Origin of the sequence: Brachyspira pilosicoli (assembly GCF_008016535.1) — a bacterium.
GTDB lineage: Bacteria > Spirochaetota > Brachyspiria > Brachyspirales > Brachyspiraceae > Brachyspira > Brachyspira pilosicoli_A.
Genome location: NZ_SAXY01000018.1, coordinates 1 through 41,897 on the forward strand (window position 1 = coordinate 1; position 41,897 = coordinate 41,897).

General features: G+C 28.1%; 39 protein-coding genes and 1 pseudogene. 19 read left to right on the plus strand and 21 right to left on the minus strand.

The features are described 5' to 3' along the window. Window positions 1-201 precede the first annotated feature (201 nt). Both EPJ72_RS02690 and EPJ72_RS02695 read left to right on the plus strand, forming a co-directional pair. A pseudogene (locus EPJ72_RS02690) lies at window positions 202-912 on the plus strand (TldD/PmbA family protein); the annotation flags it as partial. 4 nt (window positions 913-916) lie between these two features. Next, window positions 917-2,263: a TldD/PmbA family protein gene (locus tag EPJ72_RS02695; RefSeq protein ID WP_147730749.1), complete on the plus strand. Its 1,347-nt coding sequence runs from the start codon at window positions 917-919 to the stop codon at window positions 2,261-2,263. A 131-nt stretch (window positions 2,264-2,394) separates the two neighbouring features. Here EPJ72_RS02695 and pgsA read toward each other — a convergent pair whose 3' ends face one another. From pgsA to EPJ72_RS02715, 4 genes are read right to left on the minus strand one after another with little or no spacing between them, the layout of a single operon-like run. Further along, window positions 2,395-2,952: a CDP-diacylglycerol--glycerol-3-phosphate 3-phosphatidyltransferase gene (pgsA, locus tag EPJ72_RS02700; protein ID WP_147730713.1), complete on the minus strand. Its 558-nt coding sequence runs from the start codon at window positions 2,950-2,952 to the stop codon at window positions 2,395-2,397. A gap of 29 nt (window positions 2,953-2,981) precedes the next feature. Beyond that, window positions 2,982-3,974 (minus strand): DUF4340 domain-containing protein, encoded by a 993-nt coding sequence (locus EPJ72_RS02705; RefSeq protein ID WP_147730714.1) that lies wholly within the window; start codon window positions 3,972-3,974, stop codon window positions 2,982-2,984. 18 nt (window positions 3,975-3,992) lie between these two features. Continuing rightward, entirely contained in the window at window positions 3,993-4,715 is a 723-nt protein-coding gene (locus EPJ72_RS02710) for an ABC transporter permease subunit (protein ID WP_147730715.1), read from the minus strand. Further along, entirely contained in the window at window positions 4,715-5,650 is a 936-nt protein-coding gene (locus tag EPJ72_RS02715) for an ABC transporter ATP-binding protein (RefSeq protein WP_147730716.1), read from the minus strand. The genes EPJ72_RS02710 and EPJ72_RS02715 overlap by 1 nt, the downstream gene beginning before the upstream one ends. Before the next feature lie 282 nt (window positions 5,651-5,932). Here EPJ72_RS02715 and EPJ72_RS02720 point away from each other — a divergent pair, with 282 nt between their 5' ends. The 5 genes from EPJ72_RS02720 to EPJ72_RS02740 all read left to right on the plus strand — a co-directional run bounded on the left by EPJ72_RS02720 (window position 5,933) and on the right by EPJ72_RS02740 (window position 10,350). Then, a complete protein-coding gene (locus tag EPJ72_RS02720) occupies window positions 5,933-6,658 on the plus strand; it encodes a HEAT repeat domain-containing protein (protein WP_147730717.1) in 726 nt (241 codons plus the stop codon). 280 nt (window positions 6,659-6,938) lie between these two features. Continuing rightward, window positions 6,939-8,138: a MalY/PatB family protein gene (locus EPJ72_RS02725; protein WP_147730718.1), complete on the plus strand. Its 1,200-nt coding sequence runs from the start codon at window positions 6,939-6,941 to the stop codon at window positions 8,136-8,138. A gap of 25 nt (window positions 8,139-8,163) precedes the next feature. After that, window positions 8,164-9,396 (plus strand): dicarboxylate/amino acid:cation symporter, encoded by a 1,233-nt coding sequence (locus EPJ72_RS02730; RefSeq protein WP_147730719.1) that lies wholly within the window; start codon window positions 8,164-8,166, stop codon window positions 9,394-9,396. Window positions 9,397-9,523: 127 nt separating this feature from the next. Then, window positions 9,524-9,928 (plus strand): SoxR reducing system RseC family protein, encoded by a 405-nt coding sequence (locus EPJ72_RS02735; RefSeq protein WP_147730720.1) that lies wholly within the window; start codon window positions 9,524-9,526, stop codon window positions 9,926-9,928. After that, entirely contained in the window at window positions 9,925-10,350 is a 426-nt protein-coding gene (locus EPJ72_RS02740) for a hypothetical protein (RefSeq protein ID WP_147730721.1), read from the plus strand. The genes EPJ72_RS02735 and EPJ72_RS02740 overlap by 4 nt, the downstream gene beginning before the upstream one ends. On the opposite strand, the gene EPJ72_RS02745 is transcribed toward EPJ72_RS02740, so the two are convergent. Continuing rightward, a complete protein-coding gene (locus EPJ72_RS02745; RefSeq protein ID WP_147730722.1) occupies window positions 10,347-12,641 on the minus strand; it encodes a DUF3536 domain-containing protein in 2,295 nt (764 codons plus the stop codon). The two genes, EPJ72_RS02740 and EPJ72_RS02745, sit on opposite strands and share 4 nt — an antisense overlap. 165 nt (window positions 12,642-12,806) lie before the next feature. After that, window positions 12,807-14,204 carry an NADPH-dependent glutamate synthase gene (gltA, locus tag EPJ72_RS02750; RefSeq protein ID WP_147730723.1) on the minus strand — a complete coding sequence of 466 codons (1,398 nt, stop codon included), beginning with the start codon at window positions 14,202-14,204 and terminating at the stop codon, window positions 12,807-12,809. A 291-nt stretch (window positions 14,205-14,495) separates the two neighbouring features. Here gltA and EPJ72_RS02755 point away from each other — a divergent pair, with 291 nt between their 5' ends. Next, the gene (locus tag EPJ72_RS02755) at window positions 14,496-15,179 is read left to right on the plus strand and encodes a response regulator transcription factor (RefSeq protein WP_147730724.1); all 684 of its coding nucleotides are present in this window, start codon (window positions 14,496-14,498) and stop codon (window positions 15,177-15,179) included. Window positions 15,180-15,186: 7 nt separating this feature from the next. After that, window positions 15,187-16,953: a sensor histidine kinase gene (locus EPJ72_RS02760; RefSeq protein ID WP_147730725.1), complete on the plus strand. Its 1,767-nt coding sequence runs from the start codon at window positions 15,187-15,189 to the stop codon at window positions 16,951-16,953. On the opposite strand, the gene EPJ72_RS02765 is transcribed toward EPJ72_RS02760, so the two are convergent. From EPJ72_RS02765 to xerD, 3 genes are all read right to left on the minus strand, one after another. Then, a complete protein-coding gene (locus tag EPJ72_RS02765) occupies window positions 16,950-17,453 on the minus strand; it encodes a tRNA (cytidine(34)-2'-O)-methyltransferase (RefSeq protein WP_147730726.1) in 504 nt (167 codons plus the stop codon). The two genes, EPJ72_RS02760 and EPJ72_RS02765, sit on opposite strands and share 4 nt — an antisense overlap. A 316-nt stretch (window positions 17,454-17,769) precedes the next feature. Then, window positions 17,770-20,067: a hypothetical protein gene (locus tag EPJ72_RS02770; protein ID WP_147730727.1), complete on the minus strand. Its 2,298-nt coding sequence runs from the start codon at window positions 20,065-20,067 to the stop codon at window positions 17,770-17,772. Between the two features lie 32 nt (window positions 20,068-20,099). Beyond that, window positions 20,100-21,026, minus strand: a complete 927-nt coding sequence (gene xerD, locus EPJ72_RS02775) for a site-specific tyrosine recombinase XerD (protein ID WP_147730728.1) — start codon at window positions 21,024-21,026, stop codon at window positions 20,100-20,102. A 286-nt stretch (window positions 21,027-21,312) separates the two neighbouring features. Between xerD and sdaAB the strand changes: the two genes are divergently transcribed. The 4 genes from sdaAB to EPJ72_RS02800 all read left to right on the plus strand — a co-directional run bounded on the left by sdaAB (window position 21,313) and on the right by EPJ72_RS02800 (window position 24,562). Next, entirely contained in the window at window positions 21,313-21,987 is a 675-nt protein-coding gene (gene sdaAB / locus EPJ72_RS02780; RefSeq protein WP_147730729.1) for an L-serine ammonia-lyase, iron-sulfur-dependent subunit beta, read from the plus strand. A 27-nt stretch (window positions 21,988-22,014) separates the two neighbouring features. Continuing rightward, window positions 22,015-22,896, plus strand: coding sequence for an L-serine ammonia-lyase, iron-sulfur-dependent, subunit alpha (gene sdaAA, locus EPJ72_RS02785; RefSeq protein WP_147730730.1), 882 nt, complete (start codon window positions 22,015-22,017; stop codon window positions 22,894-22,896). 258 nt (window positions 22,897-23,154) lie between these two features. Then, the gene (locus EPJ72_RS02795) at window positions 23,155-23,880 is read left to right on the plus strand and encodes an ABC transporter permease (RefSeq protein ID WP_147730750.1); all 726 of its coding nucleotides are present in this window, start codon (window positions 23,155-23,157) and stop codon (window positions 23,878-23,880) included. Continuing rightward, window positions 23,870-24,562, plus strand: a complete 693-nt coding sequence (locus tag EPJ72_RS02800; RefSeq protein ID WP_147730731.1) for an ATP-binding cassette domain-containing protein — start codon at window positions 23,870-23,872, stop codon at window positions 24,560-24,562. The genes EPJ72_RS02795 and EPJ72_RS02800 overlap by 11 nt, the downstream gene beginning before the upstream one ends. Here EPJ72_RS02800 and EPJ72_RS02805 read toward each other — a convergent pair. The 11 genes from EPJ72_RS02805 to EPJ72_RS02855 all read right to left on the minus strand — a co-directional run bounded on the left by EPJ72_RS02805 (window position 24,559) and on the right by EPJ72_RS02855 (window position 35,274). Continuing rightward, window positions 24,559-25,137, minus strand: coding sequence for a tetratricopeptide repeat protein (locus EPJ72_RS02805; protein ID WP_147730732.1), 579 nt, complete (start codon window positions 25,135-25,137; stop codon window positions 24,559-24,561). The two genes, EPJ72_RS02800 and EPJ72_RS02805, sit on opposite strands and share 4 nt — an antisense overlap. Window positions 25,138-25,155: 18 nt before the next feature. Then, the gene (tsaD, locus tag EPJ72_RS02810) at window positions 25,156-26,181 is read right to left on the minus strand and encodes a tRNA (adenosine(37)-N6)-threonylcarbamoyltransferase complex transferase subunit TsaD (protein ID WP_147730733.1); all 1,026 of its coding nucleotides are present in this window, start codon (window positions 26,179-26,181) and stop codon (window positions 25,156-25,158) included. Between the two features lie 369 nt (window positions 26,182-26,550). Then, window positions 26,551-27,345: a hypothetical protein gene (locus EPJ72_RS02815; protein WP_147730734.1), complete on the minus strand. Its 795-nt coding sequence runs from the start codon at window positions 27,343-27,345 to the stop codon at window positions 26,551-26,553. Window positions 27,346-27,347: 2 nt separating this feature from the next. After that, window positions 27,348-28,481, minus strand: coding sequence for a protein-glutamate methylesterase/protein-glutamine glutaminase (locus tag EPJ72_RS02820; RefSeq protein WP_147730735.1), 1,134 nt, complete (start codon window positions 28,479-28,481; stop codon window positions 27,348-27,350). Between the two features lie 30 nt (window positions 28,482-28,511). Beyond that, window positions 28,512-29,105: a chemotaxis protein CheD gene (locus EPJ72_RS02825; RefSeq protein ID WP_147730736.1), complete on the minus strand. Its 594-nt coding sequence runs from the start codon at window positions 29,103-29,105 to the stop codon at window positions 28,512-28,514. Between the two features lie 17 nt (window positions 29,106-29,122). Beyond that, window positions 29,123-29,968 (minus strand): CheR family methyltransferase, encoded by an 846-nt coding sequence (locus EPJ72_RS02830; RefSeq protein WP_147730737.1) that lies wholly within the window; start codon window positions 29,966-29,968, stop codon window positions 29,123-29,125. A 10-nt stretch (window positions 29,969-29,978) separates the two neighbouring features. Next, a complete protein-coding gene (locus tag EPJ72_RS02835; protein WP_147730738.1) occupies window positions 29,979-30,512 on the minus strand; it encodes a chemotaxis protein CheW in 534 nt (177 codons plus the stop codon). A 14-nt stretch (window positions 30,513-30,526) separates the two neighbouring features. Next, a complete protein-coding gene (locus tag EPJ72_RS02840) occupies window positions 30,527-32,635 on the minus strand; it encodes a chemotaxis protein CheA (protein ID WP_147730739.1) in 2,109 nt (702 codons plus the stop codon). A 45-nt stretch (window positions 32,636-32,680) separates the two neighbouring features. After that, complete coding sequence (locus EPJ72_RS02845) at window positions 32,681-33,049, minus strand: response regulator (RefSeq protein WP_147730740.1); 369 nt, start codon at window positions 33,047-33,049, stop codon at window positions 32,681-32,683. A gap of 41 nt (window positions 33,050-33,090) precedes the next feature. Continuing rightward, on the minus strand, window positions 33,091-33,339 hold the full coding sequence (locus tag EPJ72_RS02850; protein ID WP_147730741.1) for an anti-anti-sigma factor: 249 nt from the start codon (window positions 33,337-33,339) through the stop codon (window positions 33,091-33,093). A gap of 9 nt (window positions 33,340-33,348) precedes the next feature. Beyond that, window positions 33,349-35,274, minus strand: coding sequence for a methyl-accepting chemotaxis protein (locus EPJ72_RS02855; RefSeq protein WP_147730742.1), 1,926 nt, complete (start codon window positions 35,272-35,274; stop codon window positions 33,349-33,351). Window positions 35,275-35,477: 203 nt separating this feature from the next. Between EPJ72_RS02855 and EPJ72_RS02860 the strand changes: the two genes are divergently transcribed. Next, entirely contained in the window at window positions 35,478-36,206 is a 729-nt protein-coding gene (locus EPJ72_RS02860; protein ID WP_147730743.1) for a L,D-transpeptidase family protein, read from the plus strand. A gap of 75 nt (window positions 36,207-36,281) precedes the next feature. Beyond that, window positions 36,282-37,238, plus strand: coding sequence for a WESB_1763 family membrane protein (locus EPJ72_RS02865; protein ID WP_242004893.1), 957 nt, complete (start codon window positions 36,282-36,284; stop codon window positions 37,236-37,238). 3 nt (window positions 37,239-37,241) lie between these two features. Here EPJ72_RS02865 and EPJ72_RS02870 read toward each other — a convergent pair whose 3' ends face one another. Next, entirely contained in the window at window positions 37,242-37,646 is a 405-nt protein-coding gene (locus EPJ72_RS02870) for a hypothetical protein (protein ID WP_147730744.1), read from the minus strand. Between the two features lie 314 nt (window positions 37,647-37,960). On the opposite strand from EPJ72_RS02870, the gene EPJ72_RS02875 reads away from it, so the two are divergent. From EPJ72_RS02875 to EPJ72_RS02890, 4 genes are read left to right on the plus strand one after another with little or no spacing between them, the layout of a single operon-like run. Further along, complete coding sequence (locus EPJ72_RS02875) at window positions 37,961-38,461, plus strand: chemotaxis protein CheX (protein ID WP_147730745.1); 501 nt, start codon at window positions 37,961-37,963, stop codon at window positions 38,459-38,461. Between the two features lie 20 nt (window positions 38,462-38,481). After that, a complete protein-coding gene (locus EPJ72_RS02880) occupies window positions 38,482-39,144 on the plus strand; it encodes a peptidoglycan recognition protein family protein (protein WP_147730746.1) in 663 nt (220 codons plus the stop codon). Window positions 39,145-39,159: 15 nt separating this feature from the next. Further along, entirely contained in the window at window positions 39,160-40,542 is a 1,383-nt protein-coding gene (locus EPJ72_RS02885) for a hemolysin family protein (protein WP_147730747.1), read from the plus strand. After that, window positions 40,543-41,694: a CapA family protein gene (locus tag EPJ72_RS02890; RefSeq protein ID WP_147730748.1), complete on the plus strand. Its 1,152-nt coding sequence runs from the start codon at window positions 40,543-40,545 to the stop codon at window positions 41,692-41,694. Window positions 41,695-41,897 lie beyond the last annotated feature (203 nt).

A 41,897-nucleotide genomic window follows, 5' to 3' on the forward strand; every position in this document is an offset into this window, starting at 1 on the left:
ATTTGGGTATTTCTTCTATCTTTAAAAATCTTTTAATATTTTTAGTTTCTAATGCTTCATCCACTATAAATAATTTAAATTCTGTGCTATAATCTTTTTTCATAGTAGCATCCTTTTTATTTGTTTTCTGTTCAAAATATTATAACAAGGATACTGCTTTTTTTATACTAAAAAATGTCCAATATCTCATACTCCTAAACACCAAAATCTGGAAAGTATCCTGTTGTAATAGACAATGCTTTTGGGGGAGTAATATTCCATGAAGCTTGCGGGCATGCTTTAGAGGCTACTGCTGTTGCTGATAATGCTAGTGTTTTCTGTAATAAATTAGGCAAAAAAATAGCTTCTGATGTTGTTACTGCTATAGATGACGGCACTATAAAAAATGCTTGGGGAAGTTATAATATTGATGATGAAGGCAATGATGCACAGAGAACTGTTTTAATAGAAAATGGAATACTTAAAAGCTATTTGGTTGATGAGCTTGGTTCTATAAAGATGAATCAAAAAGTTACAGGAAGTGCAAGAAGAGAAAGCTACAAATATGCCCCTACTTCAAGAATGAGAAACACTTTCATTGATAAAGGAAACTCCACTTTTGAAGAACTTATATCTGGTATAGAGTACGGACTTTATGCTAAAAAGATGGGAGGAGGTTCGGTGTACCCTGCTACTACAGATTATAACTTTGCTGTATCTGAAGGATATTTAATAGAAAACGGTAAAATCACTAAACCTGTAAGAGGTGCTACGCTTATAGGAAGAGGAGATGAAACTCTTATGAATATAGAAGCTGTATCATCAAATTTAGAATTAGCTGACGGAATATGCGGAAGTATTTCTGGAAGTGTGCCTACTACAGTTGGGCAGCCTGCTATTAGAGTAAAAGAGCTTACAGTTGGAGGAAGATAAAAAAATGGAGAGAAGCGAAAAAATAAAAGAGATATTTAATATAATCAAAAATAAATTAGATAATGATTATAAAATAGAGATTTATATGTCTAATAGCGGAGAAGAAGAGTTTACTGTTAGAGAAAGAGATTTAGATAAATATACTTTTGCCGAATCAGGAGGAATTGGTTTAAGGCTAATAAAAAATGGTCAAGTGGGTGTAAGCTTCACTGAAAAAATTGACTTTAATGATGAAAACATAAATAATTTAATTAATAATGCTAAAAACTCTCTTAAATATGCCGCATCAGAACCAGAGTTTAACACACTTATAGAAGAAAGCGAAGAGAAAGCATACAATTTAATTAATGATGACATAACCAATTTAACAAACGATGAACTAAAAAAAATATCGCTTTCAATAGAAGATAAATTATATTCATTAGATAAAAGAATTGTAAATGTACATTCCTGCGGATTGGCAAGATACGATTTTTCTAAACATATTATAAACAGCAATGGAATATGCAAGGAAGAGAAAAAAAACAGTATATCATATTATGCCGAAGTAATAGCAAAAGATTCTAATGCTGTAAAGACTTTTTTTGATGTTTATTCTTCAAAAGACACTAAATTTGATATTGATAGTTTTTGCAAAAATATAGTTGATAATGTTGTAAGTAAATTGGAAGCTAAAGAGATTAAAAGCGGAAAATACAAAACTGTTTTTACAAGCAAAGCTATGAGAACAATGCTTGGAGCTTATTTATCATTATTTTCTTCTGAGGCCGTGCAAAAACAATTATCTCTCCTTCAAGGCAAATTAAGCAAAAAAATAGCAAGCGAGATTATAAATATAAAAGATATTCCAATGTTTGATAATGGACTAGCCAATACTAATTTTGACGGAGAAGGCTCTGCTACAAAAGATTTAAATATCATCACAAATGGAGTATTAAATAGCTATCTATACAATAATTATACAGCAAGAAAAGAAAACAGAAAAACTACCTCTCATGCATCAAGAGGATTTAAAACTTCTATAGGTATATCATGCCATAATTTAATTTTAGAAAATGGAGATAATACTCAAGAAGAACTAATATTACAAATAAAAGAGGGCATACTAGTAAACTCACTCGCAGGTATTCATGCAGGCGTAAACTCTATAAGCGGAGATTTCTCTCTTCAAGCAGAAGGAATAAAAATAGAAAACGGCAAATTATCACACACAGCAAATCCGTTTATAGTATCAGGAAATATATTAGATTTTCTAAACAATATAGAAATGCTTGCCAATGATACAGACTATCATCATTCATCTATATACACACCAAGTGCCTTGATAAAAGAGCTATCATTTTCGAGCTAATACTGGAAATTTTAAAGTTTTTTATTTTATTCAACTTTTTCCCGCCGCAAAAAGTTGCAAAAAGTGCATATAAAAATACAATACTAATTTATTTTACATACTAAATATTAAATAAAAAACGATAAAAATACTTATTTCTTCTCTGTCTTTCCTTTAAGAAGCGGCATATAATCAAAAAATGAATATATTGTAATAATTGTTACAACAAGTAAACTATAGTATATTATCTTATCATAAGGTAAAACTATAGAAGTATATTTTAGTATCTTTATTAAAAATATTATCACAACAGCAAGAGCCCTTGAAGCAGTTTTTAATTTACCGCTAAACTTGGCAGCCACAGCAAATCCCCTAAGCCCTCCAAGTATCCTTACAAACATAGAAAACATATCCCTATAAAGCGAAATAATATACATCCACATAGGCATAGAGCCCTCATACAAAAATATTGTAAACATAGTAATATGAAAAACAGTATCAGCAAAAGGGTCTAACACTTTACCCAAATCACTTACTATATTTAATTTTCTTGCGAGCATACCGTCTAAAGCATCAGTTATCTCTAATATAATTAAAAATATTAAAGCAAGCACTGCTGTAATAATAGAATTATAAAAATACAAAAATATCACTAATGGCGATAAAATAATTCTGCTAAAGCTAAGTAAATTAGGAATATGTTTTTTCATAGTTTTATCCTTAAATTATTTTTATAAAATTATTTTTCTAAACCTTCGTATAATTTAAGACTATCTTCAGAATTTAATGCTTCTTCATTATCTTCTACACTATCGCTTTTTTCATAATAATCTTTACTTCTCATAGCTGCATCATATATAGAATAATCTACCTCATAAACTATATCGCTTTTAGGTTTTACGTATATTCTATCATCTACAGTATAAATTAATTCATAAACTTCTTTTGTATTATCTTGCATATATATTGTAATAACAGCATCTGGTATCTTAAATAATTGCTTCATTAAATCTTGATCGTATACAAAAGCAGATGCCTTCACCAAAGCTAAAGCTGTAAAATCTCTATATGCCTTATCTAAATCTGTTTGCTCACCCAAATCATCTACAACCCAATTAGTTCTATTTAATTTATTTATTGTGTTAGTATAATCTTTAGTAGCAATTTCTATCATTTTTACAGAATCTAAAACTATAGGGCTTTCAAATATCTCTTTATCTCTCAACATATCTATTGTTTTTTTAATAGCCTCTATATAAATATACTCCACGCTAAAATACTCATCATTATACTTCACATAATATCTCTCACCGTCAGGAGTTTTATTTCCAACATATATTTTATGTTCCTTCTTGCCATCCCAAACTGTAAACTCATTGCTTGGATTATCCAAACCAAAAGAAGAAACTTCACTTAAATTTGTTATTATTAAATCTATATTAAGAGTATTAAAGTTCTTAACATTAGCAAAAGCTTCCATTTGATCAATTTTATAATTGTTCTCTGGAGAAGTTATAGTCCAAATATTATTCTTTTTTTCAACTGTTATATCTTCATTATCATATACAAGATGATATTTATTTACATTTGTTTCATTAAGCTCAAAAATCTGAGTTCTTGGCTTATTTGCTATTAATTGCTCTTTTTTATATTTAGTGGTAAAGAAAGCAGCAAAGCTAATAATTATTAATACAACTAAAAGAATTATTATTTTTCTTATATTTTTATTCATATGTTTATCCTAATTTTATTATTTTCTATTTTGAAGAATGATATTAGCTAAATACAAAAATATAGTTGTTACAGAAAGAAAATAAACAATATCTCTTAAATCTATTACCCCTCTTGCGATATTAGCAAAATGATAATCTCCGCTAATAAATAATATAAAATTAGAAGTATTAGGAAAAAGAAGCCCTAAAAATTTTAATAATATATTTAAAGATATCATTATAGCCAAAGCAGCAATTAAAGCTATTATCTGATTTTTTGTAACAGATGAAGCAAACACCCCTATAGCACATAAAGCAGATATTAAAAACACACTTCCAACATATCCGCCTATCACAGGACCAATATCTAATCTGCCCAAAAAAAGCAAAGTGATAGGATATAGTATTGTAGGCACTAAAGCAAAAAGCATAAATACTACAGCAGATAAAAATTTACCCATTATAATGTCTAATGTAGTTACAGATTGAGTGCTTATTAATTCATAAGAACCGCTTGAAAACTCACTCGATAATAACCCCATTGTAATAGGCGGTATTATTAGAGAAAGTATAAAAGGCAAAATTGAAAAATAATCTTGCATATCATTTTGTGATAATATAAAAAATCTTGAGAAAAAATATATTCCTGAAGCTATTAAAAATATAGCAGAAAATATATAAGCTATTGGAGATAAAAATATATGTTTTAATTCTTTTTTTAATATTATTTTTGTTTTATTAAAAGAAAAAATATTAGTCATTAATTTTCTCCTTTAGTTAGTGTATGGAATACAGTTTCTAAGTTCTCTTTCTCTTTCACAAACTCATATATTATCCAATCAGTATTTTTAATAAATTTATATATTTTTTCAATAGGCTCTTTGTCAGTTGTTTTTATAGTAATTGTTTTTATATTATCATCTTCTTCAATTAAAACTATATCTTTAATATTATCTAAACTATTTAATTTTGTTTTTATAATTTCAAAGCTGTCATTAGTTTTTAGAGAAAGTTTAATAGATGATATTTTATTGTCAACACTTAGATGTTTAGGGTCATTATCAGCAATAATAGTTCCTTTGTTTATAATAATAGCCCTCGAACAAGCAGCTTCAACTTCACTTAATATGTGAGTAGATATTAAAACAGTTTTTTCTTTTCCAAGTTCTTTAATAAGCTCTCTAATTTCAACAATCTGATTAGGGTCAAGACCATTTGTAGGTTCATCTAATATAAGTATTTTAGGGTCATGTATAATAGCACCAGCAAGCCCTACCCTCTGCTTATAACCCTTAGAAAGCTCTCCTATAGGTTTTGATATTACATCTTTAAGTGAACAAGCCTCTACTACATAATTAAGCCTATCTGACAATTTATTTCTGTCTAACTCCTGTATATCTGCCATATAAACCAAATAATCAAAAACACACATATCATTATATAAAGGAGCAGACTCTGGAAGATATCCTATTATTTTTTTTATCTCTATATCTTTATCTAAAATACTTTTTCCATCTATAATAGCATCTCCGCTTGTAGGAGAAAGGTATGATGTTAATATTCTTAAAGTAGTAGATTTCCCTGCACCATTAGGTCCTAATATGCCTACAATCTCTCCAGATTTTATTTCAAAGCTAATGCCTTTCAAAGCCTGAAAATCATCATAATATTTAGTTAAATTCTTAACTGAAATCATTTTTTATAATATATCCTTAAAAAACATTTATTAAAAGCTCTATAATCTAAACTAATAAGAAAACATTATAAAATAAAAAACATAAAATCTCAACTACAATTATAAAATGTTTATTATGTTAATTCAAGTAAATAATAATTAATTATTACTAAGAAAACAAAAAATTAATTTAATATTTAGAAAAAATAATTCGAGTTATATATTGTAATTTTTTATGTAAACTGCTTGCAATTATTTCACAATAAATATATCATTAAAAACAAATATCAATGGGGGGATATAATGCTCAAAAAAATATCTATTTCAATGCTAGTTTTTGCATTTTCTCTAGCAACAATGTTTGCACAAGAAACAACAACAACAGATACAACTACTACTCAAAACTCTAATAATACAACAGGTGAAAAACCAAGAGAACAATTAGATCAAAACTTTGTAGATGCTTTAATTAATCAAGATGAAACGCTTTTAATTAATGCTATAGAAACAGGTTCGCCATCAGTTAAAGCATTATGTTTTGAAGCTTTAAGCAAAAAAGGTGCTACTAGCGATTTAGCTATAAGAACAATTAACAGATATGTTGGCTATGGTTTAGGTACTTCTGGTTCTAATTCTGATTCTGATGTAAGATATCAAGCATTACAAGCTGCAAAAGTTGCTAAATCTGAAACTAGTGTAGATTATATATCTCAAATGCTTTTTGCTGAACAAGAAACTTTCAATATCATAGCTGCTGTACAAGCTTTAGGTGATATAGGAAGTGAAAAAGCTGTTCCTGCTTTACTTTTCCAATTAAGATTAGGAAGAACTCAAGGTATAGTTTATGAAGTAGCTGTTGCTTTAGGTAAAATAGGAAGTCCTATGGCTTTAGGTGATTTAATAGACCTTTCTCAAGATGATCAATATTTCTTAGCTATTAGACAAGCTGCTGTAGATGCTATTAAAAATATTAAACCTGCTGCTAATAACAATAACACTCAGCAAAATACTGAAACTACTCAGCAATAATAATAATATATTTTTATAATATATAATAAAAAGTCCGTCTATTATAATGTAATAGATGGACTTTTTTAATTAATAAAACGTATATATTTCTATTAGTATTCATATATTTATATAAATTAATAACATATAATCCTTTTTTATTTAAATATATTTTGAGGATTTCTCTATAGCAATATAATGCTTAATAATATTATATTAATTAAATATAGTTTCATTGGTTGATATAAAAAAATAAATGAATATACTATTAATATTGTAATAATAGTTCTAAGGATTTTTTATGACTATAGAAGAATTTAATAGTAAATATTTAGTGAACAGAGAAAATACGAATTCTCAGAAATGGGAAACAAAAAAAGATAGAAGATTTAAGGTAGATGGTTTAATCCCTATGTGGGTTGCTGATATGGAATTTAGAGCTCCAGATGAAGTTATAGAAGCTTTAAATAAAAGAGTGTCTCATGGTGTTTTTGGATATACTGTTTTATGGGACAGCTATTTTGAAGCTTTTTTTAATTGGCAGAAAAGCAGATACAATATAGATTTAAAAGAAGAATGGATAAATTTTTCAACAGGCTTAGTAACTGCATTATATTGGTTAGTGAATGCTTTTACTAATAAGGGTGATAGTGTTGTAATCCTTACTCCTGTTTATTATCCTTTTCATAATGCTGTTAAAGACAATGAAAGAAATTTAATAAAATGTGAATTAAAAAATGATAATGGAATATTCTCAATTGACTTTGAAAAATTAGAAAGTGATATAGTAAAAAATAATGTAAAACTAATGATATTCTGTAACCCTCATAACCCTGCTGGAAGAGTTTGGACAGATGAAGAGATAGATAAAGCTTTTGATATATGTAAAAAGCATAACGTATACATTATTTCTGATGAGATTCACCAAGATATGAATTTAGGGGTAAGACCATTTATTTCTGCACTTTCTATAAAAAATAAAGAAAAATACTTAGATAGATTAATAGTATTATCTTCAGCTTCAAAAACATTTAACTTAGCATGTCTTCTAAACTCTCATATTATAATACCAGATGAAAAGATGAGAGAAAGATATAATAAATATGTAAACACTATCAATAGAACAGAGCTAAGTTTATTAGGAATGGTTGCTACAGAAGCTGCATATAGATATGGTTCAGATTGGCTTGACGGACTTTTAAAAACATTAAAACGAAATTACGAATATATAAGATATGAATTAAAAGCAAAAGTACCTGAGATAATAACAAGCCCTTTAGAAGGAACTTATTTGCCTTTTATAGATTTAAGAAAGGTTGTTAATCCAGAGAGAGTAAAAGAATTTATACAAGATGATTGTAAAATAGCTATAGACTTTGGAGAGTGGTTCTCTGAAAATTATAAAGGATTTATAAGAGTAAATATTGCAACAGATTTTAAATATATACAATTATTTGTTGATAGAGTTGTATCGCAATTAAAAAATAAGAATTATAAATAATATATAATTATTAGGAGATTAAAAAATGAAAAATAACTTTTGGAAAAACTACAGATTTCCTATTATGCTTTTAACAGGCGTAATTATAGGAAGTATTATTGGTTTAGTATTCAAAGAAAAAGCATCAGTATTAAAACCATTTGGAGATATATTTATTAATTTACTATTTACTGTTGTAGTACCTTTAATATTTGTATCTATAAGCAACTCTATTGTGCAGATGGACAACATGAAGAGATTAGGAAAAATTGTAGCTACTATGTTTATAATATTTTTTATCACAGGTATTATTGCAGGTTCTATAATGGTTTTTGTTTCTGTAATGTTTAATCCTGCTCAGGGTGTTAATATACCTATGGAAGTGGTAAATGATATGCAGGCTCCTAAAGTATCTGAACAAATAGTAAAGATGATAACTGTAAGCAACTTTGTGGATATACTTTCAATTAATAATATGCTTCCTATGATTATATTTTCTATATTTTTCGGCTTTGCTGTAAAACTAGTTGGTGAAAAGGCAGCACCGCTTGTAAAAATACTTGATGCGGCTAATGAAGTATTTATGAAATTAATATATATAATAATGTATTATGCTCCTATAAGTTTGGGTGCTTATTTTGCTAATTTAGTTGGTACATTTGGTCCGCAATTATTAGGAAGTTATGCAAGAGCTTGTGCTATATATTATCCTGTAGCATTTTTATACCTCATAATATTTTTCCCTATTTATGTGTATATTGCTGCTGGTAAATATGGTTTAAAATCATTAAAACACTTAATAGCTCCTATAATTACTTCTTTATCAACTCAAAGCTCATTAGCTACATTGCCTGTAAATTTGGAAGCAGCAGAAAATATAGGAGTTAAAGAAGATATTAGAAATATAGTATTGCCTATAGGTTCTACTACACATATGGACGGAACTTGTTTAAGTGGTATTTTAAAAATCTCTTTCCTATTTGGTATATTTGGAATGCCTTTTAACAGCATAGAAACTTGGATTGGTGCTATTATATTTGCTGTATTTTCTGGAGTTGCTATGGGTGCTATACCCGGAGGCGGATTAATAGGAGAAATGTTAATCGTTTCTTTATATGGATTTCCTCCTGAAGCTTTTGCTATTATAGCTACAATTGGTATACTTGTAGACCCGCCTGCTACTATGGTTAATGCTGTTGGTGATACTGTGGCTTCTATGTTGGTATCTAGAGTAGTAGAAGGAAAAGATTGGTTCAAACAAAAACTTACACAATCCTAAAAATATTATAAAAAATAAAAGCATGCTAAAATTAATGGCATGCTTTTTTATTATGTTAAATGACATAATTGATATTTATTATTCAATATTATATAATAATATTTACTTTCTACAAAAGGATAATAATATGAGAAGAGAGTTAGCTATTGTTTTAGAAACATATAATAACAATATTGCTAAAGTACAATTACAAAGAAGTTCAAGCTGCGATGGTTGTAAAATATGCTCTACTGGCAAACCTGTTACATTAAGAGCTATTAATAATATAAATGCTTCTAATGGGGATAATGTTATTATAGAAGTTGAAGAACTTAAAAAGTCTACTAATTTCTTTGTATATATAATACCATTAATATGTCTTATAATAGGATATTTTATTGGAAATTATATATCTAAAATTGCTAATATTAATCATGATTTAGGACCTATGATTTCTTTTGTGTTCTTTTTTGTTTATGTGTTTTTTGGCGTACTAAAATTGAAAAAAAATAATAAGATTATAGCTAATATAATAGCAAAAAATAATTTATGAAAATTAAATATATAATATTTGTTTTGATGTTATTTTTATTTGCATCTTGCAAAACTAATTATGAAACTTTTTACAAGATAGGTAATGATACTATATCTTCTGTTTATAAAATTACTTCTTTGGAAATAAAACCAAAAATAGAAAAGTTTGAAGATAACTATATATATACTTTTAAAAATGATACTAATGCTTTATATAATAGCGTAAAGTATGCTAATTATTTATGGAAAAATGAAGGATATTATATCACTCAGCATAATGATTTTGGCAAAGAAAATGGAAGTGTCGAACTAGCAAAAAGCTCAATAAACCCTAATAAAGTAATAAGAATCAATATTCATTCCTACACTAACAATTCTTTTGATGTTGCTATATCATTAGTAAATGGAACACTAAAACTAAAAAATAATACAAACAATTAAATATTATCCATATTAAAGTTAAGCCAATATCCAAGCTCTACAAATAATTTTTTCTCTTCTTCATCAAAGCTTATAAGAAGTCCTTTATATTTTAGAAGTATCTTATAAAAGATATTTTCATAAGTGTTTCTGTCTATAGGCATATCATTATTAGATAAAAACTTAATATCTCTCAATAAATCAAATATTATTTTTCCATTTCCAGTTTCATATAGCTCATTTAATGCCTTTTTAATATTCTCTCCAACAACTTTAGATATACCACTGTTAGAAATAAATATACCAGCATTTCTAGCATCTTTTAATTCTTTAGACACCTCATCATAGGCATCTCTTCCTTTTGATAATATAAGCTCTCTTAATATAGGAGAATCCATAGCTCCCATTAATCTTCTATAGTCATAATCTGGTGTAATACCATTTGTGTTAAAATATTTAAATAGTTTTTCATATTCAGGATATATTTTATGCATTATATCATCTAGTTTAGATATGTCTTCTTTAAATAAAGAATCTGCAAATTTATCTCTAACATCAGAACTTAAATCTTTCAATCGCATAGTATATACTAAATTATCATTACAATCTTTATTTTCAGAAAGTGTAATATCATTTTTTAATTCATAATCTTCTTTAATATTATCAACTTTAAAATATAAATCGGCTGTTATATTATCACTCATTACTCCTTCAATATGATTATTATCTATTAGAGTAGCTTTAATATTATGTTTAAAAATATTTATTTCTTTTTCTTTATAATCGCTAGCAATTAAATTAAATATAAATTGGTTAATAATATAAAGCTTAGTAAATAAATCTATCTTAGCATTTTTCTCATAAAAATATCTAGCATTATGATGTTCTTTTTTATTACTAATTGAAGTTTCTAACGCTTCTAAAAATTTCTGATAAGCCTCTTCTACAAAAGGAGCATTTTTATCTTTAACAAGCATTCTAGCATAATGAAAAGACCTCTCAGCATACTGCATATTTTTAATAGGCTCTATCCTAGAAACATCTTCAAAAAACCATCCGCAAGAAGTATAAGAAAATAATGAATATTTATAAGATTCCATTAAAAATATAAACTCTTTAAAAGATATATGTTTAGAGCATATTTCGTATAAATCTTTAGCATCAGAATCATTATATATAGCCCTAACATACTCTTCTCTAATAGAGTTTCTAGATTCATTAGTAAAGTTTAAAAATAATGCAAATAATTTGTCTTGCATATTTCTAAGTATATCAAAAGCATCTCTAAGCCCTTTTCTCCAAGATAAGTCAATAATCCCATCTCCTCCGCATCCGCAATTGCTTCTCCACCTCTCAACACCATGCGAACAGCTCCAAGAAGTTCCTCTTTTACCTTCGCCTTCATGCAATATCACCTCTTCAGTAGGAGTACATATACTCAAATAATGCTCATAATTTGTAGGCGTAATATTATCATAGTGAATATTGTCTTGAAAATACCTTGCTAAACACATATCCCCAAAAGGCTCATGATGACCATAACTCTCACCATCAGTGGCAATATTAACAAGCTTCCTATCTCCATAAGCATTTCTTATTCTCTCAGCTAACTTTTCAGCAGAACAAAGTAAATGCTCAAAAGCTATAGCATTAGATATATAAGGGTCATAAAAAAATACAGCGATTCTCTTACCATTATGTCCATAAAGCCAATAAGGTTTTGATGTGTCTATTCTTGCACCAGATACATCACTTTGAGTAATACCCTTAACATAATGTGCCTGATATGGAGAGAGTATTGTAAACTTAACTCCACAGTCGCATAAAGCATCAACAACATCTAAATTTATAGCAGTTTCAGAAAGCCATATTCCTTTTGACCTTCTTTTGAAATATTTTTCAAAATTGTAAAGTCCCCATTTAATCTGCACCACCATATCTTCTTTTTTGGCAAGCGGTAAAATTATATGGTTATAAACCTGAGCAATGGCATTACCATATCCTAATCTTTCTATACTAAGTTTATCTGCCTCTAATATTCTCTGTAATAAATCAGGCTTCTTATCAGCAATATAATCCAACAAAGTAGGTCCAAAATTAAAGCTTATATACTGATAATTATTAGACATATCCGTAATTCTGCCATAGCCGTCTAATATTCTTGAATATGCATTTGGACTATAGCATTCATTAGTTATTCTTTCATTCCAATCATGAGCAGGTGATGCACTTATCTCCTTTTCTATCTCTCCCAAAAATGGATTTTCTCTTGGAGGCTGATAAAAATGTCCATGCAATATTAAATATTTCATAATGAGAATCCTAACATAAAAAGATTATTTCATAGTATAATCAAACTTACATATATTTGCAAGTAAATAATTTTTATTTTAATTATCGAAATAAAGATTTGTTTTTTAAGCATAAAAAAGCCCAATACAATAGCATCGGGCTTATTTTATTATTTAGATATATTTTTACTTAGATAAATATTTATGTATACCAGCAGCAGCTCTTTTACCGTCACCAATAGCAAGTATAACAGTAGCAGCACCGCGGGCAGCATCACCGCCGGCAAATACACCCTCTACAGAAGTAGCACCTGTTTCTTCATCTATTACATAAGTACCTTTTTTAGTAGTTTGTAATTCAGGCACTTTTCTAGATATAAGCGGATTAGGAGTAGTACCTATAGCAATAATAACAGCATCAACTTCTATATCTTCAGTTTTTCCTTCAACAGCCACAGGTTTTCTTCTTCCGTCAGCATCAGCCTCACCAAGCTCCATAACTTGAGTTCTAACTGCTTTTACATTATCATTCTCATCGCCAATGATTTCTAAAGGCGCTCTTAAGAATCTAAAATCAACACCCTCTTCCATAGCATGATGAACCTCTTCAACTCTTGCAGGAAGCTCTTTTTCTGTTCTTCTATAAACTATATATACCTTTTCAGCACCAAGTCTTACAGCAGTTCTGCAAGCGTCCATAGCAACATTACCGCCGCCTAATACAGCAACTCTTTTATGTTTTATAACAGGAGTATCAACTTCTGGGAATTTATAAGCACCCATTAAATTTACACGAGTTAAATATTCATTAGCAGAATATACTCCGCAGTAATTTTCACCAGGTATATTTAAAAAAGCAGGAAGACCCGCACCAGTACCCAAGAATATAGCATCATATTCTTTTCTTAATTCATTGAAATCCAAAGATATACCAGCAACTTCATTTATTTTAAAATTAACACCATCTTTTTTAAGGTTTTCTACTTCGTGAGCAACTAACTCTTTAGGCAAACGGAACTCTGGAATACCATACATAAGTACTCCGCCTATAGTGTGCAAAGCTTCAAGCACTGTAACATCATAACCTAATTTTATTAAGTCTCCAGCACAAGCTAAACCAGCAGGACCAGCACCGATAATACATACTTTTTTGCCGTTTTTTTCTACTTTTAAACCGTCATACTGAGCATGTTTTCTTTCATAGTCAGCAACAAACATCTCTAATTTACCAATAGCAACAGGGTCAAATTTCTTACCAACAACGCATCTCTGTTCGCATTGAGTTTCTTGAGGGCATACCCTTCCGCAAGCTGCAGGCAATGCATTAGTTTCTTTTATTTTCTTAGCAGCTTCTAAAAATTTTCTCTCTGCTATAAGCCCTATAAACTCAGGAATTTTTACTTTAGCAGGACAGCCTTCCATACAATGAGGAACTTTACAATCTAAACATCTTAATGATTCAGTATACGCTTGTTCTTCTGTATAGCCGAGAGGAACTTCTTTAAAATCATTTCTTCTCTCTTCGGCACTTCTTTGCGGCATTTCCTGCCTAGGTATCTCACCTAATTTTGATCTTGGCGGCATATATATATATATTCTCCTATTTTCTTTATAGACCAATATTAAATAATTCCAAAATATTATACAATAAAATAAAAATATAGCAACGAAATTATTGTCATTTTATAAATATGAGAAACAGCTAATTCACTATAATATATAATTATTAATTAAATATTATAGTGATGTTTTATAATAGTTATAAAATACATAAATAAAGTTTTTTAATTTTTTGTATTGATAAACACTTGTATATTGAACAAAATGAATATATAATACAAAAAAATAAAAATTATAATAGAAGAGTGAAATTTTATGGAAAAAGAACTTATTTATTCTGTAGAAGATGATGATAATATAAGAGATTTAATTAAATACACTGTTGAAGAAGCAGGGTTTAATATAGAATGCTTTAGTAATGGTAAAGATATGCTTGAAGCTTTAAAAAATAATATACCTAATTTAATACTTTTGGATATTATGCTTCCTGATATGGAAGGTACTGAAATATTAAAAATAATAAGAACCGATTATGCCCATTTACCTATAAAAGTAATAATGCTTACAGCAAAATCTAGTGAGATTAATATAGTTACTGGACTTAATTTGGGTGCTGATGATTATATACCAAAGCCTTTCTCTGTATTAGAACTCATAGCTAGAATTAAAGCTAACTTAAGAAAAAAAGATGTGAGGATTGATACAGAGGAATTGACTTTTGGAGAAATTAAATTAATAGTAAAAAAAAGAGTTGTATATGTTAATGATAGGCAGATTCCTCTTACACAAAAAGAGTTTGACTTATTAAAACTTCTTATGGAAAATGCTAATAATGTTGTAGATAGAGAGATGATGCTTGAAGAGGTTTGGGGGGTGGAGCATTCTATGGAAACTAGAACTATTGATATGCATATTAAATCTATTAGGCAAAAATTAGATTTAAAAAAGGAAAATATTATTACTATTAGAGGAATGGGTTATAAATTAATAGAAATTTAATTATTTTATGATTAGAAATATATTTTTAAAATCATTATTTATTCTTATATTATCAAGTGCTTTAATGTTTATAGGAATTCTCTTTACAGTACAGTATAATAATATTATGTACAGCAGAGTAATGATTGTGAATATTATAGAGATGCTTCAAAAAGAAATAAATATATATGATGTTAAAACAGAAGAAGATTTTAAAAACTTTGTATTACAATCAGATAAAGAAGAATTGAGAATAAGTATAATATCTACCAATGGCGTGGTTATTGCCGATACTTTAAGCGACACAGCAAAAACAACTCTCGGCAACCATAATAATAGAAGTGATGTTATAGAAGCCTTGCATAATACAAATGATGAGCCATCTTTTTCAATAAGCACATCTATTAGCCAAAAAACACCTTACATATACGCATCAAAAAAAATTAAATCTGATGACTTTGTTGATTATATATTAAGAGTATCTATTCCTATGGATTCTATTAATAAATATTTAACTACATTTTTATTTAATGCTGTTATGGTGATAACGGTTGTTGTAATACTCATGGCTTTTGTACTTCCTATAATGTCAAGAAATATTATGAATCCTTTCTATATTATTAAAGAAACACTAGACAATATATATAATAATCGTTCTCTTACTCCAAAAAATCTTACGGGGTTTAATGATATTAACAATATAATTTATGATATCAATGAAGTTGCTGTTGATTTGAATAATAACATTATAGCTTATCAAACAGAAAAAGAAAAACTTAATTATGTATTAGAAAATATTGCTCAGGGAATTATTGCCGTTAACAAGAAGAAAGAGATATTTTTTATTAATCAATTTGCCATAGATTTTTTGGATATTGGAGAAAAGACAGTCAATAATTTAAATGAAATAATAAAAGATGAAAACGTAATAAAAAAGATAGACAATGCAATAGAATTAGGAAGGTTCTCAAAGTTTGACTCAAAAGAACATAATATGGATATAGAAATCACAATTATACCGATACGTAATAATGAAAATATATCCGCTTTAATAAAATTCGAAGATGTTACAGATATTAGAAAATTAGAAATAGAAAAACAAGACTTTTTTATTAATGCCTCTCATGAATTAAAAACACCTTTAACTTCTATTTTGGGATATTCTGAACTTTTGCTAGCTACTGGCGGAGGAAAAAAATTAAATGATTTTTTAACTAGAATAAACTCAGAAGCATTAAGAATGAAAGAGTTGGTTATGGATATGCTTACATTGAGCAGAATAGAGGCTAATTGGCAAGAGACTGTAGATGAGAAAATGGATATAAAAGAAATAATACTTAATGTTTATGATAGTAATAAATTAAAAGCACAAAAAAGAGATATTACAATAGACTTAAATATAGAATCTGCATTCATAATGGCTAATAAAGAAAAAATAACAGAAGTTGTTAATAATCTTGTAGACAACGCTATAAAATATACAGATGACGGCGGAAACGTAAAAATTATTCTAAGCACCGATAAAGATAAAGCAATTTTTACAGTAAGAGATACAGGCTGCGGAATAGCCCCGCAGTATTTAAACAGAATATTTGAAAGATTTTTTAGGGTAAAAAACAACAAATATCTTAAAGTCAATGGAACGGGGCTTGGACTAACAATAGTAAAAAATATATGCAATAATTATAACGCTGATATACATGTAAAAAGCGAAGAAAATGTTGGTACAGAGATAAGCGTTGTATTTACGTTGTATAATGAAGAAAAAGAAAAAACTATAAAGAAAGCGGTTTAAATATTTTTATTTAAGCATAATTGTCTAAATGCCTCATAAGAAACTATAGCAGCGGTATTTGATACATTTATAGAGCGTATATTATCACTCATAGGCAAATACACAGAATTATCCGCATCATTTTCCCATATAGATTCTCTTAAACCTGTGCTTTCTCTTCCAAACAAAAGTATATCATTATCACTATAATTAAACTCATCATAACGAATATGTCCAAACTTTGATATAGGCACTATTCTTTTATTATTTTCTTTGCAATATTCTAAGAAGGTGTGTTCATTTTCATGTTTTATTAGATTTAATTTTTCCCAATAATCAAGCCCTGCCCTTCTAATCTCTTTTGCACTCAGTATGAATGATGGTTTTGAAACTATGTGAAGCGGTATGTTTAGTCCCACGCAAAGCCTTCCTATATTGCCCGTATTAGAAGGAATCTCTGGTCTGTATAATGCTATAGACACATTAAAGTTTTCATTGCTTATATTAATTTTCTCTTTCATGTTTATATATACTAAAAAACTTTAAGTTTATCAAAAATGTTTGTTATTTTAATTATTTTCAGGGCTTTGCCCTTAACGAAGTACACACCGTGCAGCACCCCACTTCTTTTACGACCAAAGGAAGTGCCCGTGGTATTGATATAAAAGAAGCAAAAGAACTGCATTTTTAAGTTATTTTTATATTTCATAGCATATTTAATACATAACAATATTTTATTTCACAAAAATTATAATTTATATTTATAAAAAACTAACAAAACATATTTGTTAAATCAAAAAAGGAGCCTTTAAAAAGACTCCTTTAATTATATTCTAATTAATTATCGTTTACAGCCTTTTCATTGTTGCTCTCTTCACCCTTAGCTACAATAGCAGGTTTTTCTTCCACTTCTTCTTCCTCTTTTTTAGGCTCAACAACTCTAAGTGAATTAAGAAGAGTATAAGCAACAGCAACATTCTCTTCACCTGATTCTGACATAACTCTAAGAGACATAAGTGAAGAATATCTGCTTCTGCCATAAGAATATTTAAATCCTATCTCTACACTGTCTCCGGCATCTATTGTAACAACTTCACTATCTAGAACAATAGCAGCTAATGCCTGATATAAATCAGTTTTAATTCTAACATTATTTAGTCTTCTTGAAGTTCTATTAACTATAGTAAGTACTCCTGTTCTGTTTCTCTCATCAAGTTTCACAGTAACATTGAATGGGTTTTCAGAATATTTTTCTTCTATCCTTGAAACTATAGAAGCATTAATATTAGCCCATTCTTTTATAGTATTAGGACCTCTAAATTTAGACCATAACATTCTTGAAACATCATGGAAGAATATTCCTCTTATTCTGCTGCTTCTATTAAATTTAGCCTCAGATTCATAAACTCTTCTCATATATTCAAGCTCAGGTCTCAAACTGCCGTCTTGAAGCCTATTATCAATCATATTACCAACTAAAACATTGTACTCTCCAGACAAATATCTAGGCCAAGCTGCAAGCATACCCACATGTTGAGGACGGCTAGCCTCATATATCATAACAGCATCATAATCAATACCCGCATCAAAGAACATATAAGGGTCTTGTCCATGCTCCTGTCCATGATTCCAACCCAGAGTAAATGCCCATAATTTTTTCTTTATTCCAGAATCTTTTATTGCTTTTATAATAAGCGATTCTTTATGAGCTCTATACCATCTCCATTTCATACCTATTTCTTTTCTGCCTCTATTAACAGCAAGCCAACGCATACGAGCAGCCTTGTTCATTGTAGACCAATTAGCAGGAGTATAAACCCCAGTAAGCTCTACCATCTCATCAACCAACTCATAACCATCAACTTCACCAGTTCTAATAAAGTCCAAACCAATATATGATATATTAGGATTAGCATCATATCTTTTTAATATGTCTATAATATCCTGCACTCTCTTAGGGTCGCCCAAAGAAATATGCCTGCTTTCAACTAAACTTTTTGTACTAGAATTATATCCAACAGAAACCTCATATCCGCCCTTTCTGTGTCCGCCGCCAGCAGCAAAATAACTCATAACATAAGCACCAAGCTCAACATTACCCTTAGATTTTGAAGCAGCTAGATTCTCAACATTCTTAATCATAGCAGAAGCCCAAGGTTTTTCAGGAGTAATACCGCCAGTCCAACCAGTAGTCTGTCCTCCTATTACCCACAAAGTATCACATTTCATATAGCGAACCCAATCGTATATGGCATTATAATCCTCTGTTAGTGCCCCTGTTTCTAAATTAGGAATTTTTTTAGTAGTTAAATCTATAGCATATTCTAATGTAGTTATCTTTTTAGTCTCTCTAGCAGGCGGAGATTGTCTTCCTTTTACAGTAAAATCTTTTGTATAACCATAAACTCCGCTTTTTGTCTGTACAAGCACAACCGCCTGATATTCACCCAAATCGCCTCCAAATGGATGTAAATAAGTTGCCTTATACTCTGCATTTTTTAATTTAAATACATTAATAGGATATCTCTCATCAACATTCTTTCTTACACTTTTATCTTTCTTATACCTTACATAAACACTTAAATTTTCTACTTTATCTTCTGTATATATAGAAGCATTTATAACTACAGGATCATATCTAAATACTGAAATTTTTGACAAATCTATAGAAACACGAGGAGCATCTCTTTTCTTAGAATTAACAATAGCATTTTCTATAGCCTTGCTTAATTTATCTGAAGTTTTATCAGTAGTATTTCCAGAGAAAACCATAGCAGGAAGTACATTAGGATTTGGCATTGCACTGCTCATCTCTTCATCACTCAATAATAATTCCTGATTAAAAAGGTCTATATCTTCTCTCACACTTATATCTTCATCTACATAAAAATCATCCAAATCTACAGCCAAATTATATTCATTAAATATAGGTTTACTATGAACTAAAGTAAGAGAATCTGGATTATACATATCTATTCTATGCGTTCTTATGCTATTGTTATCTTCTTCTATTGCATATTGCAGATTATTATTATAATTAATTATAGTAAGCCTCTCTCCTATACCAAAAGTAAGAAGTATAAGAGATGTTGCTATAAGTAATAGTATTGTAGTTGCTATAATGCTTTTTTTCATATAAAGTAGTTTCCAATTATTATTTTATTTTTTTAACTGTTTTGTCTAGTATGTTTTGTATATTTAGGATGTTTGGTAATTTGTTTTTTTAAATGTGTTGAATCAACATGTGTATATATTTCAGTTGTAGTAATATCAGAGTGACCTAACATTCTCTGAACTGATCTTAAATCTGCACCATGCTGAAGTAAGTGTGTAGCAAAACTATGTCTTAAAGTATGAGGATAAACATTTTTTTCTATACCGCTTTTTTTCATTGCCTCTTTTACTATTTTCCAAATACCTACCCTAGAAATTTTATCTCCTCTAAAGTTTAAAAATAACTCACTGGTCTTTTTACCCTTAACCATCACTACTCTACTAGTTTGAATATATCTCTTCAAAATATCTAAAGCCTTATCATTAATAGGAACTATTCTCTCCCTTTTACCTTTACCGCAAATTTTTAAATACTTCTCATCAAAAAATATATCTTCTATTTTCAATGAACAAATTTCACTAACTCTAAGTCCGGAAGAATACATAAGCTCAAATATCGCCTTGTCTCTTAAACCTTTATCTGTTTTTTCATTATGCACAGCAAGTAAATCATCAACCTCTTGAGTAGTTAAAGATTCTGGCAACACTCTTTTTAAACGTATTACCTCTAAATTATCAGTAGGGTTCTTAGAAATATAATTTTCCATTACTAAAAATTTATATAAATTAACTATACTTACTTTATTTCTTGCAACTGTTCTAGACTTTGAACCATGCTCTTTTCTTTCACTCAAGAACTTTTCTATATCCTTTCTAGTAGCTTTTAATATTGTTTTCTTATTTCTGCCTATAAAATCTAAATATATTACTATGTCTCTTCTATAAGACTCTAGTGTATTTAGTGATAAACCTTTCTCCATTGACTCATAATTTAAATACATTGATAATATTTCTTGATCTGAAATTTGCTTCACTGACATTTAATATTGCCTCTTTCTTTAAGATATATATATACATAATTTAGTAAACATAAAAATTTTATAATATTCTGTTCACTTGTATATATTATCGGTAATATAAACAATATATTTAAACATAATATATTGTTTATAATATTATTATGTTTAAATAATATTAAATATTTTAAAAATTAAATGTTATTTTCATTATTTTTTATTATTTGATATAAAAAAGTTGACAAAATATATATCTAAAATGGATTGAATATGTTAAATTATATATATAAAAATGGAGGCTAATTTTATTATGGCAACTTTATTTGATATAATAGGACCTGTAATGATAGGACCTTCTAGTTCTCACACGGCAGGTGCTTGCCGTATAGGTAAACTAGCTAAAAAGATTTTGGGAGAGGATGTAAAAGAAGCTAAAATTTACTTGCATGGCTCTTTTGCTCTCACTTGGAAAGGTCATGGTACTGATAAAGCTATCTTAGCTGGTCTTTTAGGATATGAAACTTATGATACTCAAATTAGAGATAGTTACAAACTAGCTGAGGAAAATAATCTTAAATATGAGTTTATACCTACAACTTTAAGAGAAGCATTTCACCCTAATAGTGTTTATATAGAAGTGAAAGGCGAAAATAATGAGGCAAATATTTTAGCTTCATCTATTGGAGGAGGGCTAATTGTATTAGATAAAGTAAATGGTATAGAAATACATTACAAAGGAGACTTCCCTACTATAGCTATAGTTAATAAAGATGTGCCGGGAATCATTGCTAAAGTTACTTCTATTATTTTTGAAAAAGGAATTAATATAGAAAATATGAATGTTACTCCTCAATTTGAAGGAGCTAATAAAGGATATGCTATTATAGTTATTGGTATGACAGATGTTATATCAAAAGAAATAGAAGATAAAATTAGAAAAATAGAAAATATAAGAGATTTTGTATTTTTAGATAAATTATATTAATAATATATTAAAAAAGGAAAATAAATTATGGATATAAAATCTATTGAATCATTAGTTGCTACGGCTACAGAACAAAATAAAAAAATTAGTGATATAGTTATAGATATAGAAGCTAAGAGTCAAAAAGTTGATAGAAATAAAATAATAGAACAGATGTCTAGTTATTATGATATTATGAGAGAATCTGTAATCAACGGCAAAAAAGATAAATTTAATTTTGTAACAGGACTTCAAGAGGACTGTGTTGATATAGTAGAAAAATTTTATAAGAACAAAAAAAGCATATTAGGAGAGACTATAGGCGAAGTAGTAACAGCTGCTATGGCAGTTAGCGGTTATAATGCTTGTATGGGTAAAATTATAGCAGCCCCAACAGCAGGAAGCTGCGGAATAATGCCTGCTGTGCTTACTGTATGCGAAAATAGAGGATATAAAAGAGAAGATATAGTACATTCTATGTTTACAGCTGCGGGGCTTGCCGATATTATTGCTCAGCTTGCTACGTTTGCTGGTGCTGGCGGAGGCTGTCAGGCTGAATGCGGAAGTGCTTCTGCTATGGTTGCTTGTGCTTGTGCGGAAATTATGGGAGGAACTCCTGAACAGTGTGCAAATGCTTTTGCTTTATCATTATCTGCTATACTTGGGCTTGTTTGCGACCCTATTGCCGGATTTGTTGAGGTGCCTTGTATGAGTAAAAATGTTTTGGGGGCTGTTCATGCTATTGTTTGTGCGGAGATGGCTTGTGCGGGATTTAAGAGTGTTATTCCTGCTGATGAGGTTGTTATGGCTATGAAAGAAGTTGGAGATGGTATGGATGAAAGATTTAAAGAAACTTCTCAGGGCGGACTTGCCAACACTCCTACAGGACGTGCTATTGCTGAAAAACTTTTAGGAAAAATTAATAAATAATTTTATATATTATAAGGGCTTGCAATATTTTGTATGCCCTTTTATTTTTAACTTTTATACTCCATCAATTAAATTTAGACGATAACAAAACAAGAGTTTATGATGTTTACTTAAACAAATATAAAAAACACTTTATAGAACAAATATAAATAAACTCTACGCAAAAATATAATCAATACAATTTGACAATTTATTTTTTTCTAGTATCATTAAAAAATTAAATAATGATTCAACACGTTTAACACAATGAAAAAAACAATAAAAAAAAAGATTATATATTTTTTTATAGGCATCATATTATTCATAGCTATATGGAGTTTTGTTTCTCTAAAAATTAATTCTGAAATTATTTTTCCAAGTATAGATAAGATTTTTTTAGATTTAATAAATATAATATCACAAAAAGATTTTTACTCTAATTTGTTATATACATTCATGAGAGTAATAGTTACTTTTGCGCTTTCATTTTTGCTTGCAATAACATTAGGAATAATTGCCGGTATATTTAAAAGCATTAGATATATTTTAATGCCCATTATAAACTTTATTAGAACAATTCCAACTATACCTCTTATTTTAATAGCAGTATTATGGTTTAATAATAATTTAGTGCCGATATTTGTATCTCTATTTGTAATATTTCCTATAATATATGATGCTGTAGTAAACGGCATTATAAACATTGATAAAAATCTCATAGAAATGTCAAACTCTTATAATGTATCTTTTAAAAATCAATTAATAAGTTTGTATATTCCCTCAATAAAACCCTATATACTCACTTCAATATCGCAATCAATGGGCATGACTTGGAAAAGTGTATTAGCTTCAGAAATTATAACTCTGCCAACATTAGGACTAGGTACAAAACTATATGAATCGCATTTATATTTAAACACTGTTAGTTTGTTTGCATATTGTTTGATTGCAATTATATTTAATATTATATTTGAAATTATAATGAGGCTTCAAAATGATTTGTAATGATAAAAAAATAATTGACAATATTTTTCAAATAAACAATGTAAATCTCTCATACAATAACAACATAATATTTAAAGATTTCTCTATTAGTTTACACATAAATAAAATAAATATTATATTAGGCTCATCAGGATGCGGAAAAACTTCTCTTCTTAATATAATCGCTAAACAAATTGAAAGCCCCTCTTTTGTGTATCAAGAGCCAAGATTATTAAATCATTTAAACGCATACGAAAATATTAATTATATCTTAAAAGATAAAATTAAAGATACAAGAGATAAAACTATAAAAGAAGCATTAACTATAACTAATCTAATTGATAATATAAATAGTAAACCAAATGAGCTTAGCGGAGGTATGAAGCAGAGATTATCATTAGCAAGAGCATTAGCTTATAATTCAAACTTTTTACTAATGGACGAACCATTACAAGGTCAGGATATTAAAAGAAAAAAAGAATTGTTAGATATAATTAAAAATATACAAAAAAAAACAAACAAAACTATTATCTATGTTACGCATGATATATCAGAAGCTTTAATCCTTGGAGATTATATATATATTCTCTCAAAAAATAATAATTCTACAGAATTGATATTTCAAACAAAATTAGAAAGCAATGATTTAAACAATAATATAGATATGCAGTCAAAGTTAATAGATATTCTTATAAACAATTAATCTTTTAATATTTCCAAAGCTTTTTCATAGCCTAAATCAGCAGATTTTTTTAAATATTTTTGAGAGAGCTTTTCATATTTTTCTTTTTTCTCATTATCTTTTTCATGCTTTATAAAAATACTATATATCCTATAAACATCATAATAAGCAATATAATCTTCACTATTATATTTCAAAGTTTCTTTTAAATATTTAAGTGCTGTTTTATATTTCTTTTGCCGTCTATAGCAAACAGCAAGTAAATAATAAGCATCAGAATAAGCCTTATTTAGAGATATCGCTTTTTCCAAATCTTCTATAGCTTTTTCTATTTCATTTTTATCTAAATATATTTGAGCCTTACTATAATAAATATCAAAATCATATGGATATATTTCTATAGATTTATTATAAGTTTTTATAGCGTTATCATAATCTTTCATATCATAATAAACTGCAGCCAAATTATAATAAGCATCTAAATTATTTTCATCTAATTCTATAACCTTTAATAAATCCTCTATAGCCTTATCATATTCTTTTTTATTTATATTATTTAAAGCACTGTAGAAATATTGATTTTCCTTGCTGTTCATTTTTATTTCCTAAATATATTATTTTTTTATACTTTTATTTTTATTATACTTTTTATTCAAAACCCTAGAAGAGCAGTCCAAAGCATAATCAGCAAACTCTTCTTTATCTTTCATATAGTATGCAAGCCCAGCAACCATAGCAGCATTGTCTGTAGTATATTTTAAAGCAGGAAGATAACATTCAAAGTCTTTAGAGTTTCCAAATCTTTCACGCAAATAACTATTGCATGCCACCCCCCCAGATAATGTAACTCTCTTTATGCCGCTTTTTTCAACATATTTAAGCGTTTTTATATATAAAGGCTCTATCGCACTTATTTGAAAAGCAGCTGCTATATTTTCATTTGTAGGCTCATAACCTTTTTGTAAATATTTTTGTGTAGAATATACACAAGCTGTTTTAAGTCCGCTATAAGAAAAATTAAACTCATCAACACCATTAAGAAGCACTATAGGATATTTTATAGCTTCTTTGTCTCCTTCTCTTGCAAGCTTGTCTATAATAGGGCCTCCCGGATAACCAAGATTTAAAAATTTTGAAACCTTATCATAAGCCTCACCCACCGCATCATCTAAAGTAGTGCCTACAACTTTATACTCGCCATAATCATGAACCTCTGTAATAATAGTATGCCCGCCTGAAACAACTAACGCTATATATGGAAACTCTATATTGTTTGTAAGATGAGGTGAATAAATGTGAGCTGCTATATGGTCTAATGCCAATAATGGTTTGTTAAGAGAAAAAGCCAAAGCCTTAGCACTTCCAACTCCCACAAGGAGCGAACCTAAAAGTCCGGGACGGTTTGTAACAGCAAACAAATCTATATCATCTAATATTGTATTAGTATCTTTTAATGCCTTATCTATAACATAAAGTATAGCCTCCAAATGCTTTCTTGCTGCTATCTCTGGAACTACACCTTGAAACTCTTTATGAGCATCTATAGAAGAACTTAATACTGATGATAAAACATTGTTTCCATTTTCCACTATGGCAACGGAAGTATCATCACAGGAAGTATCTATACCTAATATTTTCATTTTTTGTTTTCTCCAAAATGTATATTGATTTAATAATTATACATAAAAATCTAGATTTACTCAAATGCAGTTCTTCGCGAAGCGTATCCGAAGGATATTAGGTTCTTTTATACCAATATCGAAGGCACTTCCTACGGTCGTAAAAGAACTGCGGAGGCTAGTCCCCACAAATAAAAAACTAAAAATTTTATTGTTCTTTTTTCCGCAGCTACACTCTGTGGACTTCGTCAAAGAACCAAAAAGGGCAAGTGTTTTAACTTTATATGCATTATAAATATATAAAATAATATCTATGTTTTTAGCTAAAAAATACTAAGTATATGCTAAAAATATTGAATTTTTACAAAACAAGTAATATTAAAAAAACTCTTACATATTCTCTTCTATATATTTTCTTAGTTTATATAATGCCACTAATACATTTTTTCTGTTAATATTATTTTTAGTTGAAAATAAAACTTTAATGTCATTAATCTCAGAAAGTTCAATATAATTTTCAGATGCAATTTTGTCGTATAAATAAGATAAAATATTTAATATTGCTTCATCATAGTTTTTAAACTTAAAATATTCATTAGGTACATTCCATATTAAAGCTTCAATGATTTCATAATTAAACTCATTTAACCCTTTTATCTCACCATTGAAACTTTGAAATATGTATTTAAATATTCTAATTAAATTGATAAAATTGTCTTTACATTCATATTCTTTTTTATCAAAATTCTTATTGTCTAATTTAGGATAATATATATTATTTTCGCCATTAGAAGAAGTAATTAAAGCTGCTTCTATCTTGTTGTTCTCTTCTTCAATTTTGAAACTTGGTCTTAATATAATCTTTTCTTTATCATAATCAATAATAATGGAATCTAATATATCATTATATTCTATATTTTCTTTTTCTAATATCTTTGAAATATCTTTTTTAAAATTTCTAGTATCTTTAGCATTATTTTTATTATCATCAATTAAAAATAAATTAAGATACTCCATATAACTAACATTGGTATTATTTCTTTTAGCCCCAGTAGCAACTATAGAAACATTACCATTATTTATAATGTTAGCCACAAAATCTAAAGCTTTATCAATTTTATATCTTGGATAAATAGTAGTATTTCCAACTAATTTATTTATATAATCATATATATCATTCATAATTTTTATGCTTTTTTAAGAGCAGCAGCTAATATTCTATCAAGCGGAAGTATCTCATCTACACCGCCTCTGGCAATAGCCTCTCTTGGCATACCAAAAACAGTACAAGTTTCTTCATTTTGAGCAATATTATAAGCACCGGCATCTTTCATTTCTTTCATACCATTAGCCCCATCATCACCCATTCCAGTAAGTATGATACCTATAGCCTTATTTTTAGCATATACAGCACCGCTTCTAAAAAGTACATCTACAGAAGGTTTATGTCTAGTAACAGGTTCACCATCTACAACTTCAATATAATACTTTCCATTTTTAACTTTTATCATAGTATGCTTTCCGCCCCTTGCAAGTACTGCCTGTCCGCGTCCTATACTCATACCATCTTCAGACTCAAAAACTTCTATTTTTAACACAGTATTTAATCTTCTGGCAAAAGAAGTAGTAAAATGTTCAGGCATATGCTGAGCTATTACTATAGGAGGAGCAGAAGGAGTAACATTTTTTAAGCATTCTATCAAAGCCTCAGTACCGCCAGTGGAAGAGCCTATAAGTATAATTTTGTCCATTGCAACTTCTCTAGAAGGTACAAGCGGAAGTATAATATCAGCATTATTTTTTGGATAAACTTTAAACCCAGAGGTTTTAGGAGCTTCTACAGCAACTCTAGTATGAGTAATATTGCTGGCAGTTTCTGTAGGCATAGCAACACCATGTTTTTTATAAAACTTAGCTCTGTTGTTGTAAGCATTTTTTATTTTTTCAACTAAATCTGTAGCTAATTCCTCAACACCGCCTCTTACATTAGCAGAAGGCTTAATAACATAATCAAAAGCACCAATATTTAAAGCATCTAATGCTAACTCTCTGTGTTTATCAAGCAAAGAACTAAACATTATTACAGGAATAGGATTATTAATCATAAGTTTTTTAAGATAAGTAATACCGTCCATTTCAGGCATTTCTATATCCAAAGTAATAATATCAGGTTTTATAGTTTTTAATTTAGCCTCTGCAAGTATAGGGTTAGCAGCAGTAGCAGCCATCTCCAAATCAGGATCAGAATTAACAATTTTTGTAAGCAGCTGCCTTATTAATGCACTATCATCAATTGATAAAACTTTAATTTTATTAGCCATATAATATTTTCCTTTAATGTTTTCCTTATATTAAAATAATGTAATATCAGATTTCTCTTCAATTTTTTGTTGCAAGTTTTTAGAATACTTAATTTCTTGTTCAGCAGAGAACTCTTTAGTTTTACCTTCAATCTTTTTCATAAGCACTCTATTTTCTGTATTGAAAAAAAATACTTTTCTAGGCCAAGAACCCCCAACATCCTCACTAATAATAGGAATATTTTCATCAGCTAAAAATTTTCTAGCGAATTTAATATTTTTATCTGGCACTTGAAGTACATTACTAGTCATACCTGTTAAAACATGCCCTCCTCCAAATATCTTAGCAGTAAGATTAGCCTTTTTACCTCCAAGTTTAATTATTTCGTTTATTAGCACCTCCATAGCATAAAGCCCATACCTAGTATAATTATAATCATCTTCCGGATTCTCCCATTCTTTCATCTCTGGGAGCATAAAGTGATTCATCCCACCGAACTTCAAATTATTCTCAAATAAACAAACCGAAATACAACTTCCTAAAACTGTTTTTATTACCGCAGGCTGTCTAGAGGCATAATAACCGCCTATATATATAGTGATTCTTTTAAAATTGCTGTTAGCAGCAGATGGAAAATCTAACATATATAAAAACCCCGTAATTAAATCTTTTTATAGATATTGCTAGAAATATATTTAAATAAATCTGAAATTCCAAATAAAGTTTCAGAATGCCCTATAAACACATAACTATCATCTTTCATATATCTATAAAATTTATTAAATAATTCTTTTTGAAACTCTTTATCAAAATAAATTATTACATTTCTGCAAAATATTAAATCAAACTTAGTATGTATATCAAAATCTTCATCTTTAAAATTGAGCTGTCTAAACGATATACATTTTTGCAAAATATTTTTTACTTTATAAAGTCCTGCATTATTTCCAGTGCCTTTAAGAAAATATTTTTTTAAAGTACTAGTTTGAATAGTTTCTACTGTTTCTTCTTTATATATACCTGCATAAGCATGAGCAAGTACATTCGTATCTATATCACTTGCTAAAATTTTTATATCATAATTTTTGAATCTCTCTCCAAAATAATCATGAAGCGTTATAGCAATAGTATAAGGCTCCTCACCTGTAGAACAAGCAGCAGACCATATTCTTAAATTATTAACCTTTCCTTCTTTATAGCTTTTTTCCCAATTTGGAAGAAAAGTAGTTTTCATATATTCAAAATGTTTATTTTCTCTAAAGAAATCGGTTTTATTTGTAGTAACAGCATTGATAAAATTGGTAACCTCTTCATCAGGAGCACCTTTCAAATATTCTATATATTCTCTAAAAGAAGACATATTTAAAGCCCTAATTCTTTTAGTTATTCTAGAAGTAACTAAAGCTCTTTTATGTTCAGACATTTGTATACGAGTTTTATCATAAATAATTCTCACTAATTCATTAAACTCACTGTCTGTTAAAGGTGCAAGATTCAATTCACTCATATAAAAAACCTCAAACTATGGTCTTATTTATATCATCATTAGATTTTACTATATCCTCTATAGGAAGAACCATAATAATCTTATTTTCAAGTCTAATAACATTAGATATCTGCAAACCGCTAACATTAGCAATAGGGGTAGCTGTCATCTGACTTTCATAAACAGTAATAACATCAGAAACCATATCGGCAAGTATGCCAAATCTTCTGTTAGAAGTAGATATTACTATAATAACATCATTTTCTATAGAACGGTCATCTCTTCTTTCAAGCCCAAAACGCATTCTTATATCAACTATATGCAGAATATTACCTCTCAAATTAATAAGCCCTCTCATATATTTAGGACTTCCAGGCACAGGAGTAATGGTAGTAACCCCAACTATACCCTCTATACTTAGCACATCAAGAGCATATTCTTCGTTGTCTATCTTAAAAACAAGAAATTGCTGACTTGGCTCTGCGGAAGCATTCTCTTCTGCACCTATACCCACACCGCCAATCTGTGCTATTTCACTAGCATTAATTTTTTGATTATCCAACATATTAAAATCCTTTATTATTTAACGCCATTATTAACTTTATTTTGTAAAGATATATTAACAAGTCCCTGTATATCTATAATGAGAGCTATTCTACCATCTCCAAGTATAGTACCTCCAGCAATTCCTGCATGCTTGCTGAAAGCAGAATCCAAAGACTTAATAACAACCTGCTGCTGATCGAGTAGCTCATCTACAAATATAGCACATTTTCTATATCCTGCCTCAACAACTACAACAATACCATCATCTATCTCATTAACCTGAGTGTCTATCTCAAATACCTTGTGAAGTCTTATGAGAGGTAAATATTCATCTCTGATTTTTATCATCTCACCTTTACCCTCAAAAGGCTTAACTTGGTCGCTTTTAATTTTTATCTGCTCTATGATAGATATTAAAGGCATTACATAAATCTGCTCGCCTATAGCAAAAGTAATACCTTCGATAATAGCCAAAGTTAAAGGAAGTTTAATAATAAATGTGCTTCCAACTCCCTCAGCACTCTTTATCTCAATCTTTCCTTTCATCTTTTCAACATTAGCCCTAACAACGTCCATACCAACACCCCTTCCAGATATGTCAGTAACTTTTTCTGCTGTTGATAAACCTGGGCTAAATATTGTTCTATATATTTCAGCATCAGAGTAATTTCCGTCTTTTGATAATAAGCCTTTCTCAACAGCTTTATTAAATATCTTTTCTTTATTTAAACCATTACCATCATCAGACACCTCTATAACAACATGCCCTTCTTGGTGAGCTGCTGACATTGTAATAGTGCCATATTCAGGCTTTCCTCTTGCAATTCTCTCTTCTTTAGTTTTTTCTATACCATGGTCCATAGAGTTTCTAATAATATGTTTAAGAGGGTCAGATAATTGCTCTAACATATTTTTATCTATCTCTGTAGTTTCACCTTTAAGAACTAATTTTACTTCTTTGTTTAATTCTAAGTTAAGGTCTCTAACATACCTATGGAATTGTGTGAATATAGGGCCTATAGGCATCATCCTTATGTTCATAACCTCTTCTTGTATTTGTCTTGAGGTTCTGTCCATAGAACTAACTGCTTCTTTTAAGCCATTATCTATGTCTAAGTTTTGTGTTAGCTGCATTATTCTTGATTGTGCTATAACAAGCTCTCCAATCAAGTTCATTAAGCTGTCTAATTTTCTTATATCAACCCTTACAGTAGAAGGAGCTTGTACTTTAGTTCCAGCAGGTTTAGCAGCTGCTTTATTTTCTTTAGCTTTATCATCATGAACTTCTTCTTTTTTCTCTTCTTCTTCATGTTTTTCTTCGGACTTCTCTTCAACTTTTTCTTCTGCCTTTTCTTCAGCAGGCTTAACTTCCTCTTCTTTCTCTTCTACTTTCTCAGTAATATTAATATCATTATCATCTATAACAAATAAAAATATATTTTGAACTTGCTCTATAGTAGAAGAAGTTTCAACATCTAATGAAAATTGAGTGTAACAAGCATAAGGATCTTCTAAATCTGATATAGCAGGCAAATTACTAATATCTATTTTTAAATTACTAATAGTACCTATAGCCTTAAGGTCATTTAAAAACATAAGAGGGTCTATACCATTATCAAAAATACTAGGTTTAAATATCATTTCAATATGAAACATATTGTTTGAAGAAGATGCCTTACTCTCTTCTTTAGGTTTTTCTTCTGCTTTAGGTGCTTCTTCCTTTTTTTCTACAGATACAGTGCTTATATCATTACCTTCAGCTATAGCTTTTATTTTAGCTTTTAAGCTTTCTATATTTGTAACACCATCTGCTTCTCCAACACCATCTACTATATTTTGAAGCATCAGTTTTACAGTGTCCAAGAACTCTAATAGAACTGTAATCATTTGCGGTGTAACATCCAATTTACCGCTTCTTACCTTTTCTAATAAGTTTTCTGCAACGTGGTTTAACTCACTCATTGTAGTAAACCCAACAGTACCAGCAGAAGATTTTAAAGTATGGGCACTTCTAAATATTTTATTTAAAAGGTCTTCATCACTTTTATTATCTTCAAGTAAAACTAAATCATTTTCTAGTCCCTCAACTATCTCATTAGCCTCACTCAAAAATATCGAAATAAATTCATCACTATCAAACATATATAACCTCTAAATTATTACATACTACTACACAAACATTAAACATTAATTTAAAAAACGTTTAACAACATCTAAAAGCTGTGTAGGATTGAAAGGTTTTACTAACCAACCGCTAGCTCCTGCTGCCTTACCTTCCATCTTCTTATCATCTTGAGATTCTGTTGTAAGCATAAGTATAGGAGTATATTTATACTTATCAAACTTTCTAACATTCTTAATAAACTCTATACCATCCATTTTAGGCATATTCAAATCTGTAATTATCATATCAATATTTGCAGCCTTATTTACAGCTTCTAATCCAGTAGTGCCATCATCAGCAGAAATTACCTCATAACTCCCCTTCTTCAAAGTATACTCAACAGATGCCCTAGCAGTATTTGAATCGTCTACTATTAGTATTGTTTTAGCCATACATTTAACCTCTTATTTTTTTCTTTTAATTTATATATTAATTAATTATTTACCATATTCAAATATTCTATAAAAGAATTATCTAACCCTTCTACTATAAGTTTTTTTTGATTTTTATCAAGTTCTTTTTTTATAGAATAAAGTATTTGTAAGCCAGCTAAATCTAAATGACTATCCTCAGGAAATTTTATTGTTGTATCCTCATTATAATTAGCTGCCTTTATAACATTCTTAAAATATTTGCTCATAGTTCTTATATTAAGATTTTCGTCTATTTCTATGACAGACATAAATACCTCCTAAAATAATGTAAAATCTCCACTATCCGAACCCTCTTCTATGTTAATATCGACATTTAATACCTCATCTCCAGATAAAATACTGTTCGCTATAGTTCGCTCTTTCTTTATAGTATAATAATTTACTATTTCAATATATTTATCACTTTCTATCTTCCAATTCTCTATATTTAAAGTCTTATAATATTCATTTTTCTTGTTTCTGATAATATCACGCATCTTATTAAATACTTCCATTATCTCATTAATCTTTGTTAAAAGAGTGGTTAAAGAGCTTAAGTCTATTAAGGTCTTTTCTATTAAATTAAACAACTCTTTAGCATGCATATCTAAACCTTTAATATTATCTTCTATAATAGTTTTAGACTCTTCCAAACGTTTATAAATATTACCCATCATAGATTCTATATATAAATTTTCTATAGATTGCTGATTAATATTAAATTTAAACTTATTGATAGCATTAAATATTGTAGTCTTTATATTTTCAAATTTCTCTAAACAAACATCTACAGTATCTGTAATATTTGTAGCTATAGATTCTACACTAACCATAGAAAATGTTTGAGAATCGCTGAATATATTACTATTCTTCTCTAATTCTATTTTAGCTAAAAAGTTAATAGAGTTAAATGCCTTAGCAATATTTTTTGTCTCTAAAAACATATTTTCAAGTCCTTCTATAGAATCTATTATACCTGCATTATTATCTGATATTCTATGCTTATTGCTTAAAAACAATTTAAAATTATCTAAATAAAGTTTAATAAAACCTAAATATTCATTAAATATAGAATCTGATACACTAAAAGGAAACTCTGATTTGCCTGATTGGACTCCTATCATGTATTCAACTATTGTGTTTCTATCTGATGATATATCAAGCAAACTTTCTTTAAGTCCTTTTAAACTATCATTTATGCGAGCATTATTATCTAAAATCTCTTTATGTATTGATTTAAAATTTTCTATTATTAAACTCAAAACCACATCATCAAAAGTAAGCAAATCCAACAATTTATGTTCCAAAGACTCATTGTTTTCCAATTCTGCCGCATTATTTATAGCAACTACTTCCTTTCCATAAACATCTATAAACTTTCTATTCTCTTCTACAATATGTTTTATAGACTCTATTATATGTTCTGTTTGCTGCCTAATAATATCTTCTTGCGGAAGTATCATCATCACTTCAAATATATAATCATAGCTATTATCTACTCTTGATACTATATCAGAAATCATATTAGAAAAAGTAGCAAAAGAATTAACCATATTATTATGCTCTTTATCTAATTGCTCTCTCATTATATTAAAGCTTCTTCTTTGCATCTCATTAGTTTTTAATATCTCATCTTTAAACTTATCAAACTGTACAAATAATTCCTGTCCTATTCTATTCATCTGGTCAGCTTGTTCGTTAGAAGTTTCTGACATTTTTATGATGTTTTTTGATATCTCTCCAAAAGCCTTACCGCCTGAACCATATTTTGAAGCTATGATAATAGCATTAAGTGAATAAACTTTTATCTGATCTGCTAATTTTCTTATCTCTTCTATAGAATCCATTACATTACTAATAATATTAACATCTTCAATAATAGAATTTGATAAAACATCATCTTGATTAATTAATGTTTGCATTCTATCAAAAGACTTAAAAAAATCTTCTTGGTTTTCTTGGAAGTCGCTAGAAAAGTTTTTTTCAGTATCTTTTTCTGTAAAATAGCTTAAAAGAGATATTGATTTCTCATTTTCATTTTTCATTTCTTGTTCTATTAGTGGAAATTTCTCTCCTATAAAGCTATAAACTCTTCCGAATTCTGTTAAGAAATTTTGTATATCTTTTACAGTAGCTTCTAAAATTGCAGAATAATCAAGAATATTCTCATTAACATTACCATAAACTGTAGTGCTATCTAACACTTATATCATATCCTCATTTTAAAATATATTAAAAATATAACATTTATTATCGCTTTTTGCAAGCAAATTATTAATTTACATACTGCCTATTTATATCGACTTTAATCTTTTAATCTTTTAATCTTTTAATAATTAAAAAGAAGTTTTTTACCGACAATAAAAAATTATAATTAATTCTCTGTAGAATAGAAAAAGGATAAAAAATGCTAAAATATATAATAACATCATTATTTATATTAAATACATTATTATTTTCAGCAAACTTTTTAGACGAACAAAAAAAATATCCCAGAGTAAGAAAAGTAATAGAAGATAAAGAGTTAATAATCAAACAAAATCTACAAAACAACAATATATCTTTAAATAAACTAAATATATTAATTATAGCATATAAAGAAGAATCTATATTAGAAATATATGCCAAAAACAATACTGATAAAACCTACAAAAAAATAGCACAATATAATATAGCATCAAAATCAGGGGTATTAGGACCAAAAAGAATGGAAGGAGATTTGCAAGTTCCAGAAGGTTTTTATTATATAGATAGGTTTAACCCCGCAAGCAGTTATTATTTATCTTTGGGCATTAATTACCCTAATAAATCTGATAAAATAAAAGGCAAAAGAAACCAATTAGGAGGCGATATATTTATACATGGCTCTGATGTTACTATAGGATGCATACCTATGACAGATGATAAAATAAAAGAAATTTACTTGTATGCTGTATATTCTAAAAATAATGGACAGTCAAAAATTCCTGTATATATATTTCCATTCAAAATGACAGAAGAAAATATTAAAAACAGAAGAGAATCAAATAAATTAATAAACTTTTGGAAAAATATAAAAGTAGGATATGATGTATTTATGGAGAGCAAAAAAGAAATAATATATAAAACAGATGAAAATGGAAATTATCAATATTGAAAAACAATACAAATCTTATATAATAGATTATCATTAATAATAAAAAATATTTAATGATATTGGAAAAATAAACAAATGATATATTTATCAAAAAAAATAAATGATGTTTCTTTTATAAACACATACTGTATTTGGGCTAATTATTTTGTTATTGCCGTATTATTAAATTTTATATTTTTTAGAGTTTTTATAATTAGAAGCGAATCTGTATTTTATATATTCTCTTATATACTTAATTATACTATTTTAATTACTTTTTTTTTGCTTATTTTTTATAAATTTTATAATTACATGTTTGATTCTCAAATTTCATATTCTATCATTGGGTTAATATTTCTCATCACAGGTACATTAAAATTATACATAACACATATAAATACATACAACATTATAGAATTACTATTTTTTATTTCTACTTTAGTACTTACTATATATATATTAGTTCCAATCATAATAAAAAAAGATATATATGAAATAACAAGAGGAGTATATGTTTTTCTATTATTAAGCTTAGTGTCATCTAATCTAAATTACATAATAATATCAATCAATAAATTGTTAGACTTTGATTTTTTGCATTATTTCTCTTCATATTTATCTGTTTATTTATCTAAAGTATCTTCAATATCTTTTATAATATTAATGATAGCGTATATAATGATATTTATGAATGAGATAATAATAAAAAACATAAACAAAGCTTTTGCATTATTAATACTTATTATTATATCAGTAACAGCATTTTTATTTGGAGAGAGATTTTTATTTTTCACAATTTCTTTATACAATGCTCTAAATGTAGGAATATACCTTTCAATATATATATATATGATTATAATAATTTTATTTTTAATAGCTATGTTTAGCTCTTTTACGGCATCATTATTTTTAAAAAAGTATTATCCAGAACTTATAGCTTTTAGTTTGCTTATTATGGCTGGAATTGATATGAATAACTTTTCTTTAAGACTAATATCAATGTTTTCAATAATGGAGCTTTCAAATTTAATTAATAACAATGAAACTAAATAAGAATTATGCTTTATCTAGATTCATTGCTTGCTGTAAAACATCTTTTAAGAATATTGAAGCTTTAGCATTATCTAAATTATTATTATTAAACTCTAATATTATATAAGTAATATTATCTACATGTAATTTAAATATTTTATCTTCAGAATTAGGCTCCCCTACTTTAATCATACCATTATAGACCATCCAACCCTTCAAAGTTACATACGCATATCCGCTATTTTTTAAATCAATATTCAAAACAAAATATGGACTTTTAGATTTATATAACCCCGCCCTGTCTTTTAATGTAATTTTATTTTCTATTTCTTTATAACTTCCTGCAGTATTATCAGCTATATTATTATTAACACTCTTACATGAAACTATTAAGCTAATAAAAATAATTGAAATAATGATTTTTTTCACTAATATTTTTCCTTTATAACTTATACTTTGATTTTTTTGACTCATTCTGATTAATCTTTAAAAGCATTATAACAAAATAAAATCAAAAATCAACAACATATTTTAAACGAAAATTTATATAAAAAAACACTTTTACTTATAAAATTAGTTCAAATAATAAAAAATTATTTTTTACAGAATTTGTATTTTTTTAGTATATTATAATATATATGTCTAAAAAGTTTTAGTAATCAAAAAAACTATTGAAATAAAGATATATATATGCTATACTAAAAGTATTGTGATTAATATTTGATGTTTAAGAGGAAAATTATATGGCTACTACTCCTATAAAATTCATGGATGTTAGATTCATAAATCCTTTCATAGTATCTCTGGTTTCTATATTTAAAGAAATGGCTGGTATTCCTATGGAAAAAGGAACTTTAGTAAAAGGACAAGGACGTAAATTATTTTCAGGTTATGGCGTTGCTATAGGAATAGTTGGAGATGTTAATGGGCAAGTTTTATATGAATTCCCTGAAAATTTTTCTCAGCTTCTCACAGAAAGTCTAACAGAGAAAAAACGCAGTGATTATGACTCTGAAGATGAATTTGAAGATATGATGAGAAGCGTTATAAATGAGATGGGTAATACTATAAGCGGACTTGCCATTACTAAATTATCTGAAGAAGGTATAAGCTGCGATATTACTCCTCCTATACTCTATTATGGAAAAGAAATTCAAATTATCCCAAAAAACTTACAAACTATTATAATACCTTTTCAATCTAATATTGGTTTCGTTAGCGTTAATATAGCTATGGACGCTTAAATATATTATATAATTGCTGTATGAAAAATATTGTTATATTATTCTTTTTTATAACTATAATATCATGTAGTAGCAGTAAAAAGATTATCTCTAATAAAGAAAATAATACTATAGAAATACACAATATATATAAAATATATCCAAGTACATTAAAATTAAGTTTGATGTCTGAATATAGCCAAAAACATTATGGTTCACCAAATTATAATTTGGTGAACCCTCAAATAATAGTTGTACACTCTACCGAAACGAAAAATTTACAAATAGCTCTAAATGTTTTTCAAAATGATTTTCTTATAGGAAGAAAAGATATAGATTCAGGCGGAGATGTTAATGTTGGTACGCATTTTTTAATAGATACAAACGGTACAATATACGCAAGCACTCCTTTAGAATATATGGCAAGGCACACTATAGGGTTAAACTACACAGCAATAGGCATAGAAAATATAGGTTTTGCTGGAAAACTTACAAAAGAGCAGCTTAATTCAAATATTAAACTAATTAAATATTTAAAAAATCATTATAAAAGTATAAAATATATCATAGGGCATTATGAATATAGAGATACTAATTCACCGCATTATCATCTTTTTAAAGAGATAGACCCCACATACAGGTTCACAATAAAAACAGACCCTGGATATGATTTTATGCAAGAAATAAAACAAAGGATACATTAATTTTTTATTACTATTATGGAAGTTATATTTATTTATTTATTTGAAATATTTAGCATATTAATATTAATAATGCTATCAGGACTTTTTTCTGGAAGCGAAACAGCATACACAAGCATAGACGAAGTAACATTAATGCGTCTTGTGAGAGAAAACAAAATTAAAGAAGATGACACAAAGTATTGGGGAAAAAGCAATTCTATGATACCAACTCTTCTTGTAGGAAACAATATAGTTAATATTACAGCAAGTTCAATAATAACTGTATTTGCCATAAGATTAGCCGATGCCATCCCTAATATATCTGGAAGTTTAATGGTTACTATATCTACCACTTTAATTACAGTTCTTATTATTATATTTGGAGAGATACTTCCAAAAGTTTTAATGAGAGTAAATGCAGAAAAACTTATACCTTCCCTACTATACTTTATGAAAGTTTTTTATTTTATATTTACTCCTATTACTTTTATAATGGATAAAATCACTACTTTTTTAATGAATTATTTTGTACCAAAGAAATTAAGAAACAAAGAAAAAAAGAGTGCATTATCAAGTATAGAAGATATTACAACAATAATTAATCTAGGACATAAAGCTGGAATCATAAAAGGCTATACACATGATTTGCTTACTGGTGTAATGGACTTTAGAAACAAGACAGTAGAAGAGATAATGACTCCTCGTGTGGACATGGTATGCATAGAGGCTGATACTGACATTAATGAAATTATGCATTTAACAGTAGATACTGGTCTTTCAAGATTTCCTGTTTATGAAGAAACTATTGACCACATTATAGGTATATTTCACACTAGGGCTTTATTTAAAGATTATATAAAAAATAATGGCAAAGCAAGCAAGATGAAAAAGAAGGCAATAGATTATATTATGCTTCCATATTTTGTACCTGAAACAAAGACTATAAGCAGTTTATTTACAGATATGCAAAAAAGAAAATTGCAGATGGCTATTACAATAGATGAATACGGCGGTACTTCTGGACTTGTTACTATGGAAGACATTGTTGAAGAGATTATGGGAGATATTGAAGATGAAAGTGATAAGAAAGAGAAGGATTTAATAAAGTTAAAAGGAAAAAGAATTATAGTAAACGGAACAGCATCAATTGAAGATGTAAATGAAGTATTGAATTTAAATATAGAACATGAAGAATATCAAACTATAGCGGGATATGTGTTAGATAAAATAGACCATATACCTGATGTAAATGAAAGGCTTATATTGAATGATTATAGAGTAAGGATAATGAAAGTTGAAGACAGAAGAATAATAGAGATGGAATTTACTCCTATAAATAGAATTAGAATATCCGATGTAAATAATATAAATAATACTGAAGTTAATGCAGAAATTAATACAGAAAAGGAAGAAGAATAAATGAAAAAAATTATTAGTATATTATTTATATTAATGTTTCTTTTTTCATGCGAATCAAAAGAAAATAAACAAAATAATGAGCCTATAAAAAAGGCAAAGTTAGTTTTCACAGGTGATATTATGACTCACCCAAAAGTTGTGGAAGCTTTTAAGGGTAATGATATACTAATAGATTTAAAAGATTATTTTCAAGGGGATATTGTATTTGCAAATTTAGAGTTTGTAGTAAATACTAATAAACCTCCTATGCCTTATCCAGAGTTTAACGGCTCTAAAGAATATTTAGAATATTTCTTTGATTATTTTAATACTTTCTCTATAGCAAATAATCATGCATATGACCAAGGAGCTAAAGCAGAAGCAGAAACTGTATCTATACTTCATCAAAATAATATACTCACATTAGGAGGCTCAACAAACTCACCGTATATCTCTCCTATAATAACAAATATAAACGGCATACCAATATTTATATCAGCCTACACCATGCTTGATAATGGTTTAAGCCATAAAACAAATAAAGACGGGCATTTCTATTTTATGAACTTCTATCCAAAAAAAGATGATTTAGTAGAAAAAGTAAAAAACGATATGTCTCTTGCAACAAACAATGAAATAAAAATAATCTCTTTGCATTTTGGATATGAATATACAACTGCTCCAGAAGATAAAACTATAGAAACAGCAAGGGCTTTAATAGAAAATGGAGTAGATATTATAATAGGTCATCACCCTCATGTACCAAGACCTGCAGAAGTTTATAACGGTACTAACAACAGCGGCATAATAATATATTCTTTGGGTAATTTTATTGCTAACCATAAGGGAAGATATCCGTATTTAGATATAGGCACTATTCTTTCATTAGAAATTGATGAAAACAGAGAAATTAGTTTTTCTTATATTCCAACATATTATGCATTTTTTAGAGATAATGGATTTGAGTTTGTAATGAAGCCTATAAAAGAAAATCCAAGCATTAATATGCCTACATTATCAAGCAATTATGTTTATAGTGCTTATGACACTAATGCTATAAAATCAGGCTATCAATTAATAAATAGCTTCTACTCACCGCTTACAAACGAAAATGTGAAAGATATTTTTGTATTAGATAAAAAAACAGCAAATAATAGAATGGCTCAAAATTGATTTTTATAATTAGATATGTTTCGTAAAAAGTAACACTATAACTTTATATTTTAAGAATATAGTAAAAATTTGTAAGTGTCATGGAGCCATAGATATTGTACTTTTACTTGCTATAATATTTTTGATTCTTTCTTTGATTGTAATATACAATAACGAAGAAATCAATCTTTGATTGTTATAAAAATGTGTATATTCTTTTAATT

Bases quoted from the DNA above. Each gene is read 5' to 3' on its own strand.
- EPJ72_RS02695 (WP_147730749.1), top strand. From the start codon at position 917: ATGGAGAGAAGCGAAAAAATAAAAGAGATATTTAATATAATCAAAAAT.
- pgsA (WP_147730713.1), bottom strand. From the start codon at position 2,952: ATGAAAAAACATATTCCTAATTTACTTAGCTTTAGCAGAATTATTTTA.
- EPJ72_RS02705 (WP_147730714.1), bottom strand. From the start codon at position 3,974: ATGAATAAAAATATAAGAAAAATAATAATTCTTTTAGTTGTATTAATA.
- EPJ72_RS02710 (WP_147730715.1), bottom strand. From the start codon at position 4,715: ATGACTAATATTTTTTCTTTTAATAAAACAAAAATAATATTAAAAAAA.
- EPJ72_RS02715 (WP_147730716.1), bottom strand. From the start codon at position 5,650: ATGATTTCAGTTAAGAATTTAACTAAATATTATGATGATTTTCAGGCT.
- EPJ72_RS02720 (WP_147730717.1), top strand. From the start codon at position 5,933: ATGCTCAAAAAAATATCTATTTCAATGCTAGTTTTTGCATTTTCTCTA.
- EPJ72_RS02725 (WP_147730718.1), top strand. From the start codon at position 6,939: ATGACTATAGAAGAATTTAATAGTAAATATTTAGTGAACAGAGAAAAT.
- EPJ72_RS02730 (WP_147730719.1), top strand. From the start codon at position 8,164: ATGAAAAATAACTTTTGGAAAAACTACAGATTTCCTATTATGCTTTTA.
- EPJ72_RS02735 (WP_147730720.1), top strand. From the start codon at position 9,524: ATGAGAAGAGAGTTAGCTATTGTTTTAGAAACATATAATAACAATATT.
- EPJ72_RS02740 (WP_147730721.1), top strand. From the start codon at position 9,925: ATGAAAATTAAATATATAATATTTGTTTTGATGTTATTTTTATTTGCA.
- EPJ72_RS02745 (WP_147730722.1), bottom strand. From the start codon at position 12,641: ATGAAATATTTAATATTGCATGGACATTTTTATCAGCCTCCAAGAGAA.
- gltA (WP_147730723.1), bottom strand. From the start codon at position 14,204: ATGCCGCCAAGATCAAAATTAGGTGAGATACCTAGGCAGGAAATGCCG.
- EPJ72_RS02755 (WP_147730724.1), top strand. From the start codon at position 14,496: ATGGAAAAAGAACTTATTTATTCTGTAGAAGATGATGATAATATAAGA.
- EPJ72_RS02760 (WP_147730725.1), top strand. From the start codon at position 15,187: ATGATTAGAAATATATTTTTAAAATCATTATTTATTCTTATATTATCA.
- EPJ72_RS02765 (WP_147730726.1), bottom strand. From the start codon at position 17,453: ATGAAAGAGAAAATTAATATAAGCAATGAAAACTTTAATGTGTCTATA.
- EPJ72_RS02770 (WP_147730727.1), bottom strand. From the start codon at position 20,067: ATGAAAAAAAGCATTATAGCAACTACAATACTATTACTTATAGCAACA.
- xerD (WP_147730728.1), bottom strand. From the start codon at position 21,026: ATGTCAGTGAAGCAAATTTCAGATCAAGAAATATTATCAATGTATTTA.
- sdaAB (WP_147730729.1), top strand. From the start codon at position 21,313: ATGGCAACTTTATTTGATATAATAGGACCTGTAATGATAGGACCTTCT.
- sdaAA (WP_147730730.1), top strand. From the start codon at position 22,015: ATGGATATAAAATCTATTGAATCATTAGTTGCTACGGCTACAGAACAA.
- EPJ72_RS02800 (WP_147730731.1), top strand. From the start codon at position 23,870: ATGATTTGTAATGATAAAAAAATAATTGACAATATTTTTCAAATAAAC.
- EPJ72_RS02805 (WP_147730732.1), bottom strand. From the start codon at position 25,137: ATGAACAGCAAGGAAAATCAATATTTCTACAGTGCTTTAAATAATATA.
- tsaD (WP_147730733.1), bottom strand. From the start codon at position 26,181: ATGAAAATATTAGGTATAGATACTTCCTGTGATGATACTTCCGTTGCC.
- EPJ72_RS02820 (WP_147730735.1), bottom strand. From the start codon at position 28,481: ATGGCTAATAAAATTAAAGTTTTATCAATTGATGATAGTGCATTAATA.
- EPJ72_RS02825 (WP_147730736.1), bottom strand. From the start codon at position 29,105: ATGTTAGATTTTCCATCTGCTGCTAACAGCAATTTTAAAAGAATCACT.
- EPJ72_RS02830 (WP_147730737.1), bottom strand. From the start codon at position 29,968: ATGAGTGAATTGAATCTTGCACCTTTAACAGACAGTGAGTTTAATGAA.
- EPJ72_RS02835 (WP_147730738.1), bottom strand. From the start codon at position 30,512: ATGTTGGATAATCAAAAAATTAATGCTAGTGAAATAGCACAGATTGGC.
- EPJ72_RS02840 (WP_147730739.1), bottom strand. From the start codon at position 32,635: ATGTTTGATAGTGATGAATTTATTTCGATATTTTTGAGTGAGGCTAAT.
- EPJ72_RS02845 (WP_147730740.1), bottom strand. From the start codon at position 33,049: ATGGCTAAAACAATACTAATAGTAGACGATTCAAATACTGCTAGGGCA.
- EPJ72_RS02850 (WP_147730741.1), bottom strand. From the start codon at position 33,339: ATGTCTGTCATAGAAATAGACGAAAATCTTAATATAAGAACTATGAGC.
- EPJ72_RS02860 (WP_147730743.1), top strand. From the start codon at position 35,478: ATGCTAAAATATATAATAACATCATTATTTATATTAAATACATTATTA.
- EPJ72_RS02865 (WP_242004893.1), top strand. From the start codon at position 36,282: ATGATATATTTATCAAAAAAAATAAATGATGTTTCTTTTATAAACACA.
- EPJ72_RS02875 (WP_147730745.1), top strand. From the start codon at position 37,961: ATGGCTACTACTCCTATAAAATTCATGGATGTTAGATTCATAAATCCT.
- EPJ72_RS02880 (WP_147730746.1), top strand. From the start codon at position 38,482: ATGAAAAATATTGTTATATTATTCTTTTTTATAACTATAATATCATGT.
- EPJ72_RS02885 (WP_147730747.1), top strand. From the start codon at position 39,160: ATGGAAGTTATATTTATTTATTTATTTGAAATATTTAGCATATTAATA.
- EPJ72_RS02890 (WP_147730748.1), top strand. From the start codon at position 40,543: ATGAAAAAAATTATTAGTATATTATTTATATTAATGTTTCTTTTTTCA.